Below are 54,873 nucleotides of genomic sequence, written 5' to 3' on the forward strand. Positions count from 1 at the left end.
CAACGATCGCAACGCCGTCACGCGCGAGCGGCGCTCGCTGCGCGCCCGCTTCCGGCTGGTCGATACCGAAGCGGCGAGCAGCGTCGTGCTCGACGCCACCGCCGGGTCGGACGTCGGCATCGACGTCACCAGTTCCGACTATTCCACCCTCGCCGCCGAGCAGACCGCGCTCGAAAATCTCACAGGCGAGGTCGCGGATCAGATCGTCGCCCGCGTCGCCCTGTTCGCGCGGCGGACGCGCGCCAAGGAGTGACGACGCTCCGCAAGCGCGGGGAGATGGAGCGCGCGCTCGCCGCGCCCGATCCGGCGGTGCGATGCTATCTCCTCTACGGCCCCGACGAGAGCGGCTCGCGCGCGCTCGGCGCGGCGCTGGCGACGGCGCTCGGATCGGAGGCGGAGCGGATCGATGTCACGGGCGCGCAGCTCAAGGCGGATCCCGCGCTGCTCGCGGACGAAGCGGCCTCGAACTCGCTGTTCGGCGGCCGCCGCTTCATCCGCGTCGAGGCCGCCGGCGAGGAGAGCGTCGCGGCGGTGGAGGCGCTGCTGGAGGCGCCCGCGGCGGGCAATCCGGTGCTGCTGATCGCGGGCGCGCTCAAGAAGGACGCCCGCCTCGTCAAGCTGCTCGACGCCGCGCGCAATGCCCTCGTCTTCGCGTCCTACGCGCCCGAGGAGGCCGATCTCGCGCGGCTGGCGGTGGCGCTGGCGCGCGAGGCGGGGCTCGCCATCGATGCGGATCTGGCGCGGCGTATGGTCGATGCCTGCGCCTCGGATCGCGCCATCCTCGCTTCCGAGATCCTCAAGCTCGCCCTCTATCTGGACGCCGCGCCCGATCGTCCACGCGAGGCGGGCCATGCCGATCTCGATGCGATCGGCGTCGATGCCGGCGAGGCGGACACCAGCCGCCTGCTCGATGCGCTCTTCGCGGGCGAGGCGCGGCTGCTCGATCGCGAGCTGAGCCGCGCCGCCGCCGAGGGGCAGGATGGCATTCCGCTGGTCCGCGCCGCGCTGCGCCGGCTCCTGCCGATGGCGCAGGCGCGCGCGGAGATGGAGGCCGGCGCCGCGCCCAAGGCGGCGGTGGAGAAGGCCGCGCGCTTCCTCCACTGGCGCGACAAGGACGCGCTCGCGCTGGCCCTGCCCCGCTGGTCGCCGCCGCGCATCGCCGCCGCGATCGAGCGCTTCGCCGCGCTGGAGCGCACGCTCAAATCCAGCCGCGGGCCCGGTCCGGTCGCGGCCGATCAGCTGCTCTTCACCATCGCGCGCGGCATGCGCCGCCGCTGATCAGAAGCGCTCGCCGCTCAGCCGCTGGCAGATCATGTCGAGCTGGTCGAGCGAGGCATAGCTGATCGTCACCTGCCCGCCCTCGGCGCCATGGCCGATGCGCACCGCCAGGCCCAGCATGTCGCCCAATTGCCGCTCCAGCGCGAGGATATCGGCGTCGCCACTCGCCTCGGGCGGGGCGGCGCGCGCCTTGGTGCGCGCTGGCTTGCCCTTGGCGGTGCGGGCGAGCTTCTCGGTCTCGCGCACGGACAGGCCGCGCCGCACCACCTCGCCCGCGAGCCGCTCGGGCTCGTCGGCGGTGATGAGCGCGCGCGCATGGCCCATGGTCAGCGCGCCCTCGAGCAGCTGTCGCCGCACCCCCTCGGGCAGGTCGAGCAGCCGCAGCATATTGGCGACATGGCTGCGCGATTTGGCGACGAACTGGCCGAGGCTCTCCTGGCTATGGCCGAACTCGCGCATCAGCCGCTGATAGGCTTCGGCCTCCTCGACCGCGTTGAGCTCCTGCCGCTGGATATTCTCGATGATCGCGATCTCGAGCGTTTCCGAATCGGTCAGCTCGCGCACCAGCGCCGGGATCTCGTGCAGCCGCGCCCGTTGCGCCGCGCGCCAGCGCCGCTCGCCCGCGACGATCTGATAGCCCGTGCCGACCTGCCGCACCACGATCGGCTGGAGCACGCCCCGCGCCGCGATCGACTCGGCCAATTCGGTCAGCGCGGCCTCGTCGAAATGTCGGCGCGGCTGGTCGGGATGCGGCTTGATGTCCGCGATCGGGATCGGCCGCACGCCTTCCACCGGCGCGCCGCTCTCGGTGACGGGCTGGATGTCGCCCAGCAGCGCCGAAAGCCCCCGCCCCAGCCCGCCCGGCCGCTTGCGCTGCGCCTCGCTCATGCGGCGGCGCGTTCCGGACGCGGCAGGCGCCCCATCAGCTCGCGCGCGAGCGCGATATAGGCTTCGGATCCGGTGCAGCGATGATCGTAGATCAGGGCGGGAATTCCATGGCTGGGCGCCTCGGAGAGGCGGACATTGCGGGGGATGACGGTTTCGAACACCAGCGTGCCCAAACAGGCGCGCACATCGTCCGCCACCTGCTCCGAAAGCCGGTTGCGGCGATCATACATGGTGAGCGCCACGCCGAGGATCTGGAGATGCGGATTGAAACGCGCGCGCACCCGCTCGATCGTCTGGAGCAGCTGGCTCAGCCCTTCGAGCGCGAAGAACTCGCACTGGAGCGGCACGAGCAGCGACGCCGCCGCGCTCATCGCATTCACCGTCAGCAGGCCGAGCGAGGGCGGGCAGTCGATCAGTGCCACGTCCCAGCGGCCGGCGGGCGCCGCCTCCATCGCCATCTGCAGGCGATGCGCGCGGCGCTCCATATCGACCAGCTCGATCTCGGCGCCGGACAGATCGACCGTCGAGGGCACCACGTCCACCCGCGGCACGCGGCTCGCGATCGCCGCCTCTTCCACGCTCGCGGCGCCCACCAGCAGATCATAGCTGCTATGCACCCGCGCCGCCTGATCGATGCCGAAGCCGGTCGAGGCATTGCCCTGCGGATCGAGATCGATCACCAGCACGCGCAGGCCGGTGGCCGCCAGCGCCGTGGCGATGTTGATCGCGGTCGTGGTCTTGCCGACGCCGCCCTTCTGATTCGCGACTGCGATGCAGATCATGGTATCAGGATCTCCGTCGAACCCCGTGCGCGACGATGATGGAGGCTTCCGCATCGGTTTCGCTGGGTACGAGCTTGAAGCTACCCTGCCATGTCCGGCGCGCTTCTTCCAGTTCCGCGTGCGCCGATCGTCCCTTTGGAAGCACCCATCGCGTCTTTTCGTCGGACAGGTGCGCCGCGATCGCGAAGAGCGTCGGCAGCGCCGCCACCGCCCGCGCCGTGATCCCGGCCAAGGCAGGCAGTGTCACCCGCTCTACCTTGCAGCGATGGATGACGACATGATCGAGACCAAGCGCCGCGCGCGCCTGTTCGAGAAAGGCGACGCGCCGCGCGCGCGGCTCGACCAGATGGACGGGATCGTCGCGAAGGCAGGCCAGCACCAGCCCCGGCAGACCCGCGCCCGATCCGATATCCATCAGCGGTCCCTCGGGGAGCCAGCGGAGCAATTGGCGCGAATCGGCGATATGCCGCGTCTCGAACAGCGGGATGGTGGCGGCGGAAATGAGATTCTGCCGGGTCGCCTCGTCCAGAATCAGCGCCTTAAGCGCCGTGAGCTTGGCCGATGTTTCACGTGGAACAGTCATGCCGCGCGCCGCCGGCACGCCGCTAGCAGCGCGGTCAGCGCCGCCGGGGTCACGCCCGGAATGCGCGCGGCCTGCGCCAGACTGTCGGGCTGCGCTTGGCTCAGCCGCTCGACCATCTCGCCCGAAAGCCCCGCCACTGCACCATAGGCAAAGTCGGCCGGGATCGTCACCGACGAGGCGCGGAGCCGATCCGCCTCCAGCCGCTGCCGCTCGACATAGGGCGCATAGAGACGATCCGCATCGATCTCCTCACGCAACGCGGCGGGCGCGTCGATCGCCTGCCCCGCCGCCAGTGCCGCGCGCAGATCGGTGCGCGCCTTCAGCGCCGTCGCGCGCGCCTCGGGAAGCACATCCAGCGCCAGTGCCATCGCCCCGAGCCGCGCCTCGGCATTGTCGGCGCGAAGGTGAAGCCGATGCTCGGCACGCGCCGTCAGCATCCGGTACGGCTCGCTCACGCCCTGCACCGTGAGGTCGTCGACCAGTACGCCGATATAGGAGTCCGCCCGCGCAAAGTCGGGCGCAGCGCGCTCCTGGCAGCGCGCCGCCGCTGCAAGCCCGGCCACCAGCCCCTGCGCTGCCGCCTCCTCATAGCCGGTCGTGCCGTTGATCTGGCCCGCGCAGAAGAGGCCGGGCAGCGACCGCAAGGCGAGGCTGCGATCCAGCTGACGCGGATCGATATGCGTATATTCCACCGCATAGCCGGGCACCGCGATTTCCGCGTGTTCGAGGCCGGGGATGGAGCGCACAAAGGCGCGCTGCACATCTTCGGGCAGCGATGTGGAAATGCCATTGGGGTAGATCAGCGGATCATCCAGACCCTCGGGCTCGAGGAAGATCTGATGCCCGTCGCGGTCCCCGAACCGCACCACCTTATCCTCGATCGAGGGGCAATAGCGCGGCCCCCGCCCCTCGATCGCACCCGCGAACAGAGGCGAGCGGTCGCGATTGGCGCGGATGATGTCGTGCGTCTCAATCGTGGTGCGGGTGATCCCGCAGAAGAGCTGGGGCGCGGTCCGACGCTCGGTCTCGGCGGAGAGCGTCCACGGCTCCGCGTCCGATGGCTGTCGGGCCAACCGCGACCAGTCGATCGTGCGACCGTCGAGGCGCGGCGGCGTCCCCGTTTTCAGCCGACCGGTGGCGACGCCGAGATCGGCAAGGCGAAGCGCCAGCGGCTGCGCGCCGGCCTCACCGATCCGCCCGCCCGCCCAGCTCTCCTCCCCTCGGAAAAGCCGCCCGCCCAGAAAGGTGCCGGTGGCGAGAATTACCGCCCGCGCCGCGAGGCGCGTGTCGTCGGCGAGCACGAGGCCCGCGACCGCGCCACCCGCGAGGCTCAGGTCGACCACCTCCCCCGCCGCGAGCGTCAGCCCCTCCAGTGCATCGAGCCGCGTGCGCACCGCCGCGCGGAACAGCCGCCGGTCCGCCTGAACGCGCGGGCCCTGCACCGCCTTGCCCTTGCTCGCATTGAGCATGCGATAGTGAATCGCGGCCGCGTCGCCCGCGGCGGCGATCAACCCGCCAAAGACATCGACCTCGCGCACGAGATGGCCCTTGCCCACGCCGCCAACGGCCGGGTTGCACGACATCGCGCCCACCCCCGCGAGATCCAGCGCCAGCAACAGCGTGTCGCACCCAGACGCGGCGGCCGCGCGTGCCGCCTCGCAGCCGGCATGGCCGCCGCCGACCACGATCACGTCATAAGCCTGTTTCACGTGGAACATCACTTCCCCAAACAGAAGCGCCCGAACAGCGCGTCGAGCATGGCTTCGATATCGGCGCCGCCGGTCAGCCGGTTGAGCGTTTCGCGCGCGACGCGGACATGCTCGGCCTGGAGCACCAAGTCGGATGTCGCCCGCGCGGCGTCAAGCGCGCCCCGCACCGTCTCGAGCGCCACCCGATAGCGCGCCTCCAGCCCGATCTGATCCGGTCCGGGCAGCAGCGCCGCCGCGCGCGATGCGATCGTCTGGAGCAGCGTGTCGAGCCCCGAACCGGTGCGGCTGCTCACCGCCAGCCGCCCAGCGATCGGCGGCACGAGATCGGCCTTGCCCTGCACGGCGATCCGCGCGGCGCTCTCGGGAACGGTCTCGGCCAGATCGAGGATGAGATCGGCGGAGGCGAGCGCCGCCCGCGCCCGCTCGATCCCGATCCGCTCCACCGCATCCTCGGCCTCGCGCAGCCCGGCCGTGTCGAGCAGCAAACAGGGTATGCCCGCGATCGCCACCGGCCGCTCGAGCACGTCGCGCGTCGTTCCCGCGATCGGCGAGACGATCGCCGCGTCGTTCGCCAGCAGGGCATTGAACAAGGAGGATTTGCCGGCATTGGGCGGGCCGGCGATGGCGATGCGCACGCCCTCGCGCAGCCGCTCCACCGGCGGCGCCGCGAGCAGCGCGTCGAGCCGGGCGGAGAGTGCGTGCAGTGCGCCGTCCGTCTCCACGCCGTCCAGCGCCTGCGCCTCCTCATAATCGATCCGCGCCTCGATCATGGCGGCGAGCGCGACGAGCGCGTCCGCCAGGCCGCGCAACGCTCGGCCGAGCTGGCCCTCGGCGCGTCGCAGCGCCTCCACCCGCTGGATCTCGGTCTCGGCGCTCAGCAGATCGCCCAGCCCCTCCACCTCGGCGAGATCGAGCCGGCCATGGATAAGCGCGCGGCGCGTGAATTCGCCCGGCTCGGCCATGCGCAGCCCGCGCGCCGCCAGCGTGCGCAGCACGGCGTCCACCACCGCGCGGCCGCCATGGAGGTGAAGCTCGGCAAGATCCTCGCCCGTCGCGCTCGCGGGGCCGGGAAACCACAGCGTCAAGCCATGGTCCAGCGTCGCGCCCGCCGCATCGCGCAGCCGGGCGAGGCACGCCGTGCGCGGCACCGGCACCCGGCCGGCCAAGGCGCGCAGCGTCGCCGCCGCCTCCGGCCCGCTGATCCGCACCACCGCGATCGCCGCCGGCGGTCGCCCGCTCGATAGCGCGTAGATGGTGTCGAAGCCGCCCTTATTTGCTGCCGCCGCCGCCACCGATCTGCTCGAACAGGCCACGCCAGAGATTGAGCCCCGCCTCGCCCATCGGCGCCCAGGCCTGCATCATCGCCTGCACCGTATCGGGGGTGAGCCCCTGCTCGATCGCCTGCCGCATCCGCGACAGATAGGCTTCGTGGACGCTGCTCATATCGGGCAGTCCCATGAAGCGGCGCGCCTCTTCCGGGGTGCAATCGACATCTACGCTGATTTTCATACGGGGGCGCTCCGGCGGAACTGGCCTTGTAGACGAGTGCGCGACCGCTTCCAAGCTTCTGGCATCCGCCCCGCGCGCCATGATAGCCAGGAGCGACTTCAGGAGGAACGGCGTGATGGCGTGGCGGATGGTGGTGCGGCAGCCCGGCGGCCCCGAGGTGCTGGAGCGCGAGACGTTCGATCCCGGCGCGCCCGGCCCCGGTGACGTGCTGCTCGAGCAGGAGGCGATCGGCCTCAACTTCATCGACATCTATCAGCGCAGCGGCCTCTATCCCGCGCCGCTGCCGCTGGTGCCGGGCAGCGAGGCGGCGGGCGTGGTGCGCGCCGTGGGCGATGGCGTCACGCTGTTCCGGCCGGGCGATCGCGTCGGCTATCCCCAGGGCGGAAGCGGCGCCTATGCCACGCACCGACTGATCGCGGCGGACCGCCTCGTCCGCCTGCCCGAAAGCCTGTCCAGCGAAGACGCCGCCGCCATTCTGCTCAAGGGCTGCACCGTGGAAATGCTGGTGGAGCGCTGCGCCCGCGTCCAGAAGGGCGAATGGGTGCTGGTGCATGCGGCGGCCGGCGGCGTCGGCTCGCTGCTCGTGCCCTGGCTCGCGGCGATCGGCGCGCGGGTCATCGCCCATGCCGGCCATGCGGACAAGGCGGCGCGCGCGCGTGCGGCGGGCGCCGAGGTCGCGCTGTCCTGCGCCTTCGCGGATCTGGCCGAAGCGGTGAAGGACGCCACCGGCGGCGCCGGCGTCCGCACCGTCTTCGATGGCGTGGGCGCGGCGAGCTGGGAGGCGTCGCTCGGCGCGCTCGCGCGGCGCGGCCTGTTGGTGAGCTTCGGCAATGCCTCGGGGCCCGCCCCCGCCATCGCCCCGCTCGCGCTGATGCGCGGCGGCTCGCTCTTCCTCACCCGCCCGACGCTGGGCGACTATCTCGCCACGCGCGCCGATCTCGAGCAGGGCTGCGGCCGCCTCTTCGAGATGGTGGCGCAGGGCTCGGTGCCGCTGGCGATCGGCCGCCGCTTCGCGCTGGCCGATGCCGCCGAGGCGCACCGCGCGCTCGCGGCCCGCGAGACGCAGGGCGCCTCGATCCTGCGGCCCTGAGCGCGCGCCTAGCCGATCAGCAGCGCATCGCCCGCCGCCAGACTGGCCAGCAGCCGCGCCATGGCGTCATGGTCGATCGCGACACAGCCCTCGGTGTGCGGCCCTTCGGCGCAATGGAGGAAGATCGCGCTCCCCGCCCCCGGGCGCGGCGGCGCGTCATTATGGCCGAGCCATAGGATCGCGTCGTACAGCCCATCCTCGCGCCACAGCCGCTCGGCCGAAAAGCCATGGGGATGGCGCACCGGCCGGTTATAGGCCGGATCGCGCGGATCGTCGGACCAGCCATCGTCGCGCCGCAGCCAGCGCCAGGCCAGCCCGGCGGGCGGACGCAGCCCGCGATCGGGGCGGATCAGCGCGCCGTGGATCGGCCAACGGCCGAGCGGCGTACACCCGTCGCCCTCGCGCTTGTCCGCAGCCGGGCACGCACCGCCCCGCCCGATCCGGCACGGCACGTCGAGCGCGCCGCCCGAAAGCCGCAGCCGCGCGGGATCGGCCCGGTAGATCACAGCATATGGCCGGTGCGATCGCGCTTCGTGGCGAGATAGCCGTGATTATGCGGATTGGGCGCCATGGCGTGCGCCACCCGCTCCTCCACGGTGATGCCCGCCGCGCTCAGCCCCGCCACCTTGGCGGGATTGTTGGTGAGCAGCCGGATCCGGCGCTGGCCGAGCAGTTCCAGCATGCGCGCCGCCACGCCGAAGTCGCGCGCATCGATCGCGAAGCCGAGCCGCACATTGGCGTCCACCGTGTCGAAGCCCTGATCCTGCAGCGCATAGGCGCGCAGCTTGTTGACCAGCCCGATCCCCCGCCCCTCCTGCCGCAGATAGAGCAGCACGCCCCAGCCCTGCGCGGCGATGCGCGCGAGCGCGGCGTCGAGCTGCGGGCCGCAATCGCATTTGAGCGAGCCGAACACATCGCCCGTCAGGCATTCGCTGTGCAGCCGCACCAGCGGCGGCGCGCCATTGGGGGCGCCGATCACCAGCGCGACATGCTCCACCGCCTCGTCGGCCGAGCGGAAGGCGACGATCTCGGCCTGCTCCGCCTGCGCCACGGGCAGCCGCGCGCGCGAGGCGATCACCAGCCGGCCCGGCGAATCATAGGCCGCCACCGCCGCCGCGCCCGGCGCGGGGGCATCGGGGGTCGTGCCGTCGCGCACGAAAAAGGCCGGCAGCAGGCCCGCCAGCCGCGCGAGCTTGATCGCCGCCCCGGCGGCATCCTCCGCCCCGGGCGCGATCGCGCGATAAGGCCCCTTGAGCGGCGTCGCGAGATCGCGCGCAGGGTCCGCCAGCGCCACCGCCGCGTCGAGATCGAGCCATGGCGCGTGCGCGATCCGCACCGCCCCGCCGCCGGCCGCCTCGCGCTGGTTGCCGAGCTTGAGCGTCGCCGCGCGCTCCGCCGAGAGGAGCAGATCGGCCGCGCCCCCGGCGAGGAACTCCGCCAGCCGGCCGCTATCCGCGCTCTCCACCGGCAGCAGCGAGAGCGCGCGCGCCGCGCCCTGGATCACCAGCGGCCAGCCGCGCCGCGCCGCGTCGATCGCGCGCGCGACATCGCGCAGGCCGCTCACCAGGCGAACTCGGTCAGGATCGGGATATGATCCGAAGGCTTGAGCCAGGCGCGGCAGGGTTCGTACACATGATGCGCCACCGCCGTCTCCGCCACCGCGGGGCTCGCCCACATATGGTCCAGCCGCCGGCCGCGATCCGACGCCGCCCAATCCTTGGCGCGATAGCTCCACCAGGTGAAAAGCCGGGCGGGCGCGGGGTGGAAGCGGCGGCCCAGATCCACCCAGCCATGCGCCGCCTGCAGCCGGCCCAGCGCCTCCACCTCGATCGGCGTATGGCTCACCACATCGAGCAGCTGCTTATGGCTCCACACATCGCTCTCCAGCGGCGCGATGTTGAAATCGCCCACGATCAGCGTCGGCTCGGTCAGCGCTTCGGACCAGCGCGTCATCCGTTCGATGAAGGCGAGCTTCTGCGCGAATTTGGGGTTGGCGTCGACATCCGGCACATCGCCGCCCGCCGGCACATAGACATTCTCCAGCCGCACCCCGCCCGGCAGCCGCACGCCGATATGGCGCGCCTCGCCATTATCCTGCCAGTCATGATGGCCATGATCGGCCAGCGGCAGGCGGCTGAGAATGGCTACGCCATGATGCATGCGCTGCCCCTTGATCGCGCGATGCCCATAGCCGAGCTGCTCGAACAGCGGATGCGGGAACAGCCCGTCCTCCACCTTGGTCTCCTGCAGGCAGAGGATATCGGGCGCGGCCTCGCGCAGGAAGCGCTCGACCGCCTCGAGGCGGAAGCGGACGGAGTTGATGTTCCAGGAGGCGATGGTGACGCGCTGAGTCATGGCCGGGCGGATGTAGCTTGCCGCTCCCGGCTTCGCCAGCATCCCGCAACAGAAAGGCCCTCGCTCCGGGGGCATGGAGCGAGGGCCGACCTAGCGTTCGTCACGCAGGCGGTCACGGGGTGGGAAAGCCGGATAACAGGGGGAATTCCGGCTGGCCCCGCGACCACGGACAGGAACTAGACCCGGCTTGCTGTCGCCAATATGAACAGTCAGCCTTGATCTAGTTACAAAAATCGCCTCATCGGCAGCAATTCACGGCTCGTCGTCAGTGCCGCGGCCCCTGCGGGCGCGGATCGGTCCAGCGGAAGGCGCTGTCGGGAATGGGCACGTTGAAGCGCGCATGGCTTAGCCGCACCGTGGTGCGGTTGTTCTGCGCGTCGAGCACCGTCCAGCCTTCCAGGCTCAGCCCCGCCGGCGCCGTGGCGTCGCGGCGGAAGGCGACGGTGATGGTGCCATATTCGCGATGCTTGGGATCGCGCCCCTCGATCAGCAGCTCGTTCGGATTGCCCGAAGGCACCGTCTTCACCACCCCGGCGGTGTCGCGATCGGGGTCGAGCAGCAGCGCCAGCGGCGTCTTGCCGATCGGCCACCGCGTCACCTGCCGCACCTGATAATCGATCATCGTCAGCGCCTTGCCGTCGCCCACCACGAGCAGCGGCACGCCCTTCTCATATTGGAAGCGGATCCGCCCCGGGCGCGACAGCTGGAGCGTGCCCGAAAGCGTGCGGCCATTTTTGTCGGTCTGGGTGAAGTCGGCGGTCATCGTCTTCACCGCGCGCAGATGCTGCTGCACGGGCGCGAGATCGGGCTGCGCGGCCGCGATCAGCAGCGGCGCGGCGAACAGCGGGAGGGACAGGCGAAAGGACATCGGCAACTCCAAATCGTAAAGGGCGCCCTGTCGCACCCGCTTTGAACCGGGTGTGAACCCTCCCTGTCCTTCTGCGATCCGCTCCGGCGAGGCGGCCGTAAAATTCGTCCGATTTGGCGAATATCGGCGTTCCGTGCGGCGAAAGCGTTTCAGGTCCCGAACAATTGCTGCCAGAAGAAGCCGCTTGTATGCGTAGGCCTGGGGGCGAGAGTGGGACAGCAGCGCCAGGACGCGCCGCGGGGTGGCAGTGACGCGGGGACAGACAGCGATGTCGGCGTTCGACGCCTCGCCTTGGCCGAGCATGTGCTCGCCACGCGGCGCGCGCGCCAGCGCTTCCTGCCGACCGATCTGTTCGCCGATCCGGCATGGGACATGATGCTCGATCTCTACGTCGCCCGCGCGCGGCAGGTACGCGTCGGCGTGTCGAGCCTGTGCATCGCTTCCGCCGTTCCGCAGACGACCGCCTTGCGCTGGATCAAGGCTTTGACCGAGCGCGGCCTGATCGAGCGGCAGCATGATCCGGTGGATCGGCGGCGCATCTATGTGGCGTTGAGCGAACAGGCGGTGGCCCGGATGAACGGCCTGTTCGATACGCTTCCGCCTATTGCGGGCTGAAGCCGGCCTCGACGCCGCCGATCGAATCGCGCAGCCGCTCGATCACCAGCGAGAGATGCGCCGACAGCACGGTTTCACCCAGTTCCAGAAGCAGCTCGTCCGCCGTGATCAACAGGCTCAGGCAATAGCGCGCCTTACCGTCCCTACCCATTCCATGCCCCTCGTCCCATACGCCTGAAAGGGGCGTGCGGCCGGCGTGCTTAGAGTTGCGCCGGCTCCGGCTCAATAGCGCTAAAATACTATATTCCCTCTTAAACTGATTGACCGTCTCGATCGATCAGCACCTCGCGCCGGCCCACATGGTCGGGGCTGCCCACCTTGCCCTCGCGCTCCATCCGCTCGATCAGCCGCGCCGCCGAATTATAGCCGATCCGCAGCTGCCGCTGGACATAGCTGGTCGAGGCCTTTTGCGATTCGGCCACCACCTGCACCGCCTTGCGGTAGAGCGCGGCGTCGGGCGAATCGTCGTCGGCCGGGGCGCCGTCCAGCGCGAAGCCGCCATCCTCGGGCTCCTCGGTCACCGCCGAGATATAGTCGGGCTTGCCCTGTCCGCGCCAATGGTCGGCGATCGCGCGCACCTCCTCGTCGCTGACAAAGGGGCCATGGACGCGGGCGATCTGCTTGCCGCCGGGCATGTACAGCATGTCGCCCTTGCCGAGCAGCTGCTCGGCCCCCTGCTCGCCCAGAATGGTGCGCGAGTCGATCTTGGAGGTCACCGAAAAGCTGATCCGCGTCGGCAGGTTCGCCTTGATGACGCCGGTGATGACATCCACCGAGGGGCGCTGCGTCGCCATGATGAGGTGGATGCCGGCGGCGCGCGCCTTCTGCGCCAGCCGCTGGATGAGGAATTCCACCTCCTTGCCCGCCGTCATCATCAGGTCGGCCAGCTCGTCGACGATCACCACGATCTGCGGCAGCGCCTCGAAATCCAGCTCCTCCTCCTCGTACAGGGGATGGCCGCTCTCGGCGTCATAGCCCGTCTGCACGCGGCGGCCGAGCCGCTGGCCCTTGGCCTTGGCCAGCCGCACCTTGTCGTTGAAGGAGGCGAGGCTGCGCACGCCCACCGAGGCCATCATGCGGTAGCGCTCCTCCATCTGCTCCACCGCCCATTTCAGCGCGCGCACCGCCTTGGCGGGCTCGGTCACGACCGGCGAGAGAAGATGGGGGATGTCGTCATAGATGCTGAGTTCCAGCATCTTGGGATCGATCATGATCATCCGGCACTGGTCCGGCGTCAGCCGGTACAGCAGCGACAGGATCATGCAGTTGAGCCCCACCGATTTGCCCGAGCCGGTGGTGCCCGCCACCAGCAGATGCGGCATCGGCGCCAGATCGGCGATCACCGGATCGCCCTGGATATTCTTGCCGAGGATGATCGGCAGCTGCGCGGCATGGTCGGCATAGGCCTGGCTCGCCACCAGCTCGGAGAGCATCACCGCCTCGCGCCGCGCATTGGGCAGCTCGATGCCGATCACGGTGCGGCCCGCGATGGTGGCGACGCGCGCCGACAGCGCCGACATGTTGCGCGCGATATCGTCGGCCAGCGCGATCACCCGGCTCGCCTTGATCCCGGGCGCGGGCTCTAGCTCGTACATGGTGACGACCGGGCCCGGGCGCACCTCCACGATATTGCCCTTCACATGGAAGTCGTCGAGCACCGTCTCCAGCAGCCGGGCATTGCGCTCCAGCGCCGCCTTGTCGATCGCGGGGCCGCTGCTCTCGGGCACGGGCGCCAGCAGGTCGAGCGGCGGCAGCCGATATTTGTCGCGCAGGTCGAGCGAGGATTGGCGCTCGCCGTCGGTGCGGCGGGTCGCGGTGGCGGGGCCGCGCTCGGCGATCACGGGCGGCTTGGCGGCGGGCTTGGCGGCGTCGCGCGCGGGGCGGATCGCCGGCGCGGGGCGGCTGGTGTCGGCCTCGTCGGGCTCCTCGTCATCCTCGGCCCAGGGCAGGTCGGCGCCGTCCGCCATGTCCGCGTCCGCCTCGCCCTCCCAGGCCGCGCCGCCCCGGCCGCCGCGCCGCGCCACCCGCGCCAGCGGGCGCGCGGAGGCGATGCCGGCGCGCGCCAGCCAGTCGCGCTCGTCGGCCTCCAGGCCGATCGCCTTCAGCCACAGGCCCAGCCCGCCAAGGCCGGTGAGCAGGATCGCCGCCCAGCGCAGCGGCGCCGCCATGCCCGCGCCGCCGAGCGCGGCGATGCCGCGTCCGATCAGGCTCGCGCCGCCCAGGCCCAGCGCGCCGCCCCAGCCCGCCGGCAGCACCAGCGAGGTCTGATCGTGGAACAGGGCGGCGGCGGTGCCGGCCAGCGCCATCGCCACCAGCGTCAGCAGCAGCGCGCGGCCCCAGCGCCCCGAATCGCGGCCGCGCATCAGCCGCAGCCCAGGCACCAGCATGATCGGGATCAGCGCCAGCGCCGCCGGCCCGAACAGCGTCAGCGCGGCATCGGCGGCGAGCGCGCCGGGCGTGCCGATCCAGTTGGTGATCGGCCCGCCGGCGGCGGTGTTGATCGCCGGATCGGTGCGCGCATAGCTGGCGAGCGCCGCCGCGAAGAGCAGCGCCAGGCCGATGATGGTGGCGCCCAGCGCCGCCGCGCCGCCGCGCGCCGCCGCCGCCCCGGCCCGCTCCCGCCATGCCGGCGTCTTGCCTGCCATGCTCGTCGCCATGCCCGTCCCGTCCGCTCTTGCTGCCCGTCTCGCCTCGGTCGTGCCCTAAATGTTCCTACAGTTCAACCGCGCCTCGGGCGAGCCGAAGGTGGCGGCGGCGGGTTCGAGGCGCTAAGGCGACGGCGGATCTACGAAAGGCGAATGCGGTGGAAGCGCGAAGCGACGTCATCATCCTGGGAGCCGGGCTGGTCGGCTGCGCCCTGGCGGTGGCGCTGGCGCACAACGGGATCAGCAGCGCGCTGGTCGATCCCGCCCCGCTCGACGCGGTCCGCGATCTCCGCGCCGATGGCCGCGCCACCGCGGTCGCCAGCAGCTCGTGGCGGCTGATGGAGGCGATCGGCGTCGCCCCCCGGCTGCTGCCCCACGCCAATCCGATCGAGCGCATCGAGGTGGGCGAGCAGGGCGTCCGCAACCTGCTCGCCTTCCAGCCCGATCTCGAGAATGACGGGCCGCTCGGCCAGATGGTCGAGAACCGGATCATGCGCGTCGCGCTGCGCGAGGCCGCCGCCGAGGCCGAGGGCGTCACCCTCTTCACCCCCGCCCGCCCCGTCGCGGTGGAGCGGGATGCGGCGGGGGTGCGCGTCACGCTCGATACCGGCCAGCACCTGTCGGGCGCGCTGCTGATCGGCGCCGAGGGCCGCGCCTCGCCGACGCGCGAGCAGGCGGGCATTCCGGTGGCGCGCTGGCGCTACGATCATCGCGGCATGATCGGCATGCTCGATCACGAGCAGCACCACCGCAACACGGCGCACGAGCTTTTCTATCCCGCCGGCCCCTTCGCGCTGCTGCCGATGCGCGGCGGCCATCGGTCGGCGCTCGTCTGGACGGTGGAGGAGCGCGATGCCGATGCCCTTCTCTCGCTCAGCCCGCGCGCCTTCGTCGCCGAGGCCGAGAAGCGGCTGGACGGGCTGCTCGGCCGCATCACCCTCGCCTCCCCGCTCTCGAGCTACCCGCTCGGCTATCACCGCACCGCGCAGCTCACGGCGGAGCGGCTGGCGCTGGTCGGCGATGCCGGCCACGGCATCCACCCGATCGCGGGCCAGGGCGTCAATCTCGGCTTCCGCGATGTCGCGGCGCTGGCGGAGGTGCTGGTGGAGGGCGCACGGCTCGGGCTCGATCTCGGCGATGCCACGCTGCTCGCCCGCTATGATCGCTGGCGCGGGCTGGACAGCTTCATGGTCGCCGCCGCCACCGACGGCTTTGTGCGCCTGTTCGGCATCGGCGGATCGGCGGCCAGCCGCGTGCGCCGCCTCGGCGTCCGCATGGTCGAGCGGATCTCGCCGCTCAAGGATTTCTTCATGGCCGAGGCGCGCGGCGAAACCGGCGCGCTCCCCCGGCTGCTACAGGGCCAGCCGCTCTAGGCGGGGCGCGGGGCCGGATCGCTCCGGTCCCGCGCGCGTCCCTCAGCAATTATTGCCCGACCGCTCGATCGCCCGGCCCGCCAGCGCGCCCGCGCCGCCGCCCAGCACCGTGCCCAGCGTGCGGTCGCCATAGCCCGCCAGGCCATTGCCAAGCAGGCCGCCCGCGATCGCGCCGATCACCGCGCCGGTCGTGCCATCGCGGTGGCAGCGATAGCGATAGTCGGACCGGCGATAATAGCCGCCACCCCGGTCATAGCCGCCGCGCGCATAATAGCCGCGATCATAGGCGCCGCGCCCGTCATAGGCGCGCCGGTCATAGCCACGATCGCCGTAATAGCCCTGGTCATAGCCATAGCCGCCCCAGCCGGGCTGCGCGATCGCCGCCGCGGGAACCGCCGCCGCCGCGACGCTGGCCGCCAGCGCCATGCCCATCATGATCTTGCGTGCCATCGTCCTGATCCTTTCCGCGACCTCTCTTGGTCGATGGTCCGGGTCTAGCGGAGTCGGGCTGAGGCCGGGCTGAATGGCCCGTGCAACGGCCGTTCATGTCGGCGCCGCCGCGATCAGCGGCCCACCTCGTCCGGATGCCGCGCCTTCCACAGCATCGCCGCATGAATCCGCCGCGCGACGCTCGGATGATCGTAGAAGAGCATCTCCTCGATCGGATTGGGCGTCGCCGCGCGATAGGCGATCGTCTTGACCAGCGCGCGCGAGAGGCCGTCGGGCTCGTGCGCCACCCGGAGTGAGAAGCGATCCGCGTCGCTTTCCTGGGTGCGCGTCCAGCCGTTCATCAGCGGCGTCGCGATCAGCCCCAGCGTCAGCGCCACCATCACCAGCACCGGCAGCCCGGCGGGATCGGCGATGCCGCCCAGCCCGCGCGCGCCCAGCAGCCGGGCGGCGGGCGCGAACAGCCGGTCGGTGCCCCAGAGCAGCGCGACCGCGATCAGGCTCATCACCAGCGCGCCGATCAGCGCGTGATAATGGCGGTAATGCCCCATCTCATGGCCCACCACGCCGCGCACCTCGGCGAGGTCGGCGCCCTGCTTGGTCATGGTGTCGCTCATCGCCACGCGCGCGGTGCCGAACAGGCCGGAGACATTGGCGGTGTAGCGCTCGGACTGTTTGGACCCGTCATAGACGAGGATCTTGTCCGAAGGCACGCCGGCGCGCTGCGCCAGCGCCACGATCGCGTCGCGCGTCGGTCCCGGCGGCGCGGGCCGGTAGCGGTTGAACAGGGGCTCGATGGCGACCGGCCCGATCACCAGCAGCACCACCACCATCGCGGCCACGACCAGGCCCGACCAGGCCCACCAGCGGCGCGGGGTGCGGCGCATCAGCGCGTAGACGGCGATGGCCACCAGGCTCAGCACCAGCGCCGAGATCGCGGTCGAGAGCAGCGCATCGCCCAGCCAGCCGCCAAAGCCCTGCGTGCTCAGCCCATAGGCGCGTTCGCGCGCCCATTGCGCATAGACGGCCCAGGGCAGGGTCAGCGCGAAGGCCGCTAGATAATAGACCAGCGCCACCAGCCAGGCGGCGCGATTGGGCCGCGCCGCGAAGCGGGTGCGCAGCCGCGCGAGCATGCCGCTCTTCAGGATCAGCCAGGCGGCGAGCATGTCCGCCGCCCAGTTCCACAAGATCAGCCATTCGCTGCCGCGTGTATAGGCGAGCGCCTTGGCATGGGCGGCGGCCGGCAGCGTCGCCAGATAGGCGGCTGTGGCGGCATCGGGATCAAAGGCGGTCACACCACGCAACTCCTCGCAAAGCGAAGAGCATAGCAGCGAAGCCGGGCGCGCCTAGCCGGCGCCGGCGCCGGGCGGGCGGGGCTAAGCTAAGCGGGGTCGGAGCGCGGCGGCAGCGGCCGCGCCGCCTCCACCAGCAGCACGGGCACGCCCGCCACGATCGGATAGGCGAGGCCCGCGGCGTCCGAGATCAGCAGTCCGGCGGCGGGCTCGTGGCGGAGCGGCGTGCGCGTCACGGGGCAGACCAGCACCGCCAGCAGCGCGGGATCGAAGCCGCCGCTCATTGCAGCGTGCCGCCTTCCTCATTGTCGCCCAGGCGGAAGAAGCGGAGCAGCTGGGCGACAAGCTCGGCGCGCTCCGCCAGCCCGGACGCCTCGAGCAGCGCCTGCTTGGTCGCGACATCGAAGGGGGCGACCTGCGCCACCGCGCTCACCAGCGATTCATCGTCCAGCCGGCTCACCGCGTCCCAGTCGATCACATAGCCGCGCTGCTCGGCGAAGCGCCGCGCCTCGCGCTCGATATCGGCGCGCAGCATCATCGCCAGCGTGCCGGCGTCGCCGGCATCGGCGGCGAAGCTGTCGGTATCGGCCTCGATCTGGCGGAAGGGCGTGGCGACATCGAGTTCGCGGAGCATGCGGAAGCGGGTGCGCCCCTCGAGGATCAGGTTGAAGCGGCCATCCTCCAGCGCCTGCACGTCGATGATGTGGCCGACACAGCCGACCTCGAACAGCGGCGGCCGCGCGCCCTCGCCGCGCGGCTGGATCATGCCGATGCGGCGGTCGCGCGCCATCGCGTCGCTGACGAGCGCGCGGTAGCGCGGCTCGAAAATGTGCAGCGGCAGGTGCGCGCGCGGAAAGAGCAGCGCGCCCGCCAGCGGGAAGATCGAGAGCCGGACCACCGGGCGCGCCGCTGCGGGTCAGGTGAAGAGGATCGCGGAGAGCCGGCGGCGCTGCGCCGACACCCAGGGATCCTCCAGCCCCACCGCCGCGAACAGGGTGAGCAGCTTGTCCTTGGCGGCGCCCTCGTTCCAGCCGCGATCGGCGGCGATGATGGCGAGCAGCGCATCGGCCGCGCCGTCGCGATCGCCCGCCGCCATCAGCGCCTGGGCGAGATCGAAGCGGCGGCCGAGATCCTCGGGCGCGGCATCGGCGGCGGCGCGCAGCTGCGCGATATCGCCCGCCGGACCGGCCTCGCGGGCAAGCGCCAGCGCCGCGCGCAGCTGCGCCAGCGCGGGATCCTTGGCCTTGGCCTCGGGCAGCGCGTCAATCGCCGCCTCGGCCTCGTCGACCCGGCCGAGCGCCAGCAGCGCGCGTCCGCGCGCGGCGACGGCGGCGGCGTCCTCGGGTGCCATCTCGGCGACCTGATCGAGAATGCCGAGCGCGCGCTCGGCATCGCCGGCGGCGAGCACCTCCTCGGCCATGGCGATGTAATCGGCCACTTCGGCGGCGAGATCGGCGCCCTCGCTTTGGATCGGCAATTGGGCGAGCAGCTGGTCGAGGATCCGGGTCAGCTGCCCCTCGGTCCGCGCCTGGCTGAGATCGGCGACGGGCTGGCCCTGGAACAGCGCATAGACCGTCGGGATCGACTGGACGCGGAACTGGGCCGCGATGAACTTGTCCTTGTCGACATCGATCTTGACCAGCTTCACGCCGCGATCGGCATAGGCCGCGCACACTTTCTCGATCACCGGACCGAGCTGTTTGCACGGGCCGCACCATTCGGCCCAGAAGTCGACGATGACGAGCTGGGTCATCGAGGGTTCCACCACGTCGCGCTTGAAGGCGTCCACCGCCGCCCGATCCGCCGCGCTCATCCCCAGGGTCGCCACTGTCATCCTCCGTCTGTTCGGCGGCCCTTATGTGGGCGCGCCGGGCCGCCTGCCAAGCCTTGCGTTTTTTCCTTCGAATCCTCTTGCGGTGCGAAAGGGTGCGGGCTAAGAGCGCCACCTCACCGCGGGGCAGCGCCTCGCGGCGGGCGCCAGAGCGGGCGTAGCTCAGGGGTAGAGCACAACCTTGCCAAGGTTGGGGTCGAGGGTTCGAATCCCTTCGCCCGCTCCAGTTTCCACATCCTCGCATCATCGCGGCCGATCCCGGCATCCGGGCCGGGCCGGTGCGCACGCGCTCAGCCGGGCTCCGCGTCGGGCCCCAGCAGCCGCGCCGTCCAATCCTCCACCCGTCCCGTCTCCAGCCGATAGGCGATGAGGCGGTGCCAGGGAGCGGGAAGATCGGGCACGGCCTGCAGCGCGCGCAGCGTGTCCCGGTCGTGCGGGGTGATGTAGAGCAGGCGCACCAGCCGCGCGATCGTCCAGTCGGGATCGCGGCGATCCACCCGCTCCAGCCGATCTTCGGGCGCGACCAGCCCCGGCTCCAGCACGCGATAATACCAGCCGGTGCGGCCGCAGGCCTGCACGCGACGCGCCATGTCGGGCTGGGCGAAGCGGCGGTTCAGCTTCCAGCAGGGCTGGCGCGCCTGGCTCACCTCGATCAGCGCGCCACCCAGGCGGAAGCGATCGCCCAGGGCCATGTCCGTCTCGACCAGCCCGCGCGTGGCGAGATTTTCGCCAAAGCCGCCCGCCCCGGCCAGCGCCGGCCGATCGCCGATCTCGTCGCGCCAGGCGGCGTAATGGTCGAGCGGATAGTGGTGGAGCGCCTTGTCCGCGCCGCCATGGTGGCGGCCATCGGCCTGCGCGTCGCCCTCCAGTCCCGCGGCGGAGAGCCAGAGCGGGCGCTCCACCGGCCGCTTGTCGATCGCGCTGGTCTGCCCGTCGCCGCCGAGCGGCCGCACCGCGCCCACCAGCAGCGCCGAGAGCGCCCAGCTCATGCCGGCAGCGCCGCGAGCCATTCGGCGAGCATCGCGTCGCCCGCCACGCGCAGCCCCGCGCCGTGGCGCGCCGCCTCGGCACGCAGCCGGCGCGGATCGATCCCGGCCGCCGCCAGCTCCGCCGCATGGCCGATCAGCCAGCGCTCGAAGGCGGCGCCGCACAGGATTTCCGGATGGAATTGCAGCCCCAATATCGCCGGGCCGAGCGCGAAGGCCTGGTTCGCGCAGGCGGGCGTCGCGGCCAGCCGCACGGCGCCTTCGGGGATGGCGAACATGTCGCCATGCCAATGCAGCATCGGCGTCTCGGCCAGGTGCCGCAACGGCGAGGCGCGGCCGGCGGGCGTGAGATCGAGCGGCGCGAAGCCGATCTCCTTGGCGCCCATGGGCGCCACCTCCGCACCCAGCGCGGCGGCGATCAGCTGCGCCCCCAGGCAGAGGCCGAGCAGCGGGCGCCGCGCCGCCAGCCGCGGCCGCAGCGCCGCCAGCACCTCGTCCAGCACCGGATAGGCGTCCGCCTCATAGACGCCGATCGGACCGCCCAGCACGATCACCAGCGCCGGCGCCAGCGGATCGGGGAGCAGCGGCCCGTCGCCGCCAACATCCCGGTAGCGCACCGCATAGCCCGCGGTCGCCAGCACCGGCGCGAAGCCGCCAAGATCCTCGAAGCCGAGAAAGCGCAGCGCCAGCGCCTCTCCGCGCGGCGCGTCGCCGCCTGTCGATCCGCTCATCCCCGCTCCACCCGGCTGTCTGGGGGACGATCCTAGCCCAAGCGCCGGCCCGGCCGCCACGGCCTAGTGGCGCGTGGCGCCGATGCCGAGCGGCGGGGCGGCGAGCCGCAGCGCGACGCGCAGCGGCCCCGCGCCGGCGGCGGCGGAGAGGCGCGCCGGATCGGCGAGCAGGGTGAGCAGCAGCGCCGCATCGTCCCAGCGGCCGGGGCGGCGCCGCTCGTCCAGCGTCCGGCCGAGCCAGGCCTCGGCGAGATCGAACAGGCTGTCCAGCAGCGGGGTGAGCATCTCGCAGCCGATCGGCGCGAGCAGGCCGAAGAGGCGCGGCTGGTGCGGCTGGCCCGCCTCGCGCGCCTCGCGGCGGCAGCGCAGCCCGGCGGTGATGAGCGCGGTGGCATCGGCCACGGGCGGCGGCGGCGCGGGGGACGGGGCCATGCGACTCTCCTCTCGCGGCCATTTTAGGGCCGCCGCAACCGGCCCTCAATATTCCGCATGGTCGAAGCTAGAGCGCGGTGGCGGGGTCGAGCCGCAGCAGCCGCCCGGCCACCACCAGAAAGGCGCGGTCGGCGCGCGCCGCCACCGCCTGGTTGAGCCGGCCGGCGGCGTCGCGGAAGTCGCGCCCGAGCCGGTGCGCGGGCACGATCCCGAGGCCGACCTCGTTGCTGACCAGATAGACGGGCGGCTCCGCCGCGCCCAGCGCCGCCAGCAGCGCGGCTTCGGCGGCGGCGAGATCATGCCCGGCGAGCAGGATGTTGGTGAGCCAGAGCGTGAGGCAATCGACCAGCACCGCGCCGCCCCGCGCGGCGTGCAGCGCCTCGGGCAGCGCGATCGGGCAGGCCAAAGTCTGCCAGCGCGGCCCGCGCCGCGCGCGGTGGTGCGCGATCCGCGCCGCCATCTCGTCGTCGCCCGCCTCGGCGGTGGCGCAATAGAGGAGCGGGCCGTCATGCCGCTCGGCCGCCTGTTCGGCGAGGCGGCTCTTGCCCGAGCGGGCGCCGCCCAGCAGCAGCGTGATCGTCCCCATCTTGTCTGCCATCCCATACGGCCCTAGAGGCGGCCGCGCGACAGGTTCCCAGAGATGGGATTGAAAGGGAAGCCGGAAGCGCCCCGCAGGGGTGGCCAGCCGGCGCTGCCCCCGCAACTGTACCCGGCGAGCCTCGCCCATTCTGGCCACTGGATCCTTGATCCGGGAAGGCCGGGCGCGGTGGAGACCCGGAAGCCAGGAGACCTGCCCGTCGCGGTTGTCCTTCGCGCGGACGGGGTGTGCCGGGCGATCGAGGGATGCTCCTCGCGTGACGACGGTCCTTGGGCGTGCGCCCGGCGGCCGGTCTGCCGGCTGCCGGATGCGGCGCCCGCAACGCGGGGGAATATCTTGGTGAAATTTATCGGTTTGTCGTCCGGCGTGGCGATGGTCGCGGCGGCGTTCGGCGGCATGGCCGCGCCCGCGCTCGGCCAGAGCGCGCAGTCGGGCGCCGCGCTCGGCGAGGCTGCGGCCGCGGGCGGCGACATCCTCGTCACCGCCGGCCGCGCGCTGCAGCCGCGCGCGCAGACGGGCCAGGCGGTGACGGTGCTCGACACGGAGGAGATCACCACCCGCCAATCGGTGCTCGTCGCCGATCTGCTGCGCCAGACGCCGGGCGTGGAGGTCACGCGCAATGGCGGCGTGGGCACGACCAGCGCAGTGACGATCCGCGGCGCCGAGAGCGACCAGACCGTGGCGCTGATCGACGGCATCAAGCTCAACGATCCCTCCGCGCCCGGCGGCGGCTTCGACTTCGGCGGCCTGCTCGTCGGCAATATCGCGCGCATCGAGATCGTCCGCGGCGCCCAGTCGGTGCTGTGGGGCAATCAGGCGATCGGCGGCGTCATCAACCTCATCACCCGCCAGCCCGGCGAGACGCTGAGCATCAACGCCCGCGCCGAGGGCGGCAGCTACGGCACCGGCCAGATCTTCGCCAATGTCTCGGGCCGCCAGGGCCCCGTCGCCGCCAGCCTGGGCGCCGGCTTCTACCGGACCGACGGCATCTCCGCCTTCGCCGGCGGCCGCGAGCCAGATGGCTATCGCAACCATTCGGCCAACGGCAATGTCACCGTCACCCTCAGCCCCACGCTGAGCATCGATCTGCGCGGCTTCTACGCCGATGGCCGCACCGATATCGATGGCTTCCCGCCACCGGACTATGTCTTCGCCGATACGCGCGAGCGCAGCTGGCAGCGCCAGTGGATCGGCTATGGCGGCGTCAACCTCGCACTGTTCGACGGCCGGCTGCGCAACCGGCTGGGCTTCGCGCGGACCGACACGCGGCGCCACAATCGCGATCCCGACAGCGTGCCCGACGAGACCTTCCGCGCCCATGGCCGGACCAGCCGGATCGACTATCAGGGCGTGCTCGACATCCGCACCGGCGTGCAGGCGACGTTCGGCGCCGAGCGCGAGGTGAGCCGCTTCACCTCCGCCAGCGGCGGCCCCGCCATCGCCGGGCGGACGCGGCTGTTCAGCGGCTATGGCCAGCTCGCGCTCACCCCGCTTTCGGGGCTCACCCTCACCGGCGGCGTGCGGCATGACGATCACAACCGGTTCGGCGGCGCCACCACCGGATCGGCCAGCGCGGCGTGGAGCCCCAATGGCGGCGCGACGGTGCTGCGCGGCAGCTATTCCGAAGGCTTCAAGGCGCCGACGCCCTATCAGCTGGGTAGCGAATACGGCAATGTGGCGCTCCGCCCCGAACGCTCGCGCGGCTGGGACGGCGGCATCGAGCAGCGCGCGCTCGGCGGCGCGGCGGTGGCGAGCGCCACCTGGTTCCACCGGCTTTCGCGCGATCTCATCACCTTCGTCTCGTGCGACACGCCCTTGACCGGGATCTGCGCCGATCGCCCGTTCGGCACCTATGACAATGTCGCGCGGGCGCGGGCGCAGGGCGTGGAGCTGGCGCTGGCGCTCACCCCGGTCGAGGCGTTCACGCTGCGCTGGAGCTATACCTATCTCGATGCGCGCGACCGCACGCCCGGCGCCGGCTTCGGCCGGCGGCTGGCGCGGCGGCCGAGCAACACGGGCGCGCTCAATGCCGATTATCGCTGGCGCTTCGGCCTGGCGCTGGGCGCCACGCTGACCATGGCCGGCGCGAGCTTCGACGATGCCGCCAACAGCCGCCGGCTCAAGGGCTACAGCCTTGTCGATCTGCGCGCCGCCTATCCGCTCGGCCGGCATGTCGAGCTATATGGCCGGATCGAGAATCTGTTCGACGCGCGCTATCAGACGGTCTTCCAATACGGCCAGGCCGGCCGCGCCGCCTATGGCGGCGTGCGGCTGCGCTACTGAGCCGATGGGCGCGGCCGATCTCGCGCCCTTTCTCGCCCATGGCGGGCGGGTGGCGGCCGCGCGCGCGCATTTTGGCGGCGCGGACTGGCTCGATCTCTCCACCGGCATCGCGCCCTGGCCCTATCCGGTGCGGCCGGAGGATTTTGCGGCCGAGGCCGCGCGCCTGCCCGATCCGGAGGCGCTCGCCGCGCTCGAGGCCGAGGCCGCCACGCGCTTCGGCCTCGGCCCGGAGGCGGAGGCGGAGGTGGTGGCGGTGCCCGGCACCGATCTCGCGCTGCGGCTGCTGCCCCCGCTGCTGCCGGGCCGCGCGCCCGCGTTGCTCTGGCCGGGCTATGCGGGGCATCGCGCCGCCTGGCCCGATGCCGTTCGGCTGACGGCGCTGGCCTGGAGGGCGGCGGGCGGCGCGCATGATCTGCTGATCTGCGCCAGCCCCTCCAATCCGGGCGGCGAGCGGCTCGATCCCGGCGCGGCGGCGCGGCTGTGCGCCTCGAGCCATCTCATGATCGATCATGCCTATGCCGACGCGCCGGGCGAGGGGCTGGACGCGCTCGCCGGCCCGCGGCTCACGGTGCTGCGCTCCTTCGGCAAGATGTTCGGCCTGCCCGGGCTGCGGCTGGGCTTCGTGCTGATCGATCCGCCGCGCGCGGCGCGGCTGCGCCATCTCCTCGGCGATTGGCCGATCGCGACGCCGACGCTCGCCATCGCCGACAGAGCCTATCGCGACCAGGCCTGGCAGGCGGCGCAGCGGGACCGCATCGCCACCGCCGGCGCCGCGCTCGACCGGCTGCTCGATCGGCTCGGCCTCGCGCACCGTCCGTCGCCGCCGCTGTTCCGCTGCCTCGAGCAGGTGGATGGCGCGGCGCTGTTCCGCCATCTCGCCGGCCATGCCATTCTCACCCGGCCCTTCGCCGCGCGGGCCGACTGGCTGCGGCTGGGCCTGCCCGGCGACGCGGCCGCGCTGGCCCGGCTCGCCGCCGCCCTGGAGGAGTATCGAAGATGAGCGAAACGCCCGAGGATCATGCCCGCCACAATGCCCGCATGAAGCGCATGGCCGAGGCGCGCGCGCGCATGCAGGCGCGCCGCACGCTCGAGCGGGGGCTGCTGATCGTCCATACGGGCAACGGCAAGGGCAAGTCCTCCTCGGCCTTCGGCATGGCGATCCGCAGCCTCGGCTGGGGCATGAAGGTGGCGATCCTGCAATATGTGAAGGGCAAGTGGGAGACGGGGGAGCGCAGCTTCTTCGAGGCCTATCCCGATCTGCTGCGCTTCGAGGTGATGGGCGAGGGCTTCACCTGGGATACGCAGGACCGCGCCCGCGACATCGCCGCCGCCCGCGCCGCCTGGGAAAGGTCCAAGGCGATGATCCTCGATCCCGAGATCGATTTCGTGATCCTGGACGAGCTGAACATCGTGCTGCGTGACGATACGCTGCCCTATGAGGAGGTGCTCGCCTTTCTGCGCGATCGGCCGCTCACCAAGCATATCTGCATCACCGGGCGCGGCGCGCGGCCGGAGCTGCTCGCGCTCGCCGATCTCGTCACCGAGTTCGGCGAGGTCAAACATCCCTATCAGGCCGGCTTCAAGGCGCAGAAGGGCGTGGAATATTGAGCTGGACGGCGGCCCTGATGCTGGCTCTGGCGGCGCCGGCCGCGCCGCCCGCCGCCGGGCCGCGGCTGCTCTCGATCAACCCCTGCATCGATGCCGTGCTGCGCCAGGTCGCCGATCCGCGGCAGATCGTCGCGATCAGCCATTATTCGCAGCAAGCGCGATCCAGCTCGGTGCCGCTCGCCTGGGCGCGGCGCTTCCCCGCCACCGGCGGCACCGCCGAGGAAGTGGTTGCGCGCGCGCCCGATCTGGTGCTGGCGGGCGGCCATGTCGCGCCGGCGACGATCGCCGCCCTGGCGCGGCTGCATATCGCGGTGCGCCAGTTCCCCGTGCCCGACACGGTGGAGGAGAGCGCCGCGCAGGTGCGCGCGATCGCGGCGGCGAGCGGCCATGCCGCGCGTGGCGCCGCGCTCGCCGCGCGCATCCTCCTGGCGGCGCGGCCGGTGCCGGGCCCGCGCGTGCCGGCGCTGATCTGGCAGGGCGGGGGGCTGGTGCCGGGCGCGGGCACGCTGCCGGACGCGCTGCTGGCGCGCGCCGGCTTCCGCAATCTCAGCCGCAGCTATGGCCTCAAGCAATGGGACGTGCTGCCGCTCGAATATCTGGTGGCGCGGCCGCCGCGCGTGCTGCTGTCGGTGGGCGCGGCGGAGGCGGGGGGCGATCGGCTGGCCGGGCATCCGGCGCTGCGGCGGCTCGGCCGGCGCATCACCATCGCTCCCTATCCGGCGCGGCTGATCAATTGCGGCGGCCCCACCATCATCGATGCGATGGCGCGGCTGCGCGCGATCCGCGCGGCGGTGACGGCGCGGTGAGCCACGCGCCGCTCCTGCTGGCGATGCTGATCGGCGAGGCGCTGCTCGGCTATCCGCGCCGCTGGTGGCATCCGGTGATGGGCGCGGGCGCGCTGCTCGCCGCCGGCGAGGCGCGGCTCAATCGCGGCGCGCCCGCGCGGCGCCGCCTCGCCGGCGTGGCGTTGCTGGCGCTGCTGCTCGGCCTCGCCATCGCGATCGGGGTCGGGCTGGAACGCGCGCTGCGGCCGCACGCGGCGGCGGCGGTGCTGCTCGTGCCGATCGGCATGACCGGCCTCGCCCAGCGCAGCCTGCACGATCATGTCGCCGCCGTGCTGCGGCCGCTCCGCGCGGGCGATCTCTCCGCCGCGCGCACGGCGGTGGCGATGATCGTGGGGCGCGATGTCGCGGCGCTGGACGAGGCGGGGATCGCCACCGCCGCGATCGAGAGCCTCGCCGAAAGCTTCGGCGACGGGGTGGTGACGCCGGCCTGCTGGTATCTGGTCGCCGGCCTGCCCGGGCTGATGGCGGCCAAGCTCGTCAACACCGCCGATTCGATGCTCGGCCACCGCACGCCCCGGCTCGCCGCGTTCGGCTGGGCCTCGGCGCGCGCCGATGATGGCCTCAACCTGCTTCCCGCCCGCCTCGCCGGCGCGCTGCTCTGCCTGGCGGGCGGCGGCGGCTGGCGGACGATGGCGCGCGACGCGGGCCGTCACGCCTCGCCCAATAGCGGCTGGCCCGAGGCGGCGATGGCGGGCGCGCTCGCCCGGCGGCTCGGCGGCCCCGTCAACTATGATGGCGTGCCGTCGGCGCGCGCGGTGCTGGGGCAGGGGCCGGCGCCCGACGCGGCCGATCTCGCGCGCGCGCTGCGCCTCTATCGCCGCGCCTGTGGCGCGCTGTGGTTGCTGGTGGGAGGCGTGGCATGGCTGGCCTGATGATCCAGGGCACGGGATCGGATGTCGGCAAGTCGGTGCTCGTCGCCGGCCTGTGCCGCGCGCTGCACCGGCGCGGGCTGCGGGTGCTGCCGTTCAAGCCGCAGAACATGTCCAACAATGCCGCCGTCACCGCGGAGGGCGGCGAGATCGGCCGCGCCCAGGCCTTGCAGGCCTTCGCCGCCGGGGTGGCGCCCAGCATCGACATGAATCCGGTGCTGCTCAAGCCGCAGAGCGATATGGGCGCGCAGCTGGTGGTGGAAGGGCGCGTGCGCGGCACCTGGTGCGCGCGGGATTTCCGCGCCGGGCGCGCGGCGCTGCTCGATACCGTGTGCGCCGCCTATCGGCGGCTCGCCGCCCGCGCCGATATCGTGCTGGTGGAGGGCGCGGGCAGCCCGGCGGAGATCAATCTGCGCGCGGGCGACATCGCGAATATGGGCTTTGCCCGCGCGGCCGGGGTGCCGGTGCTGCTCGCCGGCGATATCGATCGCGGCGGGGTGATCGCGGCGCTGGTCGGCACGCGCGCGGTGCTCGATCCCGCCGACGCGGCCATGGTGCGCGGCTTCCTCATCACCAAATTTCGCGGCGATCCGGCGCTGTTCGAGCAAGGCTATGACGCGATCGCGGCGGCCACCGGCTGGCGCGGCTATGGCATCGTGCCCTGGCTGGCGGAGGCGGCGCGGCTGCCGGCCGAGGATGCGGTGTCGCTCGCCACGATGGGCGGCGCGGGCGCCGGCCCGCTGATCGCGGTGCCGATGCTGCCGCGCATCGCCAATTTCGACGATCTCGACGCGCTCGCGCAGGAGCCGCGGGTGCGGCTGCGCATGATCCCGCGCGGCACCCCGCTGCCGGGGGATGCGGCGCTCGTCATCCTGCCCGGCAGCAAGGCGACCATCGCCGATCTCGCGGTGGTGCGGGACGAGGGCTGGGACATTGATCTCGCCGGCCATGTGCGGCGCGGCGGCCATGTGCTGGGGCTGTGCGGCGGCTATCAGATGCTCGGCCGCAGCATCGCCGATCCGGACGGGATCGAGGGGCCGCCCGGCGAGGCCGCCGGGCTCGGTCTCCTGCCCATTACCACCCGTCTCGCGCCGGCCAAGCGGGTGCGCCGCGCCGAGGGCGTGCATGTGGCGGGCGGCGCGCCTTTCGTCGGCTACGAGATTCATGCCGGCGTCACCGAGCGCGATCCCGGCACGCCGCCGCTGCTGCGCTTCGCCGATGGCGAGGAGGATGGCGCGGTGGCGGCGGGCGGGCGGATCGCCGGCTGCTATGTGCACGGGCTGTTCGACGCCAAGGCGGCGCGCGCGCACTGGCTCGAGAAGATCGGCGCCGCCAGCGACGGCCGCGAGCGCGGCGACACGCTGGACGCGGCGCTCGACGCCATCGCCGTGCGGCTCGAGGCCGCGCTGGATATCGACGCGCTGATCGCGCTCGCCAAGGAGGCCGCATGATGGACGAAGCGAGGATCTGGGCGCATCTGGACGGGCTCGCCAAGCCGCGCCGAAGCCTGGGCCGGCTCGAGCGGCTGGCGGTGGATCTGGCGCGCAGCCAGGGCCGGCTCGATCCCGTCACGCAGCCGCGGCGGCTGGTGCTGTTCGCGGGCGATCATGGCTGCGTCGTGGATGGCTGCTCGGCCTGGCCGCAAGCGGTGACGGGGCTGATGGTGGCGGCGATCTGCGCCGGCCGCGCCACCAGCAACGCGCTCGCCGCCGCGCAGCGGTGCGCGCTGCGGCTGGTCGATGTCGGCATGGCGACGCCGCCACCGCGTGCGCCCCCCGCCTTCTTCCGCGCCGCGCGCGTCGCCTCGGGCACCGCCAGTCTCGCCCACGGTCCGGCGATGGACGAGTCGCAGTTCGCCGCCGCCTGGGCGATCGGCGCCGAGGAGGCGGAGGCCGCGCTCGGCGCCGGCTGCCGGCTGCTGATCGCGGGCGAGATGGGCATCGGCAACACCACGCCCGCCGCCTGCCTCACCGCGCTGCTCGCCGGCTGCGATCCGGAGGCGGCGGTGGGGCTGGGCGCGGGCGGCGATGCCGCGCTGCTCGATCGCAAGCGCGCGATCGTGTCCGCAGCGGTCGCCGCCGCGCGCCCGCTGCTCGCCACCCGGCCGCGCGCCGCCATCGCCGCGCTGGCCGGCTTTGAGATCGTGGCGATGGCGGGCTTCTTCGCGGCGGGCGCGGCGGGCGGCGCGACGCTGCTGCTGGACGGCTATGTCGCCACCGCCGGCGCGCTGATCGCCGAACGGTGCGCGCCCGGCACGCGCGCCGCGTTCCTCGCCGCGCATCGTTCGGCTGAGCCGGGCCATGGCGCGGCGCTCGCGCGGCTCGGCCTCGCGCCGCTGCTCGACTGGGAGATGCGGCTCGGCGAGGGCAGCGGCGCGCTGGTGGCGCTGCCGCTGCTCGATTCGGCGGCGGCGCTGCTGCGCGATGTCGCCCCGCTGGAGGCGATCGGTGCCGGCCGCGCCGATTGAGCGCGCCCCCGGCTGGGCGCCGCCGCTACTCGCGCTGCAGCTGCTGACGCGGGTGCCGCTGCCCTGGCTCGGCCGGCTGGACGGGCCGGCGGCGCGCCGAGCGATGGCGCGCGCGCTCGCCTGGCTGCCGCTGGCGGGCGCTGCGGTCGGCCTCGCCACCGGGCTCGCCTATCTGGCGGCGTCGCACATCTGGTCGCCGCTGCCCGCGCTGCTGCTCGCGCTCGCCTTCGAGGCCTGGCTGACGGGCGCGCTGCACGAGGATGGGCTGGCCGATTTCTGCGATGCATTCGGCGGCGGGCGCACGCCCGAGCAGATCGCCCGCATCCTCAAGGACAGCCGGATCGGCAGCTATGGCGCGCTCGGGCTCGGCCTTGCCGTGGCCTTGCGGATCGCCGCGACGCTCGCGCTGCCGGCGCCGCTCCGCCTGGCGGGGATCGTCGCGGCGGCGTCGCTGGGGCGGTGGATGGCGGTGCTGCTGCTCGGGCTCGCGCCGCCCCCGCCGGATGCGACCGGCCTGGCGGCGAGCCTCGGGGCGCCGTCGCGCCGGGTGCGGATCGGCGCGACCTTGGCGGCGCTGCCCGCGCTGCTCGCCTGCGCGCGTCTCGCGCCCGCGCCCGTGCTGGCGGGGGTGGCGGCGGCGCTGATCGGCCTAGTGGCGCTGGCGCGGCTGGTGCGCCGCCGGCTCGGCGCGGCCAATGGCGATTGCCTGGGCTTCGCGGCCTGTGCCGGACAGCTGGCGCTGCTGATGGCGCTGGCGGCGCGGTGAGCGATACGCTGCTGTTGGTCCGCCATACCGAGGTGGCGAGGGCCTGGGCAGGGCGCTGCTACGGCCAATCGGACATGGGCTTGAGCCGCGCCGGCGCGCGCGCCGCCGCCGACCTCGCGGCGCGGCTGGCGGCGCAGCCGATCGCGCTGGTGGTCCATTCCGATCTCCGCCGCGCGGCCGCGCTGGCGACGCGCGTGGCGCGGCGGGCCGGCGTTCCGGTGCATGCCGATCCGCACTGGCGCGAGCGCGATTTCGGCCGCTGGGAAGGCCGGCGCTGGACCGCCCTCTATCGCGAGACAGGCGTGCTGATGGACCGGATGCTCACCGATCCGCACGGCTTCGCCCCCGGTGGCGGCGAGACCAGCGCCGCGCTCGCCGCGCGTGCGGAGGCGGCGCTGCGTGCCTTGCAAGGGCGCGGCACGGTGCTGGTGGTGAGCCATGGGGGCCCGATCGCGGCGGCGCGCGCGGCGCACGCGGGCGCGCCGCTCACCGAACTGGCGCGCTTCATCCCCGCATTGGGCGAGATCGTGCGCCTCGCGCTCTAGGCCGGCCGGGCTTGCCTTGGCCGGGCGAGATCGCCTAGAGCGCCGCCACTCGCTCGGACCCGGTGCAAATCCGGGTGGCTATTCCGGCCGCCGATCCGCCGGACAACCTCACGCCCGCACGATCCTGTCGCGCCCCTCCGGGTGCCGCGTGCCCTTTTGTGAGTCCGCCATGTCCTCTGTTCTCTCCGCCTATCGTCGCCAGTGGTTCACCACCGGCGACGCCGCCCGCCGCGATGGTCTGGCCGGGCTTGTCGTCGCGCTCGCGCTCATCCCCGAGGCGATCGGCTTTTCCATCATCGCCGGCGTCGATCCCCGCGTCGGCCTCTACGCCTCCGTCGCCATCGCCATGACGAGCGCGCTGCTCGGCGGCCGGCCCGCCATGATCTCCGCCGCCACCGCCGCCGTGGCGGTGCTGGTCGGCCCGCTGGTGCGCGATCACGGCCTCTCCTACCTGTTCGCCGCCACGCTTCTGATGGGGCTGATCCAGATCGCCGCGGGGCTGGCGCGGCTCGATCTGCTGATGCGGTTCGTCTCGCGCTCGGTCATCACCGGCTTCGTCAACGCGCTCGCCATTCTCATCCTGCTCGCGCAGCTGCCGCAGCTCGTGCATGTCGGCTGGCAGACCTATGCGCTGGTCGCGGCCGGGCTGGCGATCATCTACGGCCTGCCCCGTCTCACCCGGGCCGTGCCTTCGCCGCTGGTGGCGATCCTCGTGCTGAGCGCGATCAGCATCGGCCTGGGGCTTCCCGTCCGCACCGTCGGCGATATGGGCCGGCTCCCCGAGGGTCTGCCCAGCTTCGCCCTGCCGCAGCTGCCGCTGACGCTGGAGACGCTGCGCATCATCCTGCCCTATGCCGGCGCGATGGCGGCGGTGGGGCTGCTCGAATCCTTGCTGACCGCGCAGATCGTCGACGACATGACCGGCACCGACAGCGACAAGCGCCAGGAATGCATGGGCCAGGGCACCGCCAACATCGTCGCCGCGCTGTTCGGCGGCATGGGCGGCTGCGCGATGATCGGCCAGTCGGTGATCAACGTCACCTCGGGCGGGCGCAACCGCCTCTCCACCTTCGTCGCGGGCGGCTTTCTGCTTTTCCTGCTGGCGGTGCTGGGCCCATGGGTAGGCCGCGTGCCGATGCCCGCGCTGGTGGCGGTGATGATCATGGTCTCGATCGGCACTTTCAGCTGGACCTCGATCCCCAACCTCGTCCGCCATCCGCCAAGCTCGTCGGCGGTGATGCTGGTCACCGTCGTGGTGGTGGTGGCCACGCGCGATCTCTCGCTGGGCGTGCTGGCGGGGGTGCTGCTGTCCGGCCTGTTCTTCGCGGGCAAGGTGCAGCGGCTGGTGACGGTGGAGACGATGGCCGCCGCCGCGCCGGGCGAGGCGGCGCTGGTCCGGATCAGCGGCCAGATCTTCTTCGCCTCAGTCGACCGCGTGACGCGCGCCTTTCGCCACGAGATCGCGGCGGAGCGGATCGTCATCGATCTGACCGACGCGCATATCTGGGACATTTCCGGGGTCGGCGCGCTCGACGCGATCATCGCCCGACTGCGCCGCGCCGGCCGCTCGGTGGAGGTGATCGGCTATAACCGCGCCAGCGCCGATCTGGTCGAGCGCTTCGCGCTGCACGACAAGACCGGGGTCGAGCTGGGCCTCGCGCCGCACTGAGCCGCTAGACGCCCCGCAGCGTCACCGAGAGCGCCGCCGCCGCCGCCAGCGTCGCCAGCGCCGCGCGGCGGCGGCGGGGCGGCACGTCGCGGCAGGCGGCGGCGCACAGCGCGGCCAGCGCGGTCGCGGTGATCAGCCACAGATGGTAGCGCAGGTCCGACGCGATGCTGACGACCGCGAAGCTCGCCGTCTGCAGCACGGCCGACCAGGCGAGCGTCAGGCCCAGGCTTCGCGCGGGCTGGGCGGGGGTGGCGGCCAGCATCCAGAGGAGGCCGAGCGCGGCCACCAGCCACAGCCAGGGCGCGCCGAGCGGGGTCCGCGCGGCGATGGTGGCGATGTGCGCGATCACCGCCGCCGCCGCCCGCGCCGGCGTGCCGATCCGCGCCGGGCTCGGCTGGGAGCGGGCGGGGGCGGTGGCGAGCCGCTCGTCGGCAGGCCAGGCGATGCGCAGCGTGGCGTTGAGATGGCCGAGGCGATGCGCGGCATAGGCGAGCGGGTGGCGGACGACGAGCCCGAGCCAATCGGCGAAGATCGAGGGCGCCTCCTCGTCGCGATCGAAGATGAGCCGCGTGCCGATCGCGCCGCAGCGCCGCGCATCGCCGAAGGAATCCCAGAAAAAGGGCGTGTAGCAGCCGCGCGCCTCGGCCGCGCGCCACGCGGCCGGCGGCAGCTGCGGCAGGCTCGGCAGCCCCGCGCGATGGGCGATGCCGGCCATGTCGAACAGCGGCAGCGTGCCTTCCACCAGCGAGCGATCCGCGCCGAGCACGCGGTGGTTGATCGGCCCCGCCGCCGCGAGCGCGGCGAGCGTCGCCGCCGCGAGCAGCGCCAGCCGGGCGAGCGGATGGCGGAGACCGCCCCAGCACGCCAGGCCGAGCGCCAGCGGCACCATGCCGAACACGGCATTGGCGCGCAGCAGCAGCGCATAGCCGAGCAATAGCGCGACGATCAGCCCGACCCAGCGGGGCAGCGGGCGGCACGCCAGCCGGTAGCGCGCGACGAGCCCCGTCGCCATCACCGCCGCGCCGATCAGTTGGCCGTCCTTGAGCACGGCGAACATCCAGCCGAGCAGCGGCGGCACCAGCCCGACCAGCGCCGTCGCCGCCGCCAACCGCGGCCGCCCGGCCTCGCGCAGCCCGAGCGCGAACAGGCCGAGCCCGCTCCAGAACAGGCCGAATTGCAGCGCCAGCAGCGGCCCGGTGCCGTCCAGCCCGAGCGCGCGCAGCCCCTGCCACAGCCGCACCAGGATCGGCGGATGCCAATCATCCACCTGGCCCGACACCGCCTGCGCATATTGCACCACCGTGTCGTAGGTGGCGACGCCGGGCCACAGAAGCGCGAGCAGGCCGAGCCCCAGCGCGGGCGCGAGCAGCGGCGCCAGCCGGCCGGCGCGGGGGGTAAAATCAACCATGGTGCCGCTGTATCGCCCGGCGGGCGGGCGAGGGAGGTTTTTTGCGCCCGGCGGGGAGTGACGCGCGGCCCCGGCCCTTTATACGGGAGGGATGCGCTGGTATTTCTGGATCGATCGGGGCGGAACCTTCACGGATGTCGTGGCGGTCGATCCGGCAGGGCGGCTCCACACCGCCAAGCTCCTGTCCGAGGATCCGCAGCGGCGCGAGGATGCGGCGGTCGCGGCGATTCGGATGCTGGCGGGCGACGTGCCCGCCGACGCCGATATCCGCATCGGCACCACCGTCGCCACCAATGCGCTGCTCGAGCGCAAGGGCGCGCCGGTGCTGCTCGCCATCACGCGCGGCTTTGGCGATGCGCTGACGATCGGCACGCAGGAGCGGCCGCAGCTCTTCGCCCGCGCCATCCGCCGCGCCCCGCCGATCCACGCCCGCGTCCTGGAGATTGACGAGCGCGTCACCGCCGAGGGCGCGGTGCTGACGCCGCTGGACGAGGCCGCCGCCGCCGCCGGCTTCGCCGCCGCGCGGGCCGAGGGGCTGACGGCGGTGGCGATCGTGCTGATGCACGGCTATCGCCACAGCGCGCACGAGCAAAGGCTGGCCGCGCTGGCGCGCGCCGCCGGCTTCACGCAGATCTCGGTCAGCCACGAGGTCGGGCCGCTGATCAAGCTGATCGGGCGCGGCGATACCAGCGTCGCCGACGCCTATCTCTCGCCCGTGCTGCGCCGCTATGTGGATGGGCTGGAGGCGGCACTCGGGCGCGCGCCGCTGTTCATGCAATCCAATGGCGGGCTGGCGGATGGCGCCGCCTTTCGCGGCAAGGACGCGATCCTGTCGGGACCGGCGGGCGGCATTGTCGGCATGGCCCGCACCGCCGCCGAGGCGGGCGAGACGCGCGTGATCGGCTTCGACATGGGCGGCACCTCCACCGACGTGTCGCTCTTTGCCGGCGCCTATGAGCGCGACAATGAGACGATCGTCGCCGGCGCCCGCATCCGCGCGCCGATGATGCGCATCCATACCGTGGCGGCGGGCGGCGGATCGATCTGCGGCTTCGCGGACGGGCGGCTCACCGTCGGCCCGCATTCGGCGGGCGCGGTGCCGGGCCCCGCCTGTTACGGCCGGGGCGGCCCGCTCACCGTGACCGATTGCAACCTCGTGCTCGGCAAGATCCAGCCGGCATTCTTCCCGCGCCTGTTCGGGCCGCAGGGCGACGCGCCGCTCGACCGCGCGGCGGCGGAGGCGCGGCTGGGCGCGGTGGCGGCCGCCGCCGGTCTCTCGCCGGAGGCGACGGCGGAGGGGCTGATCGCCATCGCGGTGGCGGGCATGGCCAATGCCATCAAGGCGATCTCGGTGGCGCGCGGCCATGATGCGCGGCGCTTCGCGCTCGCCTGTTTCGGCGGGGCGGGGGGCCAGCATGCCTGTCTCGTCGCCGATGCGCTGGGGATGGACCGGGTGATCCTGCATCCGCTCGCGGGCGTGCTGTCCGCCTATGGCATCGGCCTGGCGGATCGCAGCCTGGTGCGCGAGCGCACGCTCGGCCTCCCGCTCGCCGCGCCGGGGATCGACGCGGCGGCCGCCGCGCTCGCCGAGGAGGCGGCGGCGGCGCTGGCGGCGCAGGGATTGGATCGCGCCGCCATCACCACGCGGATCGAGGCGCATTGTCGGCTGGACGGGCAGGATGGCGGCATCGCCGTGCCGTTCGGCCCCGCTCCGGCGATGCGGGCGGCCTTTGAAGAGGCGCACCGCGCTCGCTTCGGCTTCGCCGCCGAGGGCGCGCCGCTGCTCGACATGCTGCGCGTCGAGGCGGTGCTGCCGGCGGCGGCGCCGATGCCGGCGGTGACGGCGGGGCCGGGCGGCCCGGCCGAGGCCCATGTCCGCACGCGCATGGCGGGCGTGGAGCAGGACACGCCCGTCCACCAGCGCGCGGCGCTCGCGGCCGATGCCGAGATCGCCGGCCCGGCGCTGATCGTCGATCCGCTTTCCACCATCGTGATCGAGCCGGGCTGGCGCGGCCGGCTGGTGGCGGGGGGCACGCTGCGGCTGGAGCGCGCCGCGCCGCGCCGCGCCGACGCCGTCCGCTCGGCCGATGCCGATCCCGTGCGGCTGGAGATCTTCTCCGGCCTGTTCATGGCGATCGCGGAGGAGATGGGGGCCGCGCTCCAGCATTCGGCATCCTCGGTCAATATCCGCGAGCGGCTGGATTTCTCCTGCGCCCTGTTCGATGCCGAGGGCCATCTGATCGCCAACGCGCCGCACATCCCCGTGCATCTCGGCTCGATGGGCGACAGCGTGCGGACGCTGATCGCCCGGCGCGGCGAGAGCCTGAGGCCGGGCCAGGCCTTCGCCATCAACGCGCCCTATGATGGCGGCACGCATCTGCCGGACATCACCGTCATCCTGCCCGTCTTCGCCGACGACGACGCGCCCGGACGGCCGAGCTTCTTCGTCGCGGCGCGCGGGCATCACGCGGATATCGGCGGCATCACGCCCGGCTCGATGCCCGCCGAAAGCCGCAGCATCGCCGAGGAAGGCGTGGTGTTCGATACCGTGCTGCTCGCCGATCATGACGGCTTCCGCGAGGCGGCGGTGCGCGCGGTACTCGCCTCCGGCCCGTGGCCGGCGCGCAATCCGGCGATGAACATCGCCGATCTCAAGGCGCAGATCGCCGCCTGCGCGCGGGGCGCCGAGGGCCTGCGCGGGCTCTGCGCCGATCATGGCGCGGCGGTGGTGCGCGCCTATATGCGCCATGTGCAGGCGCAGTCGGCGGCGGCGGTGCGTCGCCTGCTGGCCGGGCTGCAAAGCGGATCCTTCGCCTATGCGCTCGACAACGGCGCCGAGGTGCGGGTGGCGGTGACGGTGGAGGGCGCCGGCGCGACGATCGATTTCGCCGGCACCAGCCCGCAGCAGCCGACCAACTTCAACGCCCCGCGCGCGGTGGTGCGCGCCGCCGTCCTTTATGTCCTGCGCACGCTGATCGACGAGCCGGTGCCGCTCAACGATGGCTGTCTGGCGCCCGTCACGCTGCGCATCCCGGAGGGGTCGATGCTCGATCCCCGGCCGCCGGCGGCGGTGGTGGCGGGCAATGTCGAGGTCAGCCAGGTGGTGACGGACGCGTTGTTCGGCGCCTTCGGCGCGATGGCGGCGGCGCAGGGCACCATGAACAACCTCACCTTCGGCGATGCGCGCCACCAATATTATGAGACGATCGCGGGCGGCGCCGGCGCCGGCCCCGATTTCGAGGGCGCGGCAGCGGTGCAGACGCACATGACCAACAGCCGCATGACCGATCCCGAGGTGCTGGAACAGCGTTTCCCGGTGCTGGTGGAGCGGTTCGCGATCAGGCGCGGCTCGGGCGGCGCCGGGCGCCGGCGCGGCGGCGACGGGGCGGTGCGGGTGCTGCGCTTCCGCGCGCCGATGCAGCTCAGCATCCTCGCCAATCGCCGCCGCGTGCCGCCCTTCGGCCTGGCCGGCGGCGCGCCCGGCGCCTTGGGCGTCACGCGGATCGAGCGTGCCGATGGATCGGTGGAGCCGCTCGCCGGAACCGCCGCGGTCGCGGTGGCGCCGGGCGATGCCATCCGCATCGAAACGCCGGGCGGCGGCGGCTACGGCGCCGCCTGATGCTGGTGCTGGCCGGCATCCTCGTGATCGTCGCCGGCTTCATGCTGCGCGTGCAGCCGATGCTGGCGGTGGTGGCGGCGGCGCTCGTCACCGGGCTCGCGGCGGGGCTGGCGCCGCCCGCGATCCTCGCCGCCTTCGGCCATGGCTTCAACGAGGCGCGCTATGTGACGCTGGTCTACATAGTGCTGCCGGTGATCGGCCTGCTCGAGCGCGAGGGGCTGCAGGCGCGCGCCCGGGCGCTGATCGCCCGCTGGCGCGGCGCGGGCGCCGGGCGGCTGCTGTTCCTCTACATGATCTTCCGCCAGCTGAGCGCGGCGCTCGGCCTCACCTCGATCGCCGGCCCCGCGCAGACGGTGCGGCCGCTGCTCGCGCCCATGGCCCAGGCCGCCGCCGAGCGCGAGGGCGCCCCGCCGGCGGACGAGGGCGTCGCCGCGCTCGCCGCCGCCACCGATTCGATCGGCCTCTTCTTCGGCGAGGATATTTTCCTCGCAATCGGCTCCATCCTGCTGATGAAGGGGGTGTTGGCCGGCTATGGCGTGGCGCTGGAGCCCTTCCAGCTCTCGATATGGGCGATCCCCGTGGCGGTGGCGGCGCTGCTGATCCATGGCGTGCGGCTGATGCGGCTGCGGCGGCGCTGGCGGTGATCGGGCTCGGCGCTGTCTATGCCGTGGCGGGGCTCGTCTTCTTGGGCTTCGCGCTGCTCGCGCTGCGCGCGCGCAATCCGTGGCACGCCGGCTTCTACGCGCTGATCGCCACCAGCTTCCTGGCGGGCGACCTTCTGGGGGACAGCGCGAACGGCGCGCTCGCGCTCGCGCTGGCGGCGATCGCGGGCACCGGCCGGCTGCGCGCGCCGGCCGCCGGCGCCCCCGCTGGCGACCGCGACGCGGCGCGCGGCGATGGCCTGTTCGCGATCGCGCTCGTCATTCCCGTCACCGCGCTGCTCGGCACCTTCGTCTTCAAGGCCTGGCCCGGGCTGGTGGCGCCGGGGCAGGCGACGCTGGTGGCGCTGACGCTCGGCATGCTGATGGCGCTCGCGCTCTGCTACGCGATGCTGCGGCCCGGCCCGCTCGCGCCCTTCGTCGAAGGCGCGCGGCTGATGGACATGGTGGGCTGGGCGGCGCTGCTGCCGCAGATGCTCGCCAGCCTCGGCGCGGTGTTCGCCGTCGCCCATGTCGGCGCGGTGGTGGGCGGGCTGGTCGGCGCCGCCATTCCGGCGGGCAGCCTGATCGCGGCGGTGCTCGCCTATGCGCTCGGCATGGTGCTGTTCACACTGGTGATGGGCAATGCCTTCGCGGCCTTTCCGGTGATGATCGGCGCGGTCGGCATGCCGGTGCTGATCCGCGATCATCATGGCGATCCGGCGGTGATCGCCGCGCTCGGCATGCTGGCCGGCTTCTGCGGCACGCTGCTCACCCCGATGGCGGCCAATTTCAACCTGGTGCCGGCGGCCTTGCTGGGGCTGCGCGATCGCTACGCGGTGATCCGCGCGCAGGCGCCCACCGCGCTGCCGCTGCTCGGCGTGATCATCCTTCTCCTCTGGTGGTGTGGCTTTCGATGATGCTGGACGAACAGACGGCACGCCGCTTCGCGGCGCTCACCCTCGGCCATCTCGGCCGCGAATATCCCAATCTGCTGATGCATGTGTGGACCGGGCCGGACGATGGCGGCGCGCCCGCCGCGCTCCACCCGATCTTCTTCGGCAGCTTCGATTGGCACAGCTGCGTCCATGGCTGGTGGCAGGTGCTGCGGCTGGCGCGGCTCTTCCCCGCCATGCCCGAGGCCGCGGCGATCGCGGCGCGCGCCGACGCGCTGTTCGTGCCCGATCGCGTCGCCGGCGAGTGCGCCTATTTCGATCGCCCCGGCACCGCCGGCTGGGAACGCCCCTATGGCTGGGCCTGGCTGCTCGCGCTCCATGCCGAGGCGGAGCGGCATGCGCACGGCTGGGGCGCGGCGCTGGCGCCGCTCGCCGAGAGGCTGGCGGCGCGGCTGAGCGCCTATTTCGAGAAACTGAGCTATCCGATCCGCGTCGGCACCCATTTCAACACCGCCTTCGCCTGCCTGCTCGCGCGGGACTGGGCCGAGACGCGCGATCCGGCGCTGGCGGCGCGGATCGGCGCGCGCGCGCTGCACTGGTTCGGCGGCGATCGCGATTGCCAGGCCTGGGAGCCCGGCGGCGACGATTTCCTCTCCTCCGCGCTGATCGAGGCGCTGCTGATGGCGCGGATCCTGCCGGCGCCCGCCTTTGCCGACTGGTTCGCCGCCTTCCTGCCGCGCTGCGCCGAGGGGCTGCCCGCCACGCTCTTCACCCCAGCCGAGGTATCGGACCGCAGCGACGGCAAGATCGCGCATCTCGACGGGCTCAATCTCAGCCGCGCCTGGTGCTGGCGCGGGCTGGCGGCGGCCTTGCCCGCGCTCGCCCCCGTGGGCGAGCCGGCGGCGGCGCGCCATCTCGAGGCCGCGCTGCCGCATCTCGCCGACGATTATATGGGCGAGCATTGGCTCGCCACCTATGCCCTACTGGCCCTGACCGGCTGAGCCCAGCGCATCGAGCATAAAGGCGAAGGCCTCGGCGCGCTCGGTGATCGATTCATAGCGGCCCGATTTGCCGCCATGGCCCGCGCCCATATTGATCTTGAGCAGCAGCGGCGCCTGGCCCGTGGCGGTGTCGCGCAGCCGCGCCACCCATTTGGCCGGCTCCCAATAGGTGACGCGCGGATCGTTGAGCCCGCCCGTCACCAGCATCGGCGGATAGGCCTGGGCGCGGACATTGTCATAGGGGCTGTAGCTGGCGATCAGATCGAAGGCCTTGGCGTCCTCGATCGGATTGCCCCATTCGGGCCATTCCGCCGGGGTGAGCGGCAGGCTCTCATCCTGCATCGTGTTGAGCACATCGACAAAGGGCACATCGGCGACGACCGCGCCCCACAGATCGGGATCGGTGTTGGCGACGACGCCCATCAGCTCGCCCCCGGCCGAGCCGCCCTGGATGGCGATCCGCCCCGGCGCGGCGAAGCCCGCCTCGATCAGGCCCTTGGCGACATCGACGAAATCGGTGAAGCTGTTCCAGCGCTGCTCGGCCTTGCCATCCAGATACCAGCCATAGCCGAGATCGTCGCCGCCCCGGATATGCGCGATGGCGCAGGCCCAGCCGCGATCGAGCAGGCTCAGCCGATCGGACGAGAAGCCAGGCGGAATGGCGAAGCCATAGGCGCCATAGCCGTAGAGATAGAGCGGCCCGCTGCCATCGCGCGGAAAGCCCTTGGGATAGACGATCGACACCGGCACGCGCGCGCCATCGCGCGCGGGGATCATCAGCCGCTCGGTCGCATAGCGCCCGGCATCATAGCCCGAGGGAACGGCGCGCACCTTGCGCACCGCCAGCGCACGCGCTTCGGGATCATAGTCGAACACCGTGTCGGGCGTGACCATGGAGGCATAGCCGATGCGGTAATCGGCGCTGTCATATTCCGGATTGGTGCCGAGCGCGGCGGTGTAGCTCGCTTCGGGAAAGGCGATGCGGTGCTCCGCGCCATCATAGCCGCGCAGGCGGATCTGATCGAGCCCGTCGACCCGCTCCTCGATCACCAGATGGCGCGCGAAGCTGGTGAGGCCGCGCAGATAGACCTGGTCCGAGCCGGGGATCAGCTCCGCCCACTCGTCCGGCGTGGCGGGATCGGCCACCGCGACGCGGAAATTCACATGGGTATCGTTGGTGAGGATCCACAGCCGGCCATGAGCCGAATCGAGGCTGTACTGGCGCTTGGCCCGGCGCGGCGCGACCAGCAGCGGCGGCGCGCCGGGATCGGCCAGCGGCACCAGCCGCACCTCGCTCGTTTCATGATCGTGCGTGGTGACGATCAGCCATTGCCGGTCCTGGCTGCGCGCCAGCCCGACATTGAAGCCGATATCCTGCGTCTCCTCATAGAGGGTGACGGCCGCCTCCGCCGGCGCGCCGAGCCGGTGCAGCCGCGCGCGATAGGTGCGCCACTGATCGTTCACCTCGGTAAAGGCGAGCGCCGCCGCGCCCGCCGCCCAGACGACCGGGCCGTTGACCCGCTCGCTCACCGTCTCGATATCCGCGCCGGTGGCGAGATCGCGGATGCGCAGCGTGAAGCGCTCCGCGCCGCTGCGGTCCGACGACCAGGCGAGCAGCCGGCCATCGGGGCTGGCGGCGATCGCGCCGAGCCGGAAATAGTCGGCACCTTCGGCCTCGATCGCCTCGTCCAGCATCACCTGGGTATCGCCGCCCGCGCGCGGGGCGCGGCACCAGCGCCGATATTGCGCGCCGGGGACGAAGCTCCACCAATAGACCCAATCGCCATCGGCGCGCGGGACCGAGCTGTCATCCTCCTGGATGCGGCCCTTCATCTCCTCGAACAGCGTCTCGACCAATGGCTGGAGCGGCGCCATGGCGGTTTCGAAATAGCCGTTCTCGGCCTCGAGATAGGCCAGGATCTCGGGATCCGACACGGTCGGGTAGCCGGGATCCTTGAGCCAGGCATAGGGATCGGTGACCTGGCGCCCGTGGCGCGCATAGGCATGCGGGCGGATGGCGGCGCGGGGCGGGGCGGGCAGCGCGGAGGGATCGATCATCGCGCCCCTCGTGCCGGGCGCGACGGCGGGCGGCAAGCCGGCCTCGTCCTCGGCCTGGGCGCGGGCCTGGGCCTTGCGGCGGCGAAGATTGGCGCGGAGCGCCTCGGCCAGCCGCGCGGCGCGCTTGCTCTGCTCGTCCATGGCCGGCGCGGTGGCCGATCGCGCACGCCGACGCAAGCGGCTTGACGGATGCCGCGCGCTTCTCCATAGGGCCGGCCTTGCCCGCCGGACCTTGGTCCATGCTGGCCGTGCTGCCGTAGCTCAGTGGTAGAGCGCATCCTTGGTAAGGCTGAGGTCGCGAGTTCAATCCTCGCCGGCAGCACCATTTTAACAGCGTCCCTGTCCCTTCGGGGTGAAGGCGGTGCGCCGCCGGACCGGCCGCGCCGCGCGGTACGAGGGAGCGCCCCGTGCGGTGGCGCGACCGACCCCGAGCCGGCCGCCGCGCACCGCCGGCCGGCGGCGGCGAGAAGCCCTACGCAGCGAATCGCGGGAATGGCGAATGACCTGGCCGCACCCCCATGCCCGGCGTGCCGTTCGCGACCGTGCGGCCGGACGCGCAAGATGTCGCACAATCTAGGCTGCCAAAACTAATCCATGTTGGAGTCATGGTTAGATCGGAGCGGCGTATTTCCAGGACATCTGGTCGCACGGCAAGTCGCCCCCGCCTGCCACCGGGCTGCGAGTCGCCGATATCGGCCACTTCGTATACAGGATGACTCTGAGCGGCAGAACTTCCGAGGGCGCAGGAAGAATCCGACATAACGGGGAATCTTACGGATGGTGCCAATCACTTGGCGGTATATCGTCGAGGTGTCCGAATCCATCCAGAATGTCGGAGAGTGCATTAAAGTTCAAGTATTCACCACTATTGCGATGAAGGATTTAGACGGGTAACAGCTTGGCTCGCGACCAATTGGGTCATCCGCGGCTAGACGGAGCCATCGTCCTGTGTGGATACATGAATCGTTGCGACAGGCGCTCGACAAGACTCGAGGCGTCGGCCCGGGCTTCAATCTTGTCCGTCATGCGCTCGCGCTTGCGATTTTGATTTTTCACGCATTTCTGGCGACGCGCCTGCACCCGGCGCTGCCCTCGGGCGCGCCCGGCCCGGCGGTGATGAACGCCCCCCAGCTCGATCATGCCTCCCGCGCCATGGATCTCTTCCGGCCGGTTCTGTTCTCGCTCGTGGGGGCCTTCTTCGCGCTCAGCGGCTTTCTGGTGACGGGCAGCGCGATCCGGACCCAGAGCGTGGTCACCTTCTTCACCAACCGCGCGCTCAGGATTCTGCCCGCTCTGTCCGTGGAGGTGACGCTTTCGGCGCTGATCCTCGGGCCGGCGCTGACGAGCTTCGCCCTCGGCCACTATTTCTCCGATCCGCTCTTTGCCCGCTATTTCTGGAATATCGTCGGGCATGTGCAATTCGCCCTGCCCGGGGTGTTCGGCGACAATCCCTGGCCGGTGACGGTGAACCTCAACCTGTGGACGCTGCCGGCGGAGCTATACAGCTATTTATTCATGCTCCTGATCCTCGCCTCGGGCCTGATCCGGAGCCCGCACTGGACCCGCATCGTCGTGACGATCGTGGCTTTCGTCGCGCTCGTCGCGGCCTTCGCCTATCCCGCGCTGCTTCCTGTGAAAGCGAATAATACGCATTTCACGGAATGGTACATCGTCTTCATGTTCATTCTGGGCTCTGCCTTCTTCCTGTACGGACAGCATGTGCCGCTCCATGCGGGTATCTTCGTCGCGTCGGCGCTGGCGTTCTACGCCATGGTGTATTTCGACCTGCTCCTGCCGCTAGCGGGCATTCCGCTGACCTATTGCGTCCTGTATGTGGGCATGCAGCGGTTCGCCTGGTTCGACAGGATCGTGCGCGTGGATCTGTCCTACGGCACCTATCTCTATGGCTTTCCGATCACGCAAACGGTGACCTGGCTGCTGCTGCACCATGTACCCGCGCTGCATTCCCCGGCGCGGCTTTTCGCCGCCACCGTGCTGATCACGCTGGTGGCGACCTGCGCCTTCGCCGCGCTTTCCTGGCATTGGATCGAGAAGCCCGCGCTGGCGCTGCGGCGCTTCCTGCCGCCCGCGAAAAAGGCGGCCAGGCTGCCGCCGGAGGCGCCGATCGCGGCCGCCCGCGCCACCGCGGCGGATGCGGTGCACGGCTGAGCGCCGCTCCACAGGATCCGCGCCGCCGCTCTCCGGCGGCGCTCGGCGCGCGCGCGGGCGGCGTGGCGGGCAGACCCTTGTCCCAATAGCGCCGCCTCGGGCCGACGGGCCGGCGCGCGGCGTGGCTCGCCCGCAAGGCCATCCCGGTCGACGCGCGCGTTCGGGCGCGGCGGCCAGGCGCGCCCGGCGCTTCGGAGCGACCGGAGGCGCGCCGTCCACCTTGAGCCCTTGACCGGTTGACAGGCGGATGCCGCACGCCTAGATAGATCGCACGCGATTCAATCGCCAACGATCAAGCAAGGAGCCCGCCATGACCACGCAGATCCTCTACACCACCCGCGCCACCGCCACGGGCGGCCGCGACGGCCGCGCCCGCACCGAGGATGGCAGCTTCGAGGTGACGCTGGCCACGCCCAAGGAGCTGGGCGGCGCGGGCGGTGCCGGCAACAATCCCGAGCAGCTCTTCGCCGCCGGCTATTCGGCCTGCTTCCTGGGCGCGCTGAAGTTCGTGGCCTCGCAGGGCCAGCATCCCAAAATCCCCGCCGACGCGACCGTGACCGCCACCGTCGGCATCGGCCCGCGTTCCGAGGGCGGGTTCGGCCTCTCGGTCGCGCTCGAAATCGCGCTGCCGGGCGTGGACCGCGCCGCCGCCGAGGCGCTGGTGGCCGAGGCGCATCAGGTCTGCCCCTATAGCAACGCCACGCGCAACAATATCGACGTCGCGCTGACGGTCGCCTGAGCCCGGCGCGCCTGGCCCCGCCCGCCGGCCGGCGCGGCAGGGCGTAGGGCGGACATCGCACCGGACGCGGCATCCGCGCCCGGTGCGATGCGTTTGGGCGGGCATGACCGGCCCCGTCCCCCAAGAAACCGCCTCCGCATCGCCGCAGGCGCCCGCCCCCGCGCCGCGCCTTGGCTGCGGCGCGCTGATCCTGCGCGGCGACGCCATCCTTCTCGTCCATCGCCGCCGCGCGCCGGAAGCGGGGCATTGGGGCATTCCCGGCGGCAAGGTCGATTGGCTCGAGCCGGTGCCCCGCGCGGTCGAGCGCGAGATCGCGGAGGAGACGGGGCTGCGCATCGCCGCGCGCGATCTTCTCTGCGTCGTCGACCAGATCGACGCGCACGGCGGCACCCATTGGGTCGCGCCCATCTATCTGGTGCCAGAGGTGTCGGGCGAGGCGGTGCTGCGCGAGCCCGAGGCGCTCGCCGCGCTCGGCTGGTTCCCGCGCGATGCGCTGCCGCAGCCGCTCACGCTCGCCACCCGCACCGCGCTCGCGGCGTTCGCAGCGCGCGGCTAGCCGCCGCCGATGATCGACGGCGCCGATCGGGACGCCTGAAAATTCCCACGCGTGCAGAGGGAGAATCGCCTTGACCGGGCGATCGGGCGCGACCACATGGCAATCGGACTGATCTGGTCTGATTTGAGAATGGATCGCAAATTGCGACTGTCGAGCCTGGCGGATTATGCGGTGGTGCTGATGGCGGCGGCGGCGCGCCATGGCGCCGGAGCGCGCCTGTCGGCGACCAGCCTCGCCGGCGAGACCGGCGTGCCGCTGCCGACCGCGCAGAAGCTGACCGGCCGGCTGGCGGCGGCGCGGCTGATCGAAACCTCGCGCGGCGCCGGCGGCGGCTTCGTGCTGGCGCGCGCGGCCGCGGCGATCAGCCTGGCGGAGATCATCGAGGCGGTGGAAGGGCCGATCGCGCTCACCGCCTGCATCGTCGACGAGGGCAAGCAGGATTGCGCGCTCGAGCGCGGCTGCCCCGTCAAGCCCCATTGGGCGATTGTCAACGAGGCGCTGCGCGGCGCCTTTTCCGGCGTGACGCTCGATCGTCTCGCCGGGCTAGCGGAAGAGGTGATGGCGTGAGCGTGCGTAACGAGGAAGCTCTGGCGGTCGCCGATCGCCTGTCCACCTATGAGTGGGGCTTCACCTCCGACATCGAGCAGGAATTCGCGCCCAAGGGGCTCAGCGAGGAAACGGTCCGCTTCATCTCGGCCAAGAAGGGCGAGCCCGAGTGGATGCTGGACTGGCGGCTCAAGGCCTTCCGTCTGTGGCAGACGATGGAGGCGCCCGACTGGGCCAAGCTGGACGTGCCGCCGATCGATTATCAGGACGCCTATTATTATGCGGCGCCCAAGAAGAAGCCGGCGCTGAAGAGCCTGGACGAGGTCGATCCCGAGATCCTGCGCACCTATGAGAAGCTCGGCATCCCGATCGAGGAGCAGAAGCTGCTCGCCGGGGTGGAGGGCACCACGCCAGCCCGCAAGGTGGCGGTGGACGCCGTGTTCGATTCGGTTTCGGTCGCCACCACCTTCCGCGAGGAGCTGAAGCGCGCGGGGGTGATCTTCCTCTCCATCTCGGAGGCGATCCGCGACTATCCCGATCTGGTCCGCGCCTGGCTGGGCAAGGTGGTGCCCGCGCGCGACAATTACTTCGCGACGCTGAACAGCGCGGTCTTTTCCGACGGCACCTTCGTCTACATTCCCGAGGGCGTCCGCTGCCCGATGGAATTGTCCACCTATTTCCGCATCAACGCGGCCAATACCGGCCAGTTCGAGCGGACGCTGATCATCGCCGACAACGGCGCCTATGTCTCCTATCTGGAGGGCTGCACCGCGCCGCAGCGCGACGAGAACCAGCTTCACGCCGCCGTGGTGGAGCTGGTCGCGCTCGACGATGCCGAGATCAAATATTCCACCGTGCAGAACTGGTATCCCGGCGATGCCGAGGGCAAGGGCGGCATCTATAATTTCGTCACCAAGCGGGCGCTCTGCCAGGGCCGCAACAGCAAGGTGAGCTGGACCCAGGTGGAAACCGGCTCGGCGGTGACGTGGAAATATCCCAGCTGCGTGCTGGCCGGCGAGAATTCGGTCGGCGAATTCTACTCGGTCGCCGTCACCACCAATCGCCAGCAGGCCGATACCGGCACCAAGATGATCCATCTCGGCAAGGGTTCGCGCTCCACTATCGTGTCCAAGGGGATTTCGGCGGGGCGCTCGAACAACACCTATCGCGGCCTGGTCCGCGTGGCGCCGACGGCGGAGGGCGTGCGCAACTTCACCCAGTGCGATTCGCTGCTGCTGGGGGATCGCTGCGGCGCCCATACCGTCCCCTATATCGAGGTGCGCAATCCCTCGGCGCAGATCGAGCATGAGGCGACCACCTCCAAAATCTCCGACGACCAGCTCTTCTACGCCATGGCGCGCGGGCTGGATCGCGAGGCGGCGGTGGCGCTGATCGTCAACGGCTTCGCGCGCGAGGTGCTGCAGCAGCTGCCGATGGAGTTCGCCGTGGAGGCGCAGAAGCTGCTCGGCATCTCGCTGGAAGGATCGGTCGGCTGAGCGCCGGCCCCGGAATCATTGGACATGGCGCTTGCCCCCGCGCGGCAAGCCGAAGGGAAGAGCAGATGCTGAAGATCGAAGACCTGCGCGCCGAAGTCGATGGCAAGGAAATTCTCAAGGGGCTGAGCCTCGAGGTGAAGGCCGGCGAGGTGCACGCGATCATGGGGCCGAACGGCGCCGGCAAGTCCACGCTCGGCTATGTGCTGGGCGGCCGCGACGGCTATGAGGTGACGGGCGGCACGGCCCATCTCGACGGCGTCGATCTGCTCGCGATGGAGCCCTATGAGCGCGCCGCCGCCGGCCTCTTCCTGGGCTTCCAATATCCGGTCGAGATCCCCGGCGTGTCCAACGTCCAGTTCCTGCGCGAGGCGCTCAACGCGCAGCGCCGGCTGCGCGACGAGGCGCCGCTGTCGGGCGGCGATTTCCTCAAGCGCGCCCGCGCCGAGGCCGATGCGCTCGGGCTCGACGCGGAGATGCTCAAGCGGCCGGTGAATGTCGGCTTCTCGGGCGGCGAGAAGAAGCGCAACGAGATGGTGCAGATGGGCATCATCGATCCGCGTCTCGCGATCCTCGACGAGACGGACAGCGGCCTCGACATCGACGCGCTGCGCGTGGTGGGCGAGGGCATCAACCGCATCATGCGCCGGCCCGACAAGGCGGTGCTGCTGATCACCCATTATCAGCGGCTGCTCGATTATGTCGCGCCCGATGTCGTCCATGTGCTCGCCGGCGGCCGCATCGTGCGGACCGGCGGCCCCGAACTCGCCCATGCGCTGGAGCGCGAGGGCTATCAGGGCGTGCTCGCATGAGCGCGCTGGCGCTGCCGGCCCGCGCCGAGGAGGCGTGGCGCTGGGCCGATCTGAGCGGGCTGCCGGCGCTGGCCGAGGCGCGGCCGAGCGGCCGGACGCCGCCGGCGTCGGACTGGCTGCTGGAGGGCGCGGGGCCGCGCCTCGTGTTCGTGGACGGCGTGCTGGACGCGGCCGCCTCGCGCCCCGCCGGGCTCGCGATCGGGCCGGTTTCGGCGGTGAGCGGCCATGCGCTCGGTCAGCTGACGCGCGGCGCGACCGGCTGGACGCTGACGCTCGCCGCCGATGCCGCGCCCGCCGGGCCGATCGAGATCGTGCATCTCGGCTCGGGCGGCGCCAGCCATGTGCCCGCCGAGATCCGCCTCGCCGATGGCGCGCAGGCGAGCCTGGTGGAGAGCTTCGCCGGGCACGGCTGGGCCAATCGCTTCACCGCGATCCGCCTTGGCCAGGGCGCGCGCCTGATGCGCGCGGTGCGGATCGCGCAGGCGGACGGCTTCGTCTCGCTGCGCGACGAGGCGCAGCTGGGCGCGGGGGCGAGCCTCGTCACCGTCGCGCTCGGCGCGGGCGGGGGCGATCTCCGCTTCGATGCCGAGGTGACGCTCGGCGCGCCCGAGGCCTTTGCCGAGGTGGGCGGCGCGCTGCTCACGCGCGGGCGCCAGCGCCAGGAGGCGGCGGTGGTGCTGCGCCATGCCGCGGCCGCCGGGCAGAGCCGGCAGACCTGGCGCGCCGTCGCCGCGGATCAGGCGGTCGCCAGCCTCGCGGCGCGGGTGGAGGTCGCGCGCGACGCGCAGCAGACCGATGGCGAGCAATCGCTGCGCGGCCTGTTGCTGGATCGCACCGCGACGATCAACCTCAAGCCCGAGCTTGAAATCTTCGCCGATGACGTGAAGTGCGCGCATGGCGCGACGGTGGGCGAGCTGGATGCGCAGGCGCTCTTCTACTGCCAGAGCCGCGGCATTCCCCGCGCCCGCGCGCGCGGCCTCCTGACCCGCGCCTTCGTGGCCGACGCGCTCGATCGGATCGGCGAGGCGGCGGTGCGCGAGGCCTTCCGGGCCGATGCCGAGGCCTGGCTGGAGGCGGCGCTATGACCGTGACCGAGGCCGTGACCGAGGCCGATCGCCCGCTCGATCTCGTCGCGGACTTTCCCGCCATTCCCGCCGGCTGGGCCTATCTCGACACCGCCGCGACGGCGCAGAAGCCGCGTCCGGTGATCGAGGCGATCACCCGTGCCTATGGCGAAACCTACGCCACCGTGCATCGCGGCGTCTATCAGCGCTCGGCCGACATGACGCTGGCCTATGAGGCGGCGCGGCGGCGGGTGGCGCGCTTCATCGGCGCCGGCGCCGAGTCCGAGATCGTGTTCGTGCGCGGGGCCACCGAGGCGATCAACCTCGTCGCGCAATGCTGGGCGGCGGTGCAGCTCAAGCCGGGCGATCGCATCCTGCTGAGCCAGCTCGAGCATCACTCCAACATCGTGCCGTGGCAGCTGGCCGCCGAAAAGACGGGCGCGGTGATCGACGTGTGCCCGCTCACCGCCGACGGCCGGATCGATCTGGACGCGGCCGAGCGGATGCTGACCCCGGCGCACAAGCTGGTGGCGCTCGCCCATGTCTCCAACGTGCTCGGCTCGGTGCTCGATGTGCGCCGCGCCGCCGCGCTGGCGCATGGCGTCGGCGCCAAGCTGCTCGTCGATGGCTGCCAGGCGGTCGCGCGGCTGGCGGTGGACGTGACCGCGCTGGATTGCGACTTCTACGCCTTTTCCGGCCACAAGCTGTACGGCCCCACCGGGATCGGCGTGCTGTGGGCGCGCGCCGCGCTGCTGGAGGCGATGCCGCCCTATCAGGGCGGCGGATCGATGATCGATACGGTCAGCTTCGCGCGCACCACCTATTTGCCGGCGCCCGCGCGCTTCGAGGCGGGGACGCCGCATATCGTCGGCGCGCTCGGGCTGCACGCCGCGATCGACTATGTCGAGGCGATCGGGCTCGATCGCATCCATGCGCATGAATCGGCGCTGGTGGCCGAGGCGCGCGCCGCGCTGGGCCGCATGAACATCGTGCGGCTGTTCGGGCCGGCCGACTCGGCGGGCATCGTCAGCTTCGCGGTCGAGGGGGTGCATCCCCATGATGTCGGCACCATATTGGACGAGGGTCGGGTGGCGATCCGCGCCGGGCATCATTGCGCGCAGCCCTTGATGGCGGCGCTCGGCGTGCCGGCGACGGCGCGGGCGAGCTTCGGCGTGTATAACGGCCCGGCGGACATCGCCGCGCTGGTCGATGGTATCGAGCGGGTAGCGAGGATTTTCGGGTGAGCGACGTGCAGGTCGAGGAATTGGGCGCCGCGCCCGACAAGCCGCAACGGCCGCGGCTGAGCGATGCCGATGTCCGCCAGCCGGACTATCTGGACGGCTTTCTGCGTCAGCAGGCGCCGCCGCTGGCGCCGGGCGAGCCGGGCGGCACGCTGTATGACGGGGTGATCGACGCGCTCAAGGATATCTACGATCCCGAGATCCCGGTGAACATCTATGATCTCGGCCTGGTCTATGGGGTCGATGTGGCGGGCGATCATGTCGCGGTGACGATGACGCTGACGACGCCGCATTGCCCCGTGGCCGAGAGCATGCCGGGCGAGGTGGAGCTGCGCGTGGCGCAGGTGCCCGGCGTCGCCACCGCCGAGGTCAATCTCGTCTGGGATCCGCCCTGGGATCCGCAGAAGATGTCGGACGAGGCCAAGCTCGAACTGGGGATGCTCTGATGACCACCCGCACCCGCCAGCGCCCGGCCGCGCTGCTGCTCACCCCTGCGGCCGAGGCGCGGATCGCCTTGCTGATGGCGCGCGCGCCCGAGGATGCGATCGGCGTCAAGCTGTCCACGCCGCGCCGCGGCTGTTCGGGCCTCGCCTATTCGGTGGACTATGTCGCCTCGGCCGATCCGCTGGACGAGCGGATCGAGACGGCGGGCGGCAGCTTCTTCGTCGATGCCGGATCGATCCTCTATCTGATCGGCTCGACCATGGACTGGCGCGAGGATGATTTCACCGCCGGTTTCGTGTTCGAGAACCCCAATGCCAAGGGCAGCTGCGGCTGCGGCGAGAGCTTCATGGTGTGAGCCTCTGTTCGGCGCTTGCCAGCGCGCGCCGAACAGACGAAAAGCGCGGCCCCATGCACCCCGCGCTCGCCCATGTCGAAGCCTGGATCTTCGATCTCGACAACACGCTCTATCCGGCCAGCGCCGATCTGTTCGGGCAGATCGACAAACGCATGACGGCCTATGTGGCGCGCACCCTGGGGCTGGACGAGGCCTCGGCCTATGCGGTGCAGAAGCGCTTCTTCCAGGAGCATGGCACCACGCTGAGCGGGCTGATGCGCCAGCATGCGGTGGACCCGCACGAATTCCTCGCCGATGTCCATGCGATCGAGCTGGACGCGATCGCCGAGGATCGGCGCCTCGCGCGGCTGATCGCGCAGCTGCCCGGCCGCAAGCTCGTCTTCACCAATGGCGACGAACCCTATGCGCGCCGCGTGCTCGGGAAGCTCGGCCTCTCCGAGACGTTCGAGGCGATCCACGATATCCACGCCTGCGCCTATCGGCCCAAGCCCGATCCCTCGGCCTATGCGGGCTTTTGCGCCGCGCAGAAGGTGGATCCGCGCCGCGCCTGCTTTGTCGAGGACATGGCCCGCAACCTCAAGCCCGCCAAGGCGATCGGCATGGCGACCGTGTGGATCGACAATGGCTCCGAACAGGGCCACGACGCCGATCGCAGCTTTATCGACTTCACCATCACCGATCTGGCCGACTGGCTGCACGAACTTCTGGGAGACGCCGCGTGACCGAGCTTGCCGCCACCATCGAGGCCGCCTGGGAGGCGCGCGAGGATCTCGGCCTGGCCACCACCGGTCCGGTCCGCGCGGCGGTGGAGGAGGCGCTGGCCGGCCTCGATTCGGGCCGCTTCCGCGTGGCGGAGCGCGACGCCGACGGCCATTGGGCGGTGCACCAGTGGCTGAAGAAGGCGGTGCTGCTGTCCTTCCGGCTGAACGACAATGAGCGCATCATGGGCGGCTCGGCGGGCGGCCCCGCCTTCGACAAGGTGCCCTCCAAATTCGCCCATTGGGACGAGACCGAGTTCCGCGCCGCCGGTTTCCGCGCGGTGCCGGGCGCGATCGTGCGGCGGGGCGCGCATATCGGACGCGGTGCGGTGCTGATGCCGAGCTTCGTCAACATCGGCGCCTATGTGGGCGAGGGCACGATGGTGGACACCTGGGCGACGGTGGGCAGCTGCGCCCAGATCGGGCGCAACGTGCATCTGTCCGGCGGCGCCGGCATCGGCGGCGTGCTGGAGCCGCTCCAGGCCAATCCGGTGGTGATCGAGGATGGCTGCTTCATCGGCGCCCGCGCCGAGGTGGCGGAAGGCGTGATCGTGCGCGAGGGGGCGGTGCTCTCGATGGGCGTCTATCTCGGCGCCTCGACCAAGATCGTCGACCGCGCGACCGGCGTGGTGCGGCGCGGCGAGGTGCCGCCCTATGCGGTGGTGGTGCCCGGCACGCTGCCCGATCCCAAGGGCGGCCCCAGCCTCTATTGCGCGGTCATCGTCAAGACCGTGGACGCGCAGACGCGCGCCAAGACCGGCATCAACGAGCTGCTGCGCGACTGATGCGCCGGCTGGCCGCCCTGCTGCTCGCAGCCTGGCTGGCGCCCGCCGCGCCGGCGGCGCTGCCGATCGATCACGCCATGCCGATCGCCAGCTTCCCGCACGATCCCGGCGCCTTCACCGAGGGCCTCTTCTACAAGGACGGCCGCTTCTACGAGAGTACGGGGCTGGTCGGCCGGTCGACGATCCGGCTGGTCGATCCCGAGACCGGCGTCGTCCGGCGCAGCGTGACGGTGCCGCCGCCCGATTTCGGCGAAGGCATCGTCGCCTGGGGCAAGCAGCTGATCAGCCTCACCTGGCGCGGCGGCGTCGGCTATCGCTGGACGCTCGACGGCTTCCGCAAGCTCGGCCAGTGGCACTATCCGGGGGAAGGCTGGGCGCTGACCAGCGATGGCCGCCACCTCATCATGTCGGACGGCACCGCGACGCTGCGCCTGCTCGATCCCAAGACGCTGCGCGAGACGGGCCGCATCGCCGTCACCGCCGAGGGCGCGCCGCTCTCGCAGCTCAACGAGCTGGAATATGTCGATGGCGAGATTCTCGCCAATATCTGGCTGACCGACATGATCGCGCGGATCGATCCGGCGACCGGCCATGTGGTGGGCTGGATCGACGTATCGGGGCTGCGCGCGCGCGCGCATGCGGCCGATCCCGACGCCGTACCCAACGGCATCGCGTGGGACAAGGCGCGGCGGCGGCTGTTCGTGACGGGCAAGAACTGGCCGCTGCTGTTCCAGATCGCGCCGCCCAAGGGCTGAGCGCGGGCGGCCGCTCAGCGCGCCTCGGCGAGCAACGCGGCGGCCTCGCGGCTGGTCCAGTCCTTGCCGCCGGTCAGCCGCCACACTTCCTTGCCGCGCGCGTCGAACAAGATGGTGGTGGGCAGCACATCGGCCTGCAGCGCCGTCATCAGCCCCATGCGCGAATCGGTGAAGGGCACCAGCGCCTTATATCCCTTCTGCCGCCAGAAGGGGGCGACCTGCTTGTCGCCGCCGCTATCCTGGCTGATCGCCACCACGGCCAGGCCGCCGGGCGCGTGCGCGGCGAGCGCGTCGAGCGTCGGCAATTCCTTGATGCAGGGGCCGCACCAAGTCGCCCAAAGATTGAGCAGCACCGGCTTGCCGCGATAGGCGCCGAGCGTGGCCGGGGCGCCGCCAGGCGCGGCGAAGGGCAGCGCCGGCAGCGCCATGCCCTTGTGGCTGCGATCCAGATGGCTGCCCTCCGGGCCGGCGG

56 protein-coding genes, 2 tRNA genes, 1 riboswitch and 1 other annotated feature (2 of these 60 only partly in view) are annotated in these 54,873 nt (G+C 71.9%); of the genes, 34 read left to right on the forward strand and 24 right to left on the reverse strand.

Annotation, left to right across the window (positions count from 1 at the left end):
* Together lptE and holA are read left to right on the forward strand one after the other, a co-directional pair.
* A protein-coding gene (lptE, locus tag LHA26_RS07525; protein ID WP_252168094.1) for an LPS assembly lipoprotein LptE crosses the window boundary here: on the forward strand, positions 1-253 show its 3' portion. The gene continues 251 nt to the left of window position 1, outside the view; 253 of the gene's 504 nt are visible here — the last part of the coding sequence; its start codon lies off the left edge, out of view; it ends in the stop codon at positions 251-253.
* A gap of 23 nt (positions 254-276) precedes the next feature.
* The gene (gene holA / locus LHA26_RS07530) at positions 277-1,278 is read left to right on the forward strand and encodes a DNA polymerase III subunit delta (RefSeq protein ID WP_252168095.1); all 1,002 of its coding nucleotides are present in this window, start codon (positions 277-279) and stop codon (positions 1,276-1,278) included.
* On the opposite strand, the gene LHA26_RS07535 is transcribed toward holA, so the two are convergent.
* The 6 genes from LHA26_RS07535 to LHA26_RS07560 are packed head-to-tail and all read right to left on the reverse strand — an operon-like array spanning position 1,279 to position 6,749.
* On the reverse strand, positions 1,279-2,166 hold the full coding sequence (locus LHA26_RS07535) for a ParB/RepB/Spo0J family partition protein (RefSeq protein ID WP_252168096.1): 888 nt from the start codon (positions 2,164-2,166) through the stop codon (positions 1,279-1,281). It abuts the gene before it with no gap.
* Positions 2,163-2,948, reverse strand: a complete 786-nt coding sequence (locus LHA26_RS07540; RefSeq protein WP_252168097.1) for a ParA family protein — start codon at positions 2,946-2,948, stop codon at positions 2,163-2,165. The genes LHA26_RS07535 and LHA26_RS07540 overlap by 4 nt, the downstream gene beginning before the upstream one ends.
* Positions 2,949-2,952: 4 nt before the next feature.
* Positions 2,953-3,531: a 16S rRNA (guanine(527)-N(7))-methyltransferase RsmG gene (gene rsmG / locus LHA26_RS07545; protein WP_252168098.1), complete on the reverse strand. Its 579-nt coding sequence runs from the start codon at positions 3,529-3,531 to the stop codon at positions 2,953-2,955.
* Entirely contained in the window at positions 3,528-5,249 is a 1,722-nt protein-coding gene (mnmG, locus tag LHA26_RS07550; RefSeq protein WP_252168099.1) for a tRNA uridine-5-carboxymethylaminomethyl(34) synthesis enzyme MnmG, read from the reverse strand. Before mnmG ends, rsmG begins: the two co-directional genes overlap by 4 nt.
* On the reverse strand, positions 5,249-6,532 hold the full coding sequence (gene mnmE, locus LHA26_RS07555; RefSeq protein WP_252168100.1) for a tRNA uridine-5-carboxymethylaminomethyl(34) synthesis GTPase MnmE: 1,284 nt from the start codon (positions 6,530-6,532) through the stop codon (positions 5,249-5,251). The genes mnmG and mnmE overlap by 1 nt, the downstream gene beginning before the upstream one ends.
* Positions 6,510-6,749: a DUF6489 family protein gene (locus tag LHA26_RS07560; protein WP_252168101.1), complete on the reverse strand. Its 240-nt coding sequence runs from the start codon at positions 6,747-6,749 to the stop codon at positions 6,510-6,512. The genes mnmE and LHA26_RS07560 overlap by 23 nt, the downstream gene beginning before the upstream one ends.
* 115 nt (positions 6,750-6,864) lie before the next feature.
* Between LHA26_RS07560 and LHA26_RS07565 the strand changes: the two genes are divergently transcribed.
* The gene (locus tag LHA26_RS07565) at positions 6,865-7,839 is read left to right on the forward strand and encodes a quinone oxidoreductase family protein (RefSeq protein ID WP_252168102.1); all 975 of its coding nucleotides are present in this window, start codon (positions 6,865-6,867) and stop codon (positions 7,837-7,839) included.
* A gap of 8 nt (positions 7,840-7,847) precedes the next feature.
* On the opposite strand, the gene LHA26_RS07570 is transcribed toward LHA26_RS07565, so the two are convergent.
* The 4 genes from LHA26_RS07570 to LHA26_RS07585 form a co-directional block, all read right to left on the reverse strand.
* A complete protein-coding gene (locus LHA26_RS07570; protein ID WP_437441250.1) occupies positions 7,848-8,342 on the reverse strand; it encodes a L,D-transpeptidase family protein in 495 nt (164 codons plus the stop codon).
* Entirely contained in the window at positions 8,342-9,403 is a 1,062-nt protein-coding gene (gene ribA, locus LHA26_RS07575; protein WP_252168104.1) for a GTP cyclohydrolase II, read from the reverse strand. The genes LHA26_RS07570 and ribA overlap by 1 nt, the downstream gene beginning before the upstream one ends.
* Positions 9,400-10,194 (reverse strand): exodeoxyribonuclease III, encoded by a 795-nt coding sequence (locus LHA26_RS07580; protein WP_252168105.1) that lies wholly within the window; start codon positions 10,192-10,194, stop codon positions 9,400-9,402. Before LHA26_RS07580 ends, ribA begins: the two co-directional genes overlap by 4 nt.
* A 265-nt stretch (positions 10,195-10,459) precedes the next feature.
* Positions 10,460-11,062, reverse strand: coding sequence for a LolA family protein (locus tag LHA26_RS07585; RefSeq protein ID WP_252168106.1), 603 nt, complete (start codon positions 11,060-11,062; stop codon positions 10,460-10,462).
* A gap of 210 nt (positions 11,063-11,272) precedes the next feature.
* On the opposite strand from LHA26_RS07585, the gene LHA26_RS07590 reads away from it, so the two are divergent.
* A complete protein-coding gene (locus LHA26_RS07590) occupies positions 11,273-11,677 on the forward strand; it encodes a winged helix DNA-binding protein (RefSeq protein ID WP_437441240.1) in 405 nt (134 codons plus the stop codon).
* On the opposite strand, the gene LHA26_RS07595 is transcribed toward LHA26_RS07590, so the two are convergent.
* A complete protein-coding gene (locus LHA26_RS07595; protein WP_252168107.1) occupies positions 11,664-11,828 on the reverse strand; it encodes a hypothetical protein in 165 nt (54 codons plus the stop codon). The genes LHA26_RS07590 and LHA26_RS07595 overlap by 14 nt on opposite strands.
* Positions 11,829-11,928: 100 nt before the next feature.
* The gene (locus tag LHA26_RS07600; protein ID WP_252168108.1) at positions 11,929-14,322 is read right to left on the reverse strand and encodes an FtsK/SpoIIIE family DNA translocase; all 2,394 of its coding nucleotides are present in this window, start codon (positions 14,320-14,322) and stop codon (positions 11,929-11,931) included.
* Positions 14,323-14,480: 158 nt separating this feature from the next.
* Here LHA26_RS07600 and LHA26_RS07605 point away from each other — a divergent pair, with 158 nt between their 5' ends.
* On the forward strand, positions 14,481-15,695 hold the full coding sequence (locus tag LHA26_RS07605; RefSeq protein ID WP_252168109.1) for a UbiH/UbiF/VisC/COQ6 family ubiquinone biosynthesis hydroxylase: 1,215 nt from the start codon (positions 14,481-14,483) through the stop codon (positions 15,693-15,695).
* A gap of 42 nt (positions 15,696-15,737) precedes the next feature.
* Here LHA26_RS07605 and LHA26_RS07610 read toward each other — a convergent pair whose 3' ends face one another.
* The 5 genes from LHA26_RS07610 to LHA26_RS07630 form a co-directional block, all read right to left on the reverse strand.
* Positions 15,738-16,145 (reverse strand): glycine zipper 2TM domain-containing protein, encoded by a 408-nt coding sequence (locus LHA26_RS07610; RefSeq protein WP_252168110.1) that lies wholly within the window; start codon positions 16,143-16,145, stop codon positions 15,738-15,740.
* 113 nt (positions 16,146-16,258) lie between these two features.
* Entirely contained in the window at positions 16,259-17,437 is a 1,179-nt protein-coding gene (locus tag LHA26_RS07615) for a M48 family metalloprotease (RefSeq protein ID WP_252168111.1), read from the reverse strand.
* An 86-nt stretch (positions 17,438-17,523) separates the two neighbouring features.
* Positions 17,524-17,718 (reverse strand): Trm112 family protein, encoded by a 195-nt coding sequence (locus LHA26_RS07620; protein ID WP_252168112.1) that lies wholly within the window; start codon positions 17,716-17,718, stop codon positions 17,524-17,526.
* Entirely contained in the window at positions 17,715-18,332 is a 618-nt protein-coding gene (locus LHA26_RS07625) for an LON peptidase substrate-binding domain-containing protein (RefSeq protein ID WP_252168113.1), read from the reverse strand. Before LHA26_RS07625 ends, LHA26_RS07620 begins: the two co-directional genes overlap by 4 nt.
* Positions 18,333-18,350: 18 nt before the next feature.
* Entirely contained in the window at positions 18,351-19,262 is a 912-nt protein-coding gene (locus tag LHA26_RS07630; RefSeq protein WP_252168319.1) for a tetratricopeptide repeat protein, read from the reverse strand.
* Positions 19,263-19,416: 154 nt separating this feature from the next.
* Here LHA26_RS07630 and LHA26_RS07635 point away from each other — a divergent pair.
* Positions 19,417-19,491, forward strand: a tRNA-Gly gene (locus LHA26_RS07635).
* 64 nt (positions 19,492-19,555) lie between these two features.
* On the opposite strand, the gene LHA26_RS07640 is transcribed toward LHA26_RS07635, so the two are convergent.
* The 4 genes from LHA26_RS07640 to cobU form a co-directional block, all read right to left on the reverse strand.
* Positions 19,556-20,254, reverse strand: a complete 699-nt coding sequence (locus LHA26_RS07640; RefSeq protein ID WP_252168114.1) for an MOSC domain-containing protein — start codon at positions 20,252-20,254, stop codon at positions 19,556-19,558.
* Complete coding sequence (locus LHA26_RS07645) at positions 20,251-20,982, reverse strand: glutamine amidotransferase (RefSeq protein WP_252168115.1); 732 nt, start codon at positions 20,980-20,982, stop codon at positions 20,251-20,253. Before LHA26_RS07645 ends, LHA26_RS07640 begins: the two co-directional genes overlap by 4 nt.
* Positions 20,983-21,045: 63 nt before the next feature.
* Positions 21,046-21,414 carry a hypothetical protein gene (locus LHA26_RS07650; RefSeq protein WP_252168116.1) on the reverse strand — a complete coding sequence of 123 codons (369 nt, stop codon included), beginning with the start codon at positions 21,412-21,414 and terminating at the stop codon, positions 21,046-21,048.
* Positions 21,415-21,481: 67 nt separating this feature from the next.
* Positions 21,482-22,000: a bifunctional adenosylcobinamide kinase/adenosylcobinamide-phosphate guanylyltransferase gene (gene cobU / locus LHA26_RS07655; RefSeq protein WP_252168320.1), complete on the reverse strand. Its 519-nt coding sequence runs from the start codon at positions 21,998-22,000 to the stop codon at positions 21,482-21,484.
* Between the two features lie 25 nt (positions 22,001-22,025).
* Positions 22,026-22,226, forward strand: a riboswitch (cobalamin riboswitch).
* A gap of 125 nt (positions 22,227-22,351) precedes the next feature.
* Here cobU and LHA26_RS07660 point away from each other — a divergent pair.
* The 10 genes from LHA26_RS07660 to LHA26_RS07705 all read left to right on the forward strand — a co-directional run bounded on the left by LHA26_RS07660 (position 22,352) and on the right by LHA26_RS07705 (position 33,064).
* Positions 22,352-24,295 (forward strand): TonB-dependent receptor plug domain-containing protein, encoded by a 1,944-nt coding sequence (locus LHA26_RS07660; protein WP_252168117.1) that lies wholly within the window; start codon positions 22,352-22,354, stop codon positions 24,293-24,295.
* Between the two features lie 4 nt (positions 24,296-24,299).
* Positions 24,300-25,295 (forward strand): aminotransferase class I/II-fold pyridoxal phosphate-dependent enzyme, encoded by a 996-nt coding sequence (locus LHA26_RS07665; RefSeq protein ID WP_252168118.1) that lies wholly within the window; start codon positions 24,300-24,302, stop codon positions 25,293-25,295.
* A complete protein-coding gene (cobO, locus tag LHA26_RS07670) occupies positions 25,292-25,903 on the forward strand; it encodes a cob(I)yrinic acid a,c-diamide adenosyltransferase (protein WP_252168119.1) in 612 nt (203 codons plus the stop codon). The genes LHA26_RS07665 and cobO overlap by 4 nt, the downstream gene beginning before the upstream one ends.
* 17 nt (positions 25,904-25,920) lie before the next feature.
* The gene (locus LHA26_RS07675; RefSeq protein WP_252168120.1) at positions 25,921-26,709 is read left to right on the forward strand and encodes an ABC transporter substrate-binding protein; all 789 of its coding nucleotides are present in this window, start codon (positions 25,921-25,923) and stop codon (positions 26,707-26,709) included.
* Positions 26,706-27,620 carry a cobalamin biosynthesis protein CobD/CbiB gene (locus LHA26_RS07680; protein WP_252168121.1) on the forward strand — a complete coding sequence of 305 codons (915 nt, stop codon included), beginning with the start codon at positions 26,706-26,708 and terminating at the stop codon, positions 27,618-27,620. The genes LHA26_RS07675 and LHA26_RS07680 overlap by 4 nt, the downstream gene beginning before the upstream one ends.
* Positions 27,608-29,068, forward strand: coding sequence for a cobyric acid synthase (locus tag LHA26_RS07685; RefSeq protein ID WP_252168122.1), 1,461 nt, complete (start codon positions 27,608-27,610; stop codon positions 29,066-29,068). The genes LHA26_RS07680 and LHA26_RS07685 overlap by 13 nt, the downstream gene beginning before the upstream one ends.
* Positions 29,065-30,084: a nicotinate-nucleotide--dimethylbenzimidazole phosphoribosyltransferase gene (gene cobT / locus LHA26_RS07690; protein ID WP_252168123.1), complete on the forward strand. Its 1,020-nt coding sequence runs from the start codon at positions 29,065-29,067 to the stop codon at positions 30,082-30,084. The genes LHA26_RS07685 and cobT overlap by 4 nt, the downstream gene beginning before the upstream one ends.
* Positions 30,065-30,850 (forward strand): adenosylcobinamide-GDP ribazoletransferase, encoded by a 786-nt coding sequence (locus LHA26_RS07695; RefSeq protein WP_252168124.1) that lies wholly within the window; start codon positions 30,065-30,067, stop codon positions 30,848-30,850. Before cobT ends, LHA26_RS07695 begins: the two co-directional genes overlap by 20 nt.
* On the forward strand, positions 30,847-31,395 hold the full coding sequence (locus tag LHA26_RS07700) for a histidine phosphatase family protein (RefSeq protein ID WP_252168125.1): 549 nt from the start codon (positions 30,847-30,849) through the stop codon (positions 31,393-31,395). The genes LHA26_RS07695 and LHA26_RS07700 overlap by 4 nt, the downstream gene beginning before the upstream one ends.
* Before the next feature lie 52 nt (positions 31,396-31,447).
* Positions 31,448-31,503, forward strand: a sequence feature (sul1 is cis-regulatory element that is thought to sense ions involved in sulfur or methionine metabolism; They are found in Alphaproteobacteria).
* A 61-nt stretch (positions 31,504-31,564) separates the two neighbouring features.
* Complete coding sequence (locus LHA26_RS07705; RefSeq protein WP_252168126.1) at positions 31,565-33,064, forward strand: SulP family inorganic anion transporter; 1,500 nt, start codon at positions 31,565-31,567, stop codon at positions 33,062-33,064.
* Positions 33,065-33,068: 4 nt separating this feature from the next.
* On the opposite strand, the gene LHA26_RS07710 is transcribed toward LHA26_RS07705, so the two are convergent.
* Positions 33,069-34,472 carry a hypothetical protein gene (locus tag LHA26_RS07710; RefSeq protein WP_252168127.1) on the reverse strand — a complete coding sequence of 468 codons (1,404 nt, stop codon included), beginning with the start codon at positions 34,470-34,472 and terminating at the stop codon, positions 33,069-33,071.
* A 91-nt stretch (positions 34,473-34,563) separates the two neighbouring features.
* Between LHA26_RS07710 and LHA26_RS07715 the strand changes: the two genes are divergently transcribed.
* Genes LHA26_RS07715 through LHA26_RS07730 form a run of 4 tightly spaced genes read left to right on the forward strand, consistent with a single transcriptional unit; the run spans position 34,564 to position 40,626 of the window.
* A complete protein-coding gene (locus LHA26_RS07715) occupies positions 34,564-38,091 on the forward strand; it encodes a hydantoinase B/oxoprolinase family protein (RefSeq protein WP_252168128.1) in 3,528 nt (1,175 codons plus the stop codon).
* Positions 38,091-38,735: a DUF969 domain-containing protein gene (locus LHA26_RS07720; RefSeq protein ID WP_252168129.1), complete on the forward strand. Its 645-nt coding sequence runs from the start codon at positions 38,091-38,093 to the stop codon at positions 38,733-38,735. Before LHA26_RS07715 ends, LHA26_RS07720 begins: the two co-directional genes overlap by 1 nt.
* Complete coding sequence (locus LHA26_RS07725) at positions 38,732-39,649, forward strand: 5-oxoproline transporter, DUF979 family subunit (protein ID WP_252168130.1); 918 nt, start codon at positions 38,732-38,734, stop codon at positions 39,647-39,649. The genes LHA26_RS07720 and LHA26_RS07725 overlap by 4 nt, the downstream gene beginning before the upstream one ends.
* Positions 39,646-40,626, forward strand: coding sequence for a DUF2891 domain-containing protein (locus LHA26_RS07730; protein WP_252168131.1), 981 nt, complete (start codon positions 39,646-39,648; stop codon positions 40,624-40,626). The genes LHA26_RS07725 and LHA26_RS07730 overlap by 4 nt, the downstream gene beginning before the upstream one ends.
* Here LHA26_RS07730 and LHA26_RS07735 read toward each other — a convergent pair.
* Entirely contained in the window at positions 40,606-42,684 is a 2,079-nt protein-coding gene (locus LHA26_RS07735) for a S9 family peptidase (protein WP_252168321.1), read from the reverse strand. The two genes, LHA26_RS07730 and LHA26_RS07735, sit on opposite strands and share 21 nt — an antisense overlap.
* A 250-nt stretch (positions 42,685-42,934) precedes the next feature.
* Here LHA26_RS07735 and LHA26_RS07740 point away from each other — a divergent pair.
* From LHA26_RS07740 to LHA26_RS07805, 14 genes are all read left to right on the forward strand, one after another.
* A tRNA-Thr gene (locus LHA26_RS07740) sits at positions 42,935-43,009 on the forward strand.
* 623 nt (positions 43,010-43,632) lie between these two features.
* Complete coding sequence (locus LHA26_RS07745; RefSeq protein ID WP_367890744.1) at positions 43,633-44,853, forward strand: acyltransferase family protein; 1,221 nt, start codon at positions 43,633-43,635, stop codon at positions 44,851-44,853.
* A gap of 310 nt (positions 44,854-45,163) precedes the next feature.
* Entirely contained in the window at positions 45,164-45,592 is a 429-nt protein-coding gene (locus tag LHA26_RS07750) for an organic hydroperoxide resistance protein (RefSeq protein ID WP_252168133.1), read from the forward strand.
* A 103-nt stretch (positions 45,593-45,695) separates the two neighbouring features.
* A complete protein-coding gene (locus tag LHA26_RS07755; RefSeq protein ID WP_252168134.1) occupies positions 45,696-46,148 on the forward strand; it encodes an NUDIX domain-containing protein in 453 nt (150 codons plus the stop codon).
* A 141-nt stretch (positions 46,149-46,289) separates the two neighbouring features.
* Positions 46,290-46,715, forward strand: a complete 426-nt coding sequence (locus LHA26_RS07760) for an RrF2 family transcriptional regulator (RefSeq protein WP_252168135.1) — start codon at positions 46,290-46,292, stop codon at positions 46,713-46,715.
* The gene (gene sufB / locus LHA26_RS07765) at positions 46,712-48,190 is read left to right on the forward strand and encodes a Fe-S cluster assembly protein SufB (protein ID WP_252168136.1); all 1,479 of its coding nucleotides are present in this window, start codon (positions 46,712-46,714) and stop codon (positions 48,188-48,190) included. Before LHA26_RS07760 ends, sufB begins: the two co-directional genes overlap by 4 nt.
* Positions 48,191-48,255: 65 nt before the next feature.
* Complete coding sequence (gene sufC / locus LHA26_RS07770; protein ID WP_252168137.1) at positions 48,256-48,999, forward strand: Fe-S cluster assembly ATPase SufC; 744 nt, start codon at positions 48,256-48,258, stop codon at positions 48,997-48,999.
* The gene (locus LHA26_RS07775) at positions 48,996-50,084 is read left to right on the forward strand and encodes a SufB/SufD family protein (RefSeq protein WP_252168138.1); all 1,089 of its coding nucleotides are present in this window, start codon (positions 48,996-48,998) and stop codon (positions 50,082-50,084) included. The genes sufC and LHA26_RS07775 overlap by 4 nt, the downstream gene beginning before the upstream one ends.
* Positions 50,081-51,307 carry a cysteine desulfurase gene (locus tag LHA26_RS07780; RefSeq protein ID WP_252168139.1) on the forward strand — a complete coding sequence of 409 codons (1,227 nt, stop codon included), beginning with the start codon at positions 50,081-50,083 and terminating at the stop codon, positions 51,305-51,307. The genes LHA26_RS07775 and LHA26_RS07780 overlap by 4 nt, the downstream gene beginning before the upstream one ends.
* Positions 51,304-51,750 (forward strand): SUF system Fe-S cluster assembly protein, encoded by a 447-nt coding sequence (locus tag LHA26_RS07785; RefSeq protein ID WP_252168140.1) that lies wholly within the window; start codon positions 51,304-51,306, stop codon positions 51,748-51,750. Before LHA26_RS07780 ends, LHA26_RS07785 begins: the two co-directional genes overlap by 4 nt.
* The gene (locus tag LHA26_RS07790; RefSeq protein WP_252168141.1) at positions 51,750-52,103 is read left to right on the forward strand and encodes a HesB/IscA family protein; all 354 of its coding nucleotides are present in this window, start codon (positions 51,750-51,752) and stop codon (positions 52,101-52,103) included. The genes LHA26_RS07785 and LHA26_RS07790 overlap by 1 nt, the downstream gene beginning before the upstream one ends.
* Before the next feature lie 53 nt (positions 52,104-52,156).
* Positions 52,157-52,825 (forward strand): pyrimidine 5'-nucleotidase, encoded by a 669-nt coding sequence (locus LHA26_RS07795; RefSeq protein WP_252168142.1) that lies wholly within the window; start codon positions 52,157-52,159, stop codon positions 52,823-52,825.
* Positions 52,822-53,646 carry a 2,3,4,5-tetrahydropyridine-2,6-dicarboxylate N-succinyltransferase gene (dapD, locus tag LHA26_RS07800; RefSeq protein ID WP_252168143.1) on the forward strand — a complete coding sequence of 275 codons (825 nt, stop codon included), beginning with the start codon at positions 52,822-52,824 and terminating at the stop codon, positions 53,644-53,646. Before LHA26_RS07795 ends, dapD begins: the two co-directional genes overlap by 4 nt.
* On the forward strand, positions 53,646-54,401 hold the full coding sequence (locus LHA26_RS07805; protein ID WP_252168144.1) for a glutaminyl-peptide cyclotransferase: 756 nt from the start codon (positions 53,646-53,648) through the stop codon (positions 54,399-54,401). The genes dapD and LHA26_RS07805 overlap by 1 nt, the downstream gene beginning before the upstream one ends.
* A gap of 14 nt (positions 54,402-54,415) precedes the next feature.
* On the opposite strand, the gene LHA26_RS07810 is transcribed toward LHA26_RS07805, so the two are convergent.
* Positions 54,416-54,873: the 3' portion of a TlpA family protein disulfide reductase gene (locus tag LHA26_RS07810; RefSeq protein ID WP_252168145.1), read on the reverse strand. The gene runs 118 nt beyond the window's last position; 458 of the gene's 576 nt are visible here — the last part of the coding sequence; its start codon lies off the right edge, out of view; the stop codon is at positions 54,416-54,418.

Source organism: Sphingomonas morindae (assembly GCF_023822065.1).
Taxonomy (GTDB): Bacteria; Pseudomonadota; Alphaproteobacteria; order Sphingomonadales; family Sphingomonadaceae; genus Solisphingomonas; species Solisphingomonas morindae.

What these genes read in the sequence shown, in the direction of transcription:
- LHA26_RS07610 (WP_252168110.1), bottom strand. Translation starts at nt 16,145, where the DNA reads ATGGCACGCAAGATCATGATGGGCATGGCGCTGGCGGCCAGCGTCGCG.
- LHA26_RS07715 (WP_252168128.1), top strand. Translation starts at nt 34,564, where the DNA reads ATGCGCTGGTATTTCTGGATCGATCGGGGCGGAACCTTCACGGATGTC.
- LHA26_RS07650 (WP_252168116.1), bottom strand. Translation starts at nt 21,414, where the DNA reads ATGGCCCCGTCCCCCGCGCCGCCGCCGCCCGTGGCCGATGCCACCGCG.
- LHA26_RS07540 (WP_252168097.1), bottom strand. Translation starts at nt 2,948, where the DNA reads ATGATCTGCATCGCAGTCGCGAATCAGAAGGGCGGCGTCGGCAAGACC.
- LHA26_RS07720 (WP_252168129.1), top strand. Translation starts at nt 38,091, where the DNA reads ATGCTGGTGCTGGCCGGCATCCTCGTGATCGTCGCCGGCTTCATGCTG.
- LHA26_RS07675 (WP_252168120.1), top strand. Translation starts at nt 25,921, where the DNA reads ATGCTGGCTCTGGCGGCGCCGGCCGCGCCGCCCGCCGCCGGGCCGCGG.
- cobT (WP_252168123.1), top strand. Translation starts at nt 29,065, where the DNA reads ATGATGGACGAAGCGAGGATCTGGGCGCATCTGGACGGGCTCGCCAAG.
- LHA26_RS07750 (WP_252168133.1), top strand. Translation starts at nt 45,164, where the DNA reads ATGACCACGCAGATCCTCTACACCACCCGCGCCACCGCCACGGGCGGC.
- LHA26_RS07710 (WP_252168127.1), bottom strand. Translation starts at nt 34,472, where the DNA reads ATGGTTGATTTTACCCCCCGCGCCGGCCGGCTGGCGCCGCTGCTCGCG.
- LHA26_RS07685 (WP_252168122.1), top strand. Translation starts at nt 27,608, where the DNA reads ATGGCTGGCCTGATGATCCAGGGCACGGGATCGGATGTCGGCAAGTCG.
- LHA26_RS07620 (WP_252168112.1), bottom strand. Translation starts at nt 17,718, where the DNA reads ATGAGCGGCGGCTTCGATCCCGCGCTGCTGGCGGTGCTGGTCTGCCCC.
- LHA26_RS07755 (WP_252168134.1), top strand. Translation starts at nt 45,696, where the DNA reads ATGACCGGCCCCGTCCCCCAAGAAACCGCCTCCGCATCGCCGCAGGCG.
- LHA26_RS07780 (WP_252168139.1), top strand. Translation starts at nt 50,081, where the DNA reads ATGACCGTGACCGAGGCCGTGACCGAGGCCGATCGCCCGCTCGATCTC.
- LHA26_RS07705 (WP_252168126.1), top strand. Translation starts at nt 31,565, where the DNA reads ATGTCCTCTGTTCTCTCCGCCTATCGTCGCCAGTGGTTCACCACCGGC.
- LHA26_RS07595 (WP_252168107.1), bottom strand. Translation starts at nt 11,828, where the DNA reads ATGGGTAGGGACGGTAAGGCGCGCTATTGCCTGAGCCTGTTGATCACG.
- LHA26_RS07560 (WP_252168101.1), bottom strand. Translation starts at nt 6,749, where the DNA reads ATGAAAATCAGCGTAGATGTCGATTGCACCCCGGAAGAGGCGCGCCGC.
- cobO (WP_252168119.1), top strand. Translation starts at nt 25,292, where the DNA reads ATGAGCGAAACGCCCGAGGATCATGCCCGCCACAATGCCCGCATGAAG.
- LHA26_RS07645 (WP_252168115.1), bottom strand. Translation starts at nt 20,982, where the DNA reads ATGAGCGGATCGACAGGCGGCGACGCGCCGCGCGGAGAGGCGCTGGCG.
- LHA26_RS07640 (WP_252168114.1), bottom strand. Translation starts at nt 20,254, where the DNA reads ATGAGCTGGGCGCTCTCGGCGCTGCTGGTGGGCGCGGTGCGGCCGCTC.
- LHA26_RS07665 (WP_252168118.1), top strand. Translation starts at nt 24,300, where the DNA reads ATGGGCGCGGCCGATCTCGCGCCCTTTCTCGCCCATGGCGGGCGGGTG.
- LHA26_RS07535 (WP_252168096.1), bottom strand. Translation starts at nt 2,166, where the DNA reads ATGAGCGAGGCGCAGCGCAAGCGGCCGGGCGGGCTGGGGCGGGGGCTT.
- holA (WP_252168095.1), top strand. Translation starts at nt 277, where the DNA reads ATGGAGCGCGCGCTCGCCGCGCCCGATCCGGCGGTGCGATGCTATCTC.
- LHA26_RS07600 (WP_252168108.1), bottom strand. Translation starts at nt 14,322, where the DNA reads ATGGCAGGCAAGACGCCGGCATGGCGGGAGCGGGCCGGGGCGGCGGCG.
- rsmG (WP_252168098.1), bottom strand. Translation starts at nt 3,531, where the DNA reads ATGACTGTTCCACGTGAAACATCGGCCAAGCTCACGGCGCTTAAGGCG.
- LHA26_RS07805 (WP_252168144.1), top strand. Translation starts at nt 53,646, where the DNA reads ATGCGCCGGCTGGCCGCCCTGCTGCTCGCAGCCTGGCTGGCGCCCGCC.
- cobU (WP_252168320.1), bottom strand. Translation starts at nt 22,000, where the DNA reads ATGGGGACGATCACGCTGCTGCTGGGCGGCGCCCGCTCGGGCAAGAGC.
- mnmG (WP_252168099.1), bottom strand. Translation starts at nt 5,249, where the DNA reads ATGTTCCACGTGAAACAGGCTTATGACGTGATCGTGGTCGGCGGCGGC.
- sufC (WP_252168137.1), top strand. Translation starts at nt 48,256, where the DNA reads ATGCTGAAGATCGAAGACCTGCGCGCCGAAGTCGATGGCAAGGAAATT.
- LHA26_RS07585 (WP_252168106.1), bottom strand. Translation starts at nt 11,062, where the DNA reads ATGTCCTTTCGCCTGTCCCTCCCGCTGTTCGCCGCGCCGCTGCTGATC.
- LHA26_RS07795 (WP_252168142.1), top strand. Translation starts at nt 52,157, where the DNA reads ATGCACCCCGCGCTCGCCCATGTCGAAGCCTGGATCTTCGATCTCGAC.
- LHA26_RS07775 (WP_252168138.1), top strand. Translation starts at nt 48,996, where the DNA reads ATGAGCGCGCTGGCGCTGCCGGCCCGCGCCGAGGAGGCGTGGCGCTGG.
- LHA26_RS07580 (WP_252168105.1), bottom strand. Translation starts at nt 10,194, where the DNA reads ATGACTCAGCGCGTCACCATCGCCTCCTGGAACATCAACTCCGTCCGC.
- LHA26_RS07735 (WP_252168321.1), bottom strand. Translation starts at nt 42,684, where the DNA reads ATGATCGATCCCTCCGCGCTGCCCGCCCCGCCCCGCGCCGCCATCCGC.
- LHA26_RS07565 (WP_252168102.1), top strand. Translation starts at nt 6,865, where the DNA reads ATGGCGTGGCGGATGGTGGTGCGGCAGCCCGGCGGCCCCGAGGTGCTG.
- LHA26_RS07790 (WP_252168141.1), top strand. Translation starts at nt 51,750, where the DNA reads ATGACCACCCGCACCCGCCAGCGCCCGGCCGCGCTGCTGCTCACCCCT.
- LHA26_RS07730 (WP_252168131.1), top strand. Translation starts at nt 39,646, where the DNA reads ATGATGCTGGACGAACAGACGGCACGCCGCTTCGCGGCGCTCACCCTC.